This window comes from Enemella dayhoffiae, from assembly GCF_002250625.1.
In the GTDB taxonomy this organism is placed as follows: domain Bacteria; phylum Actinomycetota; class Actinomycetes; order Propionibacteriales; family Propionibacteriaceae; genus Enemella; species Enemella dayhoffiae.
This window is the reverse complement of record NZ_NMVQ01000023.1, coordinates 57,672-113,430: the sequence shown is the minus strand read 5'-3', so window position 1 is coordinate 113,430 and position 55,759 is coordinate 57,672. Positions and strand designations below refer to the sequence as shown.

58 protein-coding genes and 1 pseudogene (2 of these 59 only partly in view) are annotated in these 55,759 nt (G+C 70.1%); 25 read left to right on the top strand and 34 right to left on the bottom strand.

Annotated elements, in window-relative coordinates:
• The 3 genes from CGZ93_RS11470 to CGZ93_RS11460 form a co-directional block, all read left to right on the top strand.
• On the top strand, window positions 1-224 hold the final stretch of the coding sequence (locus CGZ93_RS11470; protein WP_229117389.1) for an Lrp/AsnC family transcriptional regulator. The gene continues 262 nt to the left of window position 1, outside the view; 224 of the gene's 486 nt are visible here — the last part of the coding sequence; its start codon lies beyond the left edge, outside the window; the stop codon is at window positions 222-224.
• Between the two features lie 68 nt (window positions 225-292).
• A complete protein-coding gene (locus CGZ93_RS11465; RefSeq protein ID WP_094364265.1) occupies window positions 293-1,588 on the top strand; it encodes an ABC transporter substrate-binding protein in 1,296 nt (431 codons plus the stop codon).
• A gap of 98 nt (window positions 1,589-1,686) precedes the next feature.
• Window positions 1,687-2,766, top strand: a complete 1,080-nt coding sequence (locus tag CGZ93_RS11460) for a serine/threonine-protein kinase (RefSeq protein WP_229117388.1) — start codon at window positions 1,687-1,689, stop codon at window positions 2,764-2,766.
• A 31-nt stretch (window positions 2,767-2,797) separates the two neighbouring features.
• Here the strand turns inward: CGZ93_RS11460 and CGZ93_RS11455 are convergent, their stop codons facing one another.
• Window positions 2,798-4,594, bottom strand: coding sequence for a DEAD/DEAH box helicase (locus CGZ93_RS11455; protein ID WP_456073007.1), 1,797 nt, complete (start codon window positions 4,592-4,594; stop codon window positions 2,798-2,800).
• Window positions 4,595-4,880: 286 nt separating this feature from the next.
• On the opposite strand from CGZ93_RS11455, the gene CGZ93_RS11450 reads away from it, so the two are divergent.
• From CGZ93_RS11450 to CGZ93_RS11440, 3 genes are read left to right on the top strand one after another with little or no spacing between them, the layout of a single operon-like run.
• A complete protein-coding gene (locus tag CGZ93_RS11450; protein WP_176451738.1) occupies window positions 4,881-6,251 on the top strand; it encodes an MFS transporter in 1,371 nt (456 codons plus the stop codon).
• A gap of 30 nt (window positions 6,252-6,281) precedes the next feature.
• Window positions 6,282-6,551, top strand: a complete 270-nt coding sequence (locus CGZ93_RS11445; RefSeq protein WP_094364262.1) for a DUF3039 domain-containing protein — start codon at window positions 6,282-6,284, stop codon at window positions 6,549-6,551.
• Window positions 6,552-6,596: 45 nt separating this feature from the next.
• The gene (locus CGZ93_RS11440; protein WP_176451737.1) at window positions 6,597-7,085 is read left to right on the top strand and encodes a SixA phosphatase family protein; all 489 of its coding nucleotides are present in this window, start codon (window positions 6,597-6,599) and stop codon (window positions 7,083-7,085) included.
• A gap of 28 nt (window positions 7,086-7,113) precedes the next feature.
• Here CGZ93_RS11440 and ahcY read toward each other — a convergent pair whose 3' ends face one another.
• On the bottom strand, window positions 7,114-8,541 hold the full coding sequence (gene ahcY, locus CGZ93_RS11435; RefSeq protein ID WP_229117387.1) for an adenosylhomocysteinase: 1,428 nt from the start codon (window positions 8,539-8,541) through the stop codon (window positions 7,114-7,116).
• A 163-nt stretch (window positions 8,542-8,704) separates the two neighbouring features.
• Between ahcY and CGZ93_RS11430 the strand changes: the two genes are divergently transcribed.
• Window positions 8,705-10,831, top strand: a complete 2,127-nt coding sequence (locus CGZ93_RS11430) for a transthyretin-like family protein (protein ID WP_094364259.1) — start codon at window positions 8,705-8,707, stop codon at window positions 10,829-10,831.
• A 3-nt stretch (window positions 10,832-10,834) separates the two neighbouring features.
• On the opposite strand, the gene CGZ93_RS11425 is transcribed toward CGZ93_RS11430, so the two are convergent.
• Window positions 10,835-11,992 (bottom strand): citrate/2-methylcitrate synthase, encoded by a 1,158-nt coding sequence (locus tag CGZ93_RS11425; protein WP_229117386.1) that lies wholly within the window; start codon window positions 11,990-11,992, stop codon window positions 10,835-10,837.
• Between the two features lie 60 nt (window positions 11,993-12,052).
• On the opposite strand from CGZ93_RS11425, the gene CGZ93_RS11420 reads away from it, so the two are divergent.
• Complete coding sequence (locus CGZ93_RS11420; RefSeq protein WP_094364257.1) at window positions 12,053-13,234, top strand: citrate/2-methylcitrate synthase; 1,182 nt, start codon at window positions 12,053-12,055, stop codon at window positions 13,232-13,234.
• A 268-nt stretch (window positions 13,235-13,502) separates the two neighbouring features.
• Here the strand turns inward: CGZ93_RS11420 and CGZ93_RS11415 are convergent, their stop codons facing one another.
• The 10 genes from CGZ93_RS11415 to CGZ93_RS11370 all read right to left on the bottom strand — a co-directional run bounded on the left by CGZ93_RS11415 (window position 13,503) and on the right by CGZ93_RS11370 (window position 23,931).
• Window positions 13,503-13,922 carry a DUF7507 domain-containing protein gene (locus CGZ93_RS11415; protein WP_094364256.1) on the bottom strand — a complete coding sequence of 140 codons (420 nt, stop codon included), beginning with the start codon at window positions 13,920-13,922 and terminating at the stop codon, window positions 13,503-13,505.
• Between the two features lie 428 nt (window positions 13,923-14,350).
• Window positions 14,351-15,385, bottom strand: a complete 1,035-nt coding sequence (locus CGZ93_RS11410; RefSeq protein ID WP_094364255.1) for an SIS domain-containing protein — start codon at window positions 15,383-15,385, stop codon at window positions 14,351-14,353.
• Window positions 15,386-15,387: 2 nt separating this feature from the next.
• Window positions 15,388-15,582: a Trm112 family protein gene (locus CGZ93_RS11405; RefSeq protein WP_094364254.1), complete on the bottom strand. Its 195-nt coding sequence runs from the start codon at window positions 15,580-15,582 to the stop codon at window positions 15,388-15,390.
• Window positions 15,579-16,979, bottom strand: coding sequence for a phosphohexomutase domain-containing protein (gene manB / locus CGZ93_RS11400; protein WP_094364253.1), 1,401 nt, complete (start codon window positions 16,977-16,979; stop codon window positions 15,579-15,581). Before manB ends, CGZ93_RS11405 begins: the two co-directional genes overlap by 4 nt.
• Window positions 16,980-17,060: 81 nt before the next feature.
• Window positions 17,061-17,429: a DUF3499 domain-containing protein gene (locus CGZ93_RS11395; protein ID WP_094364252.1), complete on the bottom strand. Its 369-nt coding sequence runs from the start codon at window positions 17,427-17,429 to the stop codon at window positions 17,061-17,063.
• 51 nt (window positions 17,430-17,480) lie between these two features.
• Complete coding sequence (locus tag CGZ93_RS11390) at window positions 17,481-17,915, bottom strand: metallopeptidase family protein (protein ID WP_094364251.1); 435 nt, start codon at window positions 17,913-17,915, stop codon at window positions 17,481-17,483.
• The gene (locus tag CGZ93_RS11385; RefSeq protein WP_094364250.1) at window positions 17,912-19,318 is read right to left on the bottom strand and encodes a DUF5719 family protein; all 1,407 of its coding nucleotides are present in this window, start codon (window positions 19,316-19,318) and stop codon (window positions 17,912-17,914) included. The genes CGZ93_RS11390 and CGZ93_RS11385 overlap by 4 nt, the downstream gene beginning before the upstream one ends.
• Window positions 19,315-22,614, bottom strand: a complete 3,300-nt coding sequence (locus CGZ93_RS11380) for a glycosyltransferase (protein ID WP_094364249.1) — start codon at window positions 22,612-22,614, stop codon at window positions 19,315-19,317. The genes CGZ93_RS11385 and CGZ93_RS11380 overlap by 4 nt, the downstream gene beginning before the upstream one ends.
• 110 nt (window positions 22,615-22,724) lie before the next feature.
• Complete coding sequence (locus CGZ93_RS11375) at window positions 22,725-22,988, bottom strand: WhiB family transcriptional regulator (protein WP_094364248.1); 264 nt, start codon at window positions 22,986-22,988, stop codon at window positions 22,725-22,727.
• A 145-nt stretch (window positions 22,989-23,133) separates the two neighbouring features.
• Complete coding sequence (locus tag CGZ93_RS11370; protein WP_094364247.1) at window positions 23,134-23,931, bottom strand: hypothetical protein; 798 nt, start codon at window positions 23,929-23,931, stop codon at window positions 23,134-23,136.
• Between the two features lie 97 nt (window positions 23,932-24,028).
• Between CGZ93_RS11370 and cofD the strand changes: the two genes are divergently transcribed.
• Both cofD and cofE read left to right on the top strand, forming a co-directional pair.
• Window positions 24,029-25,027 (top strand): 2-phospho-L-lactate transferase, encoded by a 999-nt coding sequence (cofD, locus tag CGZ93_RS11365; RefSeq protein WP_094364246.1) that lies wholly within the window; start codon window positions 24,029-24,031, stop codon window positions 25,025-25,027.
• A complete protein-coding gene (gene cofE, locus CGZ93_RS11360; RefSeq protein WP_094364245.1) occupies window positions 25,024-25,857 on the top strand; it encodes a coenzyme F420-0:L-glutamate ligase in 834 nt (277 codons plus the stop codon). The genes cofD and cofE overlap by 4 nt, the downstream gene beginning before the upstream one ends.
• A 4-nt stretch (window positions 25,858-25,861) precedes the next feature.
• Here the strand turns inward: cofE and CGZ93_RS11355 are convergent, their stop codons facing one another.
• Window positions 25,862-26,947: a mannose-1-phosphate guanylyltransferase gene (locus CGZ93_RS11355; RefSeq protein ID WP_094364244.1), complete on the bottom strand. Its 1,086-nt coding sequence runs from the start codon at window positions 26,945-26,947 to the stop codon at window positions 25,862-25,864.
• Between the two features lie 76 nt (window positions 26,948-27,023).
• On the opposite strand from CGZ93_RS11355, the gene CGZ93_RS11350 reads away from it, so the two are divergent.
• The 3 genes from CGZ93_RS11350 to CGZ93_RS11340 all read left to right on the top strand — a co-directional run bounded on the left by CGZ93_RS11350 (window position 27,024) and on the right by CGZ93_RS11340 (window position 29,216).
• Window positions 27,024-27,707: a TIGR03089 family protein gene (locus tag CGZ93_RS11350; RefSeq protein ID WP_094364243.1), complete on the top strand. Its 684-nt coding sequence runs from the start codon at window positions 27,024-27,026 to the stop codon at window positions 27,705-27,707.
• The gene (locus CGZ93_RS11345; RefSeq protein ID WP_229117385.1) at window positions 27,704-28,765 is read left to right on the top strand and encodes a glycosyltransferase family 2 protein; all 1,062 of its coding nucleotides are present in this window, start codon (window positions 27,704-27,706) and stop codon (window positions 28,763-28,765) included. The genes CGZ93_RS11350 and CGZ93_RS11345 overlap by 4 nt, the downstream gene beginning before the upstream one ends.
• Window positions 28,766-28,844: 79 nt before the next feature.
• A complete protein-coding gene (locus CGZ93_RS11340) occupies window positions 28,845-29,216 on the top strand; it encodes a PH domain-containing protein (protein ID WP_094364242.1) in 372 nt (123 codons plus the stop codon).
• A 26-nt stretch (window positions 29,217-29,242) separates the two neighbouring features.
• Here the strand turns inward: CGZ93_RS11340 and CGZ93_RS11335 are convergent, their stop codons facing one another.
• Window positions 29,243-30,805: an LCP family protein gene (locus CGZ93_RS11335; protein WP_094364241.1), complete on the bottom strand. Its 1,563-nt coding sequence runs from the start codon at window positions 30,803-30,805 to the stop codon at window positions 29,243-29,245.
• Window positions 30,806-31,054: 249 nt separating this feature from the next.
• Between CGZ93_RS11335 and CGZ93_RS11330 the strand changes: the two genes are divergently transcribed.
• The 3 genes from CGZ93_RS11330 (at window position 31,055) to CGZ93_RS11325 (ending at window position 34,213) form a co-directional block, all read left to right on the top strand.
• Window positions 31,055-32,362: an LCP family protein gene (locus CGZ93_RS11330; protein ID WP_094364487.1), complete on the top strand. Its 1,308-nt coding sequence runs from the start codon at window positions 31,055-31,057 to the stop codon at window positions 32,360-32,362.
• A 176-nt stretch (window positions 32,363-32,538) separates the two neighbouring features.
• Window positions 32,539-32,700 (top strand): hypothetical protein, encoded by a 162-nt coding sequence (locus CGZ93_RS18965; protein ID WP_176451735.1) that lies wholly within the window; start codon window positions 32,539-32,541, stop codon window positions 32,698-32,700.
• Between the two features lie 43 nt (window positions 32,701-32,743).
• On the top strand, window positions 32,744-34,213 hold the full coding sequence (locus CGZ93_RS11325) for an APC family permease (RefSeq protein WP_094364240.1): 1,470 nt from the start codon (window positions 32,744-32,746) through the stop codon (window positions 34,211-34,213).
• Window positions 34,214-34,217: 4 nt separating this feature from the next.
• Here CGZ93_RS11325 and CGZ93_RS11320 read toward each other — a convergent pair whose 3' ends face one another.
• Complete coding sequence (locus tag CGZ93_RS11320) at window positions 34,218-34,802, bottom strand: protein-L-isoaspartate O-methyltransferase family protein (protein WP_094364239.1); 585 nt, start codon at window positions 34,800-34,802, stop codon at window positions 34,218-34,220.
• A gap of 16 nt (window positions 34,803-34,818) precedes the next feature.
• Window positions 34,819-35,991: an acyl-CoA dehydrogenase family protein gene (locus tag CGZ93_RS11315; protein ID WP_094364238.1), complete on the bottom strand. Its 1,173-nt coding sequence runs from the start codon at window positions 35,989-35,991 to the stop codon at window positions 34,819-34,821.
• A gap of 159 nt (window positions 35,992-36,150) precedes the next feature.
• Here CGZ93_RS11315 and CGZ93_RS11310 point away from each other — a divergent pair, with 159 nt between their 5' ends.
• On the top strand, window positions 36,151-36,360 hold the full coding sequence (locus tag CGZ93_RS11310) for a hypothetical protein (RefSeq protein WP_094364237.1): 210 nt from the start codon (window positions 36,151-36,153) through the stop codon (window positions 36,358-36,360).
• Window positions 36,361-36,371: 11 nt separating this feature from the next.
• Here the strand turns inward: CGZ93_RS11310 and purE are convergent, their stop codons facing one another.
• Both purE and CGZ93_RS11300 read right to left on the bottom strand, forming a co-directional pair.
• Window positions 36,372-36,929 (bottom strand): 5-(carboxyamino)imidazole ribonucleotide mutase, encoded by a 558-nt coding sequence (gene purE, locus CGZ93_RS11305; protein ID WP_094364236.1) that lies wholly within the window; start codon window positions 36,927-36,929, stop codon window positions 36,372-36,374.
• Entirely contained in the window at window positions 36,922-38,013 is a 1,092-nt protein-coding gene (locus CGZ93_RS11300; protein WP_094364486.1) for a 5-(carboxyamino)imidazole ribonucleotide synthase, read from the bottom strand. Before CGZ93_RS11300 ends, purE begins: the two co-directional genes overlap by 8 nt.
• Before the next feature lie 104 nt (window positions 38,014-38,117).
• Here CGZ93_RS11300 and CGZ93_RS11295 point away from each other — a divergent pair, with 104 nt between their 5' ends.
• On the top strand, window positions 38,118-38,750 hold the full coding sequence (locus tag CGZ93_RS11295) for an alpha/beta hydrolase (RefSeq protein ID WP_094364235.1): 633 nt from the start codon (window positions 38,118-38,120) through the stop codon (window positions 38,748-38,750).
• Here CGZ93_RS11295 and CGZ93_RS11290 read toward each other — a convergent pair.
• From CGZ93_RS11290 to CGZ93_RS11245, 10 genes are all read right to left on the bottom strand, one after another.
• Window positions 38,737-39,222: a GtrA family protein gene (locus tag CGZ93_RS11290; RefSeq protein ID WP_094364234.1), complete on the bottom strand. Its 486-nt coding sequence runs from the start codon at window positions 39,220-39,222 to the stop codon at window positions 38,737-38,739. The genes CGZ93_RS11295 and CGZ93_RS11290 overlap by 14 nt on opposite strands.
• A gap of 64 nt (window positions 39,223-39,286) precedes the next feature.
• The gene (locus tag CGZ93_RS11285; RefSeq protein ID WP_094364233.1) at window positions 39,287-40,324 is read right to left on the bottom strand and encodes a peptidoglycan-binding protein; all 1,038 of its coding nucleotides are present in this window, start codon (window positions 40,322-40,324) and stop codon (window positions 39,287-39,289) included.
• Window positions 40,325-40,431: 107 nt separating this feature from the next.
• Window positions 40,432-41,205: an enoyl-CoA hydratase/isomerase family protein gene (locus tag CGZ93_RS11280; RefSeq protein ID WP_094364232.1), complete on the bottom strand. Its 774-nt coding sequence runs from the start codon at window positions 41,203-41,205 to the stop codon at window positions 40,432-40,434.
• Window positions 41,205-41,705: a PH domain-containing protein gene (locus tag CGZ93_RS11275; protein ID WP_094364231.1), complete on the bottom strand. Its 501-nt coding sequence runs from the start codon at window positions 41,703-41,705 to the stop codon at window positions 41,205-41,207. Before CGZ93_RS11275 ends, CGZ93_RS11280 begins: the two co-directional genes overlap by 1 nt.
• Window positions 41,706-41,737: 32 nt before the next feature.
• Window positions 41,738-42,532, bottom strand: coding sequence for a biotin--[acetyl-CoA-carboxylase] ligase (locus CGZ93_RS11270; RefSeq protein WP_094364230.1), 795 nt, complete (start codon window positions 42,530-42,532; stop codon window positions 41,738-41,740).
• 120 nt (window positions 42,533-42,652) lie between these two features.
• On the bottom strand, window positions 42,653-43,396 hold the full coding sequence (locus CGZ93_RS11265) for an IclR family transcriptional regulator (protein ID WP_176451734.1): 744 nt from the start codon (window positions 43,394-43,396) through the stop codon (window positions 42,653-42,655).
• Window positions 43,397-43,471: 75 nt separating this feature from the next.
• A complete protein-coding gene (locus tag CGZ93_RS11260; RefSeq protein WP_229117382.1) occupies window positions 43,472-44,248 on the bottom strand; it encodes an ABC transporter ATP-binding protein in 777 nt (258 codons plus the stop codon).
• A 61-nt stretch (window positions 44,249-44,309) separates the two neighbouring features.
• Window positions 44,310-45,083: an ABC transporter permease gene (locus tag CGZ93_RS11255; protein WP_094364228.1), complete on the bottom strand. Its 774-nt coding sequence runs from the start codon at window positions 45,081-45,083 to the stop codon at window positions 44,310-44,312.
• Window position 45,084: 1 nt separating this feature from the next.
• On the bottom strand, window positions 45,085-45,936 hold the full coding sequence (locus CGZ93_RS11250; protein WP_229117381.1) for an ABC transporter permease: 852 nt from the start codon (window positions 45,934-45,936) through the stop codon (window positions 45,085-45,087).
• Window positions 45,929-47,503 (bottom strand): amidohydrolase, encoded by a 1,575-nt coding sequence (locus tag CGZ93_RS11245; RefSeq protein ID WP_267489734.1) that lies wholly within the window; start codon window positions 47,501-47,503, stop codon window positions 45,929-45,931. The genes CGZ93_RS11250 and CGZ93_RS11245 overlap by 8 nt, the downstream gene beginning before the upstream one ends.
• Here CGZ93_RS11245 and CGZ93_RS20110 point away from each other — a divergent pair.
• Complete coding sequence (locus tag CGZ93_RS20110) at window positions 47,405-47,644, top strand: hypothetical protein (protein WP_407643946.1); 240 nt, start codon at window positions 47,405-47,407, stop codon at window positions 47,642-47,644. The genes CGZ93_RS11245 and CGZ93_RS20110 overlap by 99 nt on opposite strands.
• On the opposite strand, the gene CGZ93_RS11240 is transcribed toward CGZ93_RS20110, so the two are convergent.
• The 4 genes from CGZ93_RS11240 to CGZ93_RS11225 form a co-directional block, all read right to left on the bottom strand.
• Complete coding sequence (locus tag CGZ93_RS11240; protein WP_094364225.1) at window positions 47,628-48,611, bottom strand: ABC transporter substrate-binding protein; 984 nt, start codon at window positions 48,609-48,611, stop codon at window positions 47,628-47,630. The genes CGZ93_RS20110 and CGZ93_RS11240 overlap by 17 nt on opposite strands.
• 30 nt (window positions 48,612-48,641) lie before the next feature.
• Window positions 48,642-49,838, bottom strand: coding sequence for a 4-hydroxybenzoate 3-monooxygenase (locus CGZ93_RS11235; RefSeq protein WP_094364224.1), 1,197 nt, complete (start codon window positions 49,836-49,838; stop codon window positions 48,642-48,644).
• Window positions 49,839-49,849: 11 nt separating this feature from the next.
• The gene (locus CGZ93_RS11230) at window positions 49,850-50,269 is read right to left on the bottom strand and encodes a RidA family protein (RefSeq protein ID WP_229117380.1); all 420 of its coding nucleotides are present in this window, start codon (window positions 50,267-50,269) and stop codon (window positions 49,850-49,852) included.
• Between the two features lie 157 nt (window positions 50,270-50,426).
• Window positions 50,427-50,942 (bottom strand): cupin domain-containing protein, encoded by a 516-nt coding sequence (locus tag CGZ93_RS11225; protein ID WP_094364223.1) that lies wholly within the window; start codon window positions 50,940-50,942, stop codon window positions 50,427-50,429.
• A 218-nt stretch (window positions 50,943-51,160) separates the two neighbouring features.
• Between CGZ93_RS11225 and CGZ93_RS11220 the strand changes: the two genes are divergently transcribed.
• The 5 genes and pseudogenes from CGZ93_RS11220 (at window position 51,161) to CGZ93_RS11205 (ending at window position 54,515) form a co-directional block, all read left to right on the top strand.
• On the top strand, window positions 51,161-52,735 hold the full coding sequence (locus tag CGZ93_RS11220) for an acyl-CoA carboxylase subunit beta (RefSeq protein WP_094364222.1): 1,575 nt from the start codon (window positions 51,161-51,163) through the stop codon (window positions 52,733-52,735).
• Window positions 52,736-52,769: 34 nt separating this feature from the next.
• On the top strand, window positions 52,770-52,994 hold the full coding sequence (locus CGZ93_RS11215) for an acyl-CoA carboxylase subunit epsilon (RefSeq protein ID WP_094364483.1): 225 nt from the start codon (window positions 52,770-52,772) through the stop codon (window positions 52,992-52,994).
• Window positions 52,995-53,096: 102 nt separating this feature from the next.
• Window positions 53,097-53,426: pseudogene (locus CGZ93_RS20105) on the top strand (DUF937 domain-containing protein); the annotation flags it as partial.
• Between the two features lie 14 nt (window positions 53,427-53,440).
• On the top strand, window positions 53,441-53,914 hold the full coding sequence (locus CGZ93_RS19475) for a hypothetical protein (protein ID WP_229117379.1): 474 nt from the start codon (window positions 53,441-53,443) through the stop codon (window positions 53,912-53,914).
• Between the two features lies 1 nt (window position 53,915).
• Window positions 53,916-54,515 (top strand): Maf family protein, encoded by a 600-nt coding sequence (locus CGZ93_RS11205; protein ID WP_094364221.1) that lies wholly within the window; start codon window positions 53,916-53,918, stop codon window positions 54,513-54,515.
• 19 nt (window positions 54,516-54,534) lie between these two features.
• Here CGZ93_RS11205 and CGZ93_RS11200 read toward each other — a convergent pair whose 3' ends face one another.
• Window positions 54,535-54,948: a hypothetical protein gene (locus CGZ93_RS11200; protein ID WP_094364220.1), complete on the bottom strand. Its 414-nt coding sequence runs from the start codon at window positions 54,946-54,948 to the stop codon at window positions 54,535-54,537.
• A 27-nt stretch (window positions 54,949-54,975) separates the two neighbouring features.
• Between CGZ93_RS11200 and CGZ93_RS11195 the strand changes: the two genes are divergently transcribed.
• Window positions 54,976-55,759, top strand: the 5' portion of a protein-coding gene (locus CGZ93_RS11195; RefSeq protein ID WP_094364482.1) for a decaprenyl-phosphate phosphoribosyltransferase. The gene runs 164 nt beyond the window's last position; 784 of the gene's 948 nt are visible here — the first part of the coding sequence; its start codon is at window positions 54,976-54,978; the stop codon falls past the right edge of the window.

The following is a 55,759-nucleotide window of genomic DNA, read 5'->3' as shown; positions in this document are numbered from 1 at the left end:
CCGAGCACCTGGAGTCGATCCCCGAGGTGCTGGAGTGCTGGACGATCACCGGCGACGGCGACCTGTGGGTCCGCGTGGTGGCCCGCTCCAACGCCGACGTGCAACGGGTGATCGACCAGATGCACACCGACGCCGGCGTCCTGCGCACCTCCACCCAGATCGCCCTGGCCAAGGAGTTCGGTCACCGCACCGGACCGCTGGTCCAACAGGCCGGCACCGACTGACCGGTCACCTCCGACCTCACCGGGTAGCATTCGCTGACCACTCATGACGCATCCGGGAGGTTCGAACAATGAAGTCGTGCGCCCGTGTCGCCCTGGCCGGAGCAGCCGTGCTGCTACTGACCACCGGCGCATGCAGCAGCAAGTCCCCCGCCTCGCCCACGACCGCCCCCGTCGACTTCAACGAGCGGGGTCCGATCAACCTCGTGGCGGTCAAGGACTCCACCGGTCAGACCCAGAAGGAACTGGACACCTGGAACGCCACCCACCCCAACGAGAAGGCGACCCTCATCCAGCTGCCGGACTCCTCCGACCAGCAGCGCAACGTGATCCTGCAGGCGTTCCAGACCAAGAACGCCGACTACACGGTGATCAGCACCGACATCATCTGGACCGCCGAGTTCGCCGCCAACGGCTGGATCACCGAACTCGACCCGGCCCCGTTCCAGCTGGAGGCTATGGTCCCCGCCGCCGTGGAGGGCGGCAAGTACCGGGACAAGTTGTACGCCGTGCCCGAGATCAGCCAGGGCGCGCTCCTCTATTTCCGCAAGGACCTGCTGGACGCGGTGGGCGCGCAGCCGCCGACCACGATGGATGAGGTGAAGCAGATCTGCGCCAAGGTGAAGACGCTGCCGCAGGGCGCCGGCGTGGACTGCTATGGCGGGCAGTTCAACAAGTACGAGGGGCTCACCGTCAACTTCGCCGAGGCCGTCGGCGGCTCCGGCGGGCAGATCGTCGACGCCGCCGGCCGTCCGACCGTGAACACCCCGCAGGCCAATCAGGCGCTGCTGTGGATGGTGGGCGCGTTCAACGACGGCACCATCCCCCGGCAGGCGGTGACCTGGACCGAGGACGAGAGCCGGCAGGCGTTCCAGAACGGCAAGCTCGTGTTTCTGCGCAACTGGCCCCACGTGTACGCCCGGGCCGCGAAGACCGACGGCTCCTCCCAGGTCGCCGGCAGGTTCGACGTGACCACGCTGCCTGCGCTGCCCGGTGGCAGGACCGGGGTGTCCAGTCTCGGCGGGGCCAACCTGGCGGTCAGCAGGTTCGCCCGGAACAAGGGCACCGCGGTGGACTTCATCAAGTACATGACCTCGACCGAGACGATGCGGGAACGCACCGTGGCCACCTCGGTGGCGCCCGCCAGGACGGCGATCTACACAGATCCGGCGGCCACCTCCCAGCTCACCTACCTGCCCACGCTGTTGGAATCGCTGCAGACGGCCCGGCCCCGGCCGGTGGTGGTCAAGTACGGCGACTTCACCGTCGCCATCCAGGACCAGGTGTACGCCTCGCTGCAGGGGCAGAAGAAGCCCGACCAGGCGCTGACCGAGCTGCAGGCCAGGCTGGACGCGCTGGCGAAGTGAGCGTACGGAGTTCACCGCGCGACCCGACGTGACCCGGTGACCGGGTGCGGGAACGAATCGTGGCCCCGGCCCGTCGATGCGACACAATGATGCCCACCATGGAGAAGATCGGTCGCTACCGCCTGATCCGGCGCCTCGGCGCCGGTTCGTTCGCGACCGTCTGGCTCGGCCGCGACGATGACCTCGATGTCGATGTCGCGGTGAAGGTGCTCGCCGACAACTGGGCCAGCAACGACAACGTGCGCAACCGGTTCCTGTTCGAGGCGCGGCTGATGCGCCGCATCCGCGACCCGCGGGTGGTTCGGGTCTATGACATCGGCACCCTGCCCGACGGTCGGCCGTATTTCGTGATGGACTATTGCGACTCCGGCTCGCTCCAGGATCTGCGCCGCTCCCCGATCGACCCGGGCACCACGCTGCACCTGTGCGCCGAGGCGTGCCGGGCGCTGGACGTCGTGCACCGCGAACAGGTCGTGCACCGCGACGTCACCCCCGGCAACCTGTTGCTGGACCGCTCCTCGGGAAAGCTGCAGGTGCTGCTCGCCGATCTGGGCGTGGCCAAGGAGATGATCGAGCAGGCCGGCGCCACGATGACCGCGGGCACACCCTCCTACATGGCCCCCGAGCAGGCCAGCGGCGATGCGCTCGGGCCGCGCAGCGACCTGTACGCCATGGCGAGCGTCACCTACGCGGTGCTGACCGGCCAGCCGGCGTTCCCGGTGAAGACCGTGCAGGACCTGATGACCCGGCCACCGGACGCGCTGCCCCGCCCGCTCGCGCCGATCCTCGGCACTCCGCCGCAGCTGGATCAGCTGCTGGTCGCCGCGCTGTCGCTCAACCCGGCCCAGCGTCCACCCAGTGCGGCCGTGATGGCCGACGAGCTCGACCGGATCGCCGCGCTGCTGCCGCTGCCGGATGCCACCCAGTCCACGCAGGTACGCCCCCGGTTCACCCCGGAGCTCGGGTCGCTGCCGCCGCAGTGGCAGGCCAGCGCCAATCCGATGCCGACCCCGACCAGCCTGCCGCCGCACCCGTCCGGGATCTCGCACGTGGTCGGGCCGATCCCGCAGCCCGCCGACGACGGGCCCCCGGTGTGGCAGCACTGGACGCTGGTCACCCTGATCGCGGTCCTGGTGTTCCTGGGCGTGGTCGCGCTCACGCTGTTCATGCTCGGCTGAGGGCGTTCTGGCCCGGCTGAGGGCGTACGCCTCAGCTCTTGCGGCTGACCGCCCAGTCGCGGATCAGGTCGATCCGGTCCTGCAACTGGTCGGCATCGGCCGCCGCCGTCGGCGGTCCGCCGGTCGCCTCGCGCAGCTGGGTGTGGATCACCCCGTGCGGGAGGTTGGTGCGATGGTGCCAGGCGCCGACCAGCCCGTTCAGCTCCTTGCGCAGCTCGCGCAGCCGGCGGTGGGTGGCCTGGTCGGCCACCCGAGCGGAACGCTCGTCCGCGGTCGCCGAGGCGCGGTTGAGGTGCTCGTGCTGGCGACGGCGCAGCAGGTCCTTCACCTGGTCGGGCTCGAGCAGCCCGGGCAGGCCGAGATAGTCCTGCTCCTCGGCCGATCCGGCCATCGCCTGCAGGCCGAAGTCGTGCCCGTCGAACACCACCTTGTCGAAGTCGGCCTCGCTGGCCAGGGCGGTGAACTCCCCCGGCTCCTCGAGCAGCTCCTCGGACGCCTTCTCCTCGCGCTGCGCCTCGGCGAGTGCCAGCTCGTCCTCGTTGTCGGCGCCGCCGGGCAGCTTGAGCACGTGGTCGCGCTGCACCTCCATCTCGGCGGCGTGCCGCAGCAGGGTGGACACGCTGGGCACGAACACCGAGGCGGTCTCGCCACGGGTCCGGGCCCGGACGAAGCGGCCGACGGCCTGGGCGAAGAACAGCGGGGTCGTGGTCGTGGTGGCGTACACGCCGACGGCCAGCCGGGGCACGTCCACCCCTTCGGACACCATGCGGACCGCGACCATCCACCGCTCGTCGGAGTCGGCGAACCTGCCGATCCGCTTGCTGGCGCCCGCCTCGTCGGAGAGCACCACCGCAGGCTGTTTCCCGGTGATCCGCTTCAGGATGGTGGCGTACGCGCGGGCCTTCTCCTGGTCGCTGGCGATCACCAGCCCACCGGCGTCGGGGACGTGGCGGCGCACCTCGGTCAGCCGGGTGTCCGCCGCCTGCAGCACCGCTGGAATCCAGGCGCCGTTGGGGTCCAGCGCGGTGCGCAGGGCCTGCGACTCGTAGTCCTTGGTGAGCGGGGTGCCGAGCCGGGCGGCGACCTCCTCGCCGGCGCGCGTACGCCAGTGCATGTCACCCGAATAGGACAGGAACAGCACGGGCCGGACGATGTGATCGGTGAGCGCCTCGCCGTAACCGTAGGAATAGTCGGCGACCGAGCGCAGCCCACCGCGGTCATCCGGGGCGTACCGGACGAACGGGATCGGGTTGGTGTCGGATCGGAACGGGGTGCCGGTCAGCATCAACCGCCGCCTGGCCGGGTCGAACGCCTCACGCACCGCCTCGCCCCAGCTCAGCGCGTCGCCGGCGTGGTGCACCTCGTCGAGGATGACCAGGGTGTTGGTGCTCTCCACCCGGATCCGCAGCGCCAGCGGGTTGGCCGCCACCCCGGCGTAGGTGAGCGCGAACCCGTCGAACTCGCGCGAGCTCCTGCCCTGCTTGACGCCGAAGTCTGGGTCGATGTTGATCCCGACGCGGTGCGCGGCCTCGGCCCACTGGGTCTTCAGGTGTTCGGTCGGGGCGACGACGACGATGCGTTGCACCACCCGGCGCTGCAACAGGTCGGCGGCCAGGGTGAGCGCGAAGGAGGTCTTGCCAGCACCGGGGGTGGCGACCGCGAGGAAATCGCGGGGGTTTTCCTCGCGATACTTGGCGAGGGCGGCCGCCTGCCAGGCGCGCAGCGTCTTGACGGTTCCCCAGGCGGCCTTCTGCGGGAACGCCGGTGAGAGCCCCTTCGCCTGCAGGTCAGGGACGCTCGGGTCGCTGAACAGGTCTGGCTCACTCACTGGCCCCATGTTAGGCGTGCGGTGTGACCACGGCGAAACCCAGCGCTCCCGAGCAACGGAGTCCGGCGCCAGCTTGGTGCAGGGCTGTCGAGAGGTCCCCCACCGGCCAGGCCCCGAGCCACGGCGCCGGACGGGGTCGTCTGGTCCGGGGTGATCGGGCTGCAGCAGAACGGGCAGCCGGTGCAGTTCCCCAATCCCTCGTCCACTCCCTATGACCCGCTGCGCCCACTCCGGGTGACCGGTGCGGCAATTGGGCCGCGGACGCAACACCTGCTGGGATGGGCGGGTGCCCACTGACACCACCACCGAGTTCGACCGCAGACCGCTCGCGGTGGGACTGCTGTCAGGGGTGTTCGCGACCGCCTTCGAAGGAATCGCTGTCACCACCTCGATGCCCGCCGCGGCGACCGAACTGGGCCGGATCGAGTGGTACGCCTGGGCGTTCAGCCTCTACATGGTCGGCATGCTGATCGGCTCGGTGTCCGGGGGCCGACTCGCCGATGGGCGTGGCCCGCTGCCGGCCATGGTGATCGGCATGACGGGGTTCGCGCTTGGCCTGGCGGTGGCCGGGCTCGCCACCACGATGGAGATCCTGCTGCTCGGGCGCCTGGTCCAGGGCCTCGGAGCCGGCGTACTGGGGGTGGCGCTCTATGTCGTGATCGCCAGCGCCTTCACCGAGGACCAGCGACCCGCGATGATGACCGCCTTCTCCGCGTGCTGGATCCTGCCCGCCTTCGTCGGCCCTCCCCTGGCCGCCTGGGTGACCACCACCTGGTCCTGGCACTGGGTGTTCTGGGGGATCCTGCCGTTGGTCGTGCTGGCAGCGGTACTCGCGACTCCGCCGCTGATCAAGCTGCAGGCCCAGCGCGAACCGACCACCGACGCCACCCCGGTGCCGATCTGGGTCGGACTCGTGCTGGGCGCGGCTGCGGTCGCCGTGCAGTACGCCGGACAGCGGTTCTCCGCGCAACGGGACTGGCTGGTGCTGGTGTCGCTGCTCGCCGGGGTGGGGTTGCTGGCCGTCGCCCTGCCGCGGTTGATGCCGCGCGGTTTCCTCACCCTCGGCCGCGGACTGCCCGCGGTGATGGCCAGCCGGGCGCTGGTCGCGGGCGCCTTCTTCGGCGGCGAGGCGTTCATCCCGCTGATGCTGGTCGAGCAGCGCGGCCTGTCGCTGGGCGTCGCCGGAGCGATGCTGACGGTGGGCGCCAGCGGGTGGTTCATCGGCTCCTGGCTGCAGTCACGCCGCTGGTTCCGGCTCCCCCGGGACAGGATGATCGTGCTGGGCTCGGCCTCGGTCGCCGTGGGGCTGCTGGGGTGCGCGGTGGTGGCGTACCTGCCGGGGCTGTGGGTCGGGGTCGCCTGGCTGGTCTGGCCCTTCGCCGGATTCGGGATGGGGCTGGTGATCGCCTCGACCGGACTGGCGCAGATGACGTTCTCTCGGCTGTCTGAGCAGGGGCGCAACGCCTCGGCCCTCACCTCGGGGGAGTCGCTGGGCAACTCCGTGATCACCGGGGTTGCCGGCACGATCTTCGCCGCCCTGCACCTGGCCACCCCCGGTCCGGTCACCTTCGCCGCCGTGCTGGTGTCGATGGTGCTGATCGCCGGACTCGGCGTCTGCAACGCCACCCGGATCGGGGAGATCCGCGCACCGGAGTGACTCCCGGCTCGGGGCACGTAGGATGCGGGTGTGAGTGAGACCCAGATCGGCACCGGATCCCAGACGGTCCTCGACGAGCGCACGGAATACCGCTACGACGAGGGCGACCACGAGCGGTTCTCCCATTACGTGCCCAAGGACAAGCTGACCGAGGCGATGGTGATGGGTACGCCGGTGATCGCGCTCTGCGGCAAGGTGTGGGTGCCCTCCCGCAACCCGGATCGGTTCCCGGTCTGCCCACAGTGCAAGGAGATCTGGGAGTCGATGCAGTCCGGTGACGACGGCGGCGGCGAAGGCTGAACACCGGTGCCCCACCCCCACCCCACGCCCCACACCCTGGTCCTGATGCGGCACGCCAAGTCGAGCTGGTCGACCGACGCCGGGGACCACGAGCGGCCACTGTCCACCCGCGGCCGCCGCGACGCCCGGGCCGCGGGCGCCTGGCTCGCCGAGCAGGGCCTGCAACCCGATCTGGTGCTGTGCTCCACCTCCACCCGGACCCGGCAGACCCTGTCCGGGCTGCGGGACGGTGGTCTGGAGCCTCGCTCGGTGCGCCACGACCGACGGCTCTATGAGGCGACGATCGAGGAGCTCGTCCAGGAGTTGCACACCGTGGACGCCGCGGTCGACACGGTGCTGGTGATCGGCCACAACGGGGGCATCGAGGAGGGAGTCGGCTTTCTCGCCGCCCGCCGCGGCCACCGGGACTGGTGGGCGGCGATCGACGAGAAGTTCCCCACCGCGGCGATCGCGGTGATCGAGGTGGCGCCGGACTGGCGCGAACTGCGCCGCGGCTGCGGGACCCTTCGGGCGTACCAGGTGCCGCGCGGCTGACCGCCCCCTCCGCTCACGGGAGGGGCGATCAGTAGCGGTAGCTGTCCGGCTTGAACGGCCCTTCCACCGGTACGCCGAGATAGCCGGCCTGCTTGTCGGTCAGCTCGGTCAGGCGTACGCCGAGCGAGGCCAGGTGCAGCCGGGCGACCTCCTCGTCCAGGTGCTTGGGCAGCACATGCACACCGGTCGGATAGTCGGCCTGCTTGGTGAACAGCTCGACCTGGGCCAGCACCTGGTTGGTGAACGAGTTGCTCATCACGAAGCTGGGGTGCCCGGTGGCGTTGCCCAGGTTGAGCAGCCGGCCCTCGCTGAGCACCAGGATCGCGTGCCCGTCGGCGAAGGTCCACTGGTGCACCTGCGGCTTGATCTCCACCTTCTCGATGCCGTCGATCCGGGCCAGCCCGGCCATGTCGATCTCGTTGTCGAAGTGGCCGATGTTGCCGACGATCGCCTGGTGCTTCATCCGGCTCATCTGCTCGGCGGTGATCACGTCCAGGCAGCCGGTCGCGGTGACGAAGATGTCGGCGGTCTCGACCACGTCGTCCAGGGTGGCCACCTGATAGCCGTCCATCGCCGCCTGCAGCGCGCAGATCGGGTCGACCTCGGTGACGATCACCCGCGCTCCCTGTCCACGCAGGGATTCCGCGCACCCCTTGCCGACGTCGCCATAGCCGCAGACGACCGCCACCTTGCCGCCGATCAGCACGTCGGTGGCGCGGTTGATGCCGTCTACCAGCGAGTGCCGGCAGCCGTACTTGTTGTCGAACTTCGACTTGGTGACCGAGTCGTTGACGTTGATCGCGGGGAACAGCAGCTTCTGGTCGCGCTCCATCTCATAGAGCCGGTGCACGCCGGTGGTGGTCTCCTCGGTCACCCCGCGCACCTCGTTGGCGAGCGCCACCCAGTCGGTCTTCTGCTCGGCCAGGTTGCGGGCGATCAGCCGGCAGATGACCTGCCACTCCTCGGGGTCGTCCTCGGTGGCGGTGGGCAGCTCACCGGACTTGACCGCCTCGACCGCGCGGTGCACCAGCAGGGTGGCGTCGCCGCCGTCGTCGAGGATCATGTTCGGCAGCTGGCCGTCGGGCCAGCTGAGGATCTGCTCGGTGCAGTCCCAGTACTCCTCCAGCGTCTCGCCCTTCCAGGCGAAGACGGGTACGCCGGCCGGCGCCTCGGGCGTACCGGAGCCGACGGCGATCGCCGCGGCCGCGTGGTCCTGGGTGGAGAAGATGTTGCAGGAGGCCCAGCGGACCTCGGCGCCGAGCGCGGTCAGCGTCTCGATCAGCACGGCGGTCTGCACGGTCATGTGCAGCGAGCCGGCGATCCGCGCCCCCTGCAGCGGCTGCGAGTCGGCGTACCGCTCCCGCATCGCCATCAGCCCGGGCATCTCGTGCTCGGCGAGGGTGATCTCCTTGCGCCCGAAGTCGGCCAGGGACAGGTCTGCTACGCGATGATCCACGACCGCGCAGCCTATCCGGGGCTCGCGGAGGGTGTCGAACAGGCCGTCGGCGGAGGTGCCGGGATCACCCCCGGAACCAATCCGGAAAGTTCCCGTCCTCAGGGAACTGTCAGGGGCCGCTCGGGGTCGCATGATGGTGCCAACGGCGAGGAATCGGGGATTCATGAACGGCAAGCAGCGGGTGGTCACGGCCCTGGTGGCGACGGCGGCGATAGGAATCGGTCCGGCCGTCTGGTTCGCCGGAAACGCGGTCGCGGCGCCCAGTGCGGACTCGCGACGGCTGTGCTCTCAGCACTGCTCGATCAGCTCCCCGTTCAGCGCCGCCACCGAGGGCGTGACCGAGGGCGGCAACGTGCAGGTGCAGGTCCAGGGCAAGCCCGGCAGCTACAAGGTGCGGGTCTTCCAGGTCGTCACCAACGCCGAGGGCCGCCCCACCAAGCTGGTTCCGGTCGGCCCCGTCACCACGGTCGAGGTGGAACCGAACGGGTACGCCAAGCCCACCCCGGTGAAGATCGACCCGATCAAGGCACCGCTGACCGGCGGCTCGAAACGGTTCACCGTCCAGCCCGCCGACGCGACGGACGTGAACCAGTTGGTCGGCAGCGGCAAATCCGTCGACCAGTTCACCGTGAACTCCCACCGCGCCCGCGTCGCCCGGACCAGCCTCGGCCCCCGTGACGGCAAGGCGTACCAGAACGGTGAGGCCTCCACCTATGCGCTGGAGGCCGGTATCCCGGGGGACCGCTACGAGGTCCACGTCAAGAACAAGGCGGGCAAGTGGGTGAAGGTGTCCACCGACACCAAGGACGCCGGGATGGCCCGCCCCAACGGTGAGATCGGCCCCAAACACGACGGGCTGATCACCTTCGATCCGCGGCGCGCGCAGCTGGCCCCCGGGAAGTATCAGCTCAGAGTGGTCAACGCCAAGGATCCGGCGAACCCGATCTTCACCACCGAGGTCACCATCCTCGGCAACGGTGAGACTCCGACGACCACCCCGCCCCCGAGCACTCCCTCGGTCAGCCCCGCCCCCAGCACGGCCGCGCCCCGGACCAGCACCCTGTTCGTCGGCCCCGGCGTACGCGAACCGCTGCAGTGGAAGCGGGAGGGCGACTCGATCGTGGTCAGGGGCAGGCTCGTCAACGGCGCGGACGGCCCGGTCGGCGGTGTCGAGGTCGAGTTGGTCAGCGGAGACCAGCGGGTCAAGGTGAAGCCCGATCGGGACGGCGGCTTCACCGCGCGGATGAAGGTGGCCGACAAGGACTCCCGCTTCCGGGTCGTGTTCGCGGGCGCCAAGCAGCTCAAGCCGAGCGAGTCGGCCACCGTCGACGCGGCCGGCAAGGAGATCCAGCCGACCCCGGCGAAGGCCACGAAGTTCACCGGCTCGAACGGCTCGGGCGGACCCGCCTGGGTGCGCATCAACGCTGAGCCCAGGGTCACCGTGAACGGCGTACTGGTGGGCGAGAACGGCAAGCCGGTCCCGAACGCCGAGGTGCGCGTGGTGCGGATGAAGAGCGACCCGAAGGAGATCACCAAGCCGGAGGTGATCGTGACCGTCCGCACCGACAAGGACGGCCGGTTCTCGGCCAGTGCCGACCTGCCGAAGGGGTGGCAGGACACCGCCCAGCCGGTCGCGGTGAACTTCCCCGGTAACGGCGAGCTGAGGTCGACCACCAGCGAGGCGGTCGACCCGCGGAAGATGCAGGTCGGCGGGCCGGAGCCGAGCCCGACTCCCCCGCCCAGCTCCTCCCCGACCCCGAGCCCGACTCCGAGCCCGACCGCCACCCCGCGGGTTGACCAGCGCACCGAGACCCGACTGGTGGGCCCGGACGGCACCGGTGCGCCGAGCTATCGGATCGAGAACGGCAGGATGATCTCGACCGGCCGCCTGGTCACCGCGGACGGCAAGCCCGTCGCCGGTGCGAAGCTGACCAACAACGACGTCACCGGCGGGCAGAACGGTCCGGTGCTCGGCGAGACGACCACCGGGGCCGACGGCAGCTTCACGCTGACCGCCGCCCTGCCGGAGGGCTGGGAGACCAGGAGCAACTTCAACGTCGCGCTCCGCTTCGCCGGTGACGACACGCACCGCCCGATCGAGGTCCAGACCAGGCCCGAGGCCGGGGGCACCGGTGCCGGGGGCGGCTCCGGGTCCGGTGCGGGTTCCGGGTCCGGTTCGGGTGGCACCGACGGTGGCTCCAGCGATGGCGGCACGACCGGTGGCGGCACCTCCCCGGATGCCAAGGGCGCCCCGGAGAGCAGCGGCGGCCTGGCCAAGACCGGCGCCTGAGCCTCACCCAGCAGTCGACCTGACCGGCACCGGTTGCGGTGCCGGTCGGCCGACATACCGGGCCGAGGGTCGGAAGATCTTGCTCGACCGGTTCTGCTCCAGCACGTTGGCGCCCCAGCCGACCACCCGGGCCACCGCGAAGGTCGGGGTGAAGAGCTCGCGGGGCAGCCCGCAGCGTTCCATCACCACCCCGGCATAGAACTCGACGTTGGCGTAGAGCTCGCGGCCCGGTTTGAGTTCGGCGAGCGCGGCCACCACCTCCTGCTCGACGGCCACCGCCAGCTCGACCAGTTCGCCGCCCAGCTCGAGCGCAGTTTCCCGCAGCAGCATCGCCCGTGGGTCCGCGGTCCGATAGACGGCGTGCCCGAAGCCCATGATCCGGTCGCCGTCGGCGACCTTCTGGCGTACCCAGTCCCGGGCCCGGGAAGCCTCGCCGATCTCGTCCAGGGCATCCAGCGCACGGTCCGGCGCGCCACCGTGCAGCGGCCCGGCGAAGGCACCCAGCGCACCGCACACCGCGCTCGCCACGTCGGAGCCCGCCGAGGTGATCACCCGCGCGGTGAAGGTGGAGGCGTTGAACCCGTGATCGATGGTGCAGACCAGATAGCGCTCGATCGCCGCCACCGTCTGGGGGTCCGGCTCACTGCCGGTGAGCTGCCAGAGCCAGTCGGCGGCGGTGGACAGCTCGGGTCGCGGCGGGATCGGCTGCTCCCCGGCGCGCAGCCGGTGCATCGCCGCGAGCAGGGTCGGCGTCACCGCGGCGACCCGGATCGCCTCCCGGCGCAGCCGTTCGGGATCCGCGCCCCAGGCGGGCTCGAAGCCGTCGACGGCGCCGAGCAGGGAGAGCGCCGTGCGCAACCGCGCCAGGGCATGCCGATCGCGCCCGGCCCGGGCCACGGTCGGCAGCAGCTCGCGTACCGGCTCGGGCAGGGTGCGGGCGGCGGCGATCTCCTGCTCGAAGGCGGTCAACTCGGCCGGGTCCGGCAGGTGGCCGACGAACAGCAGGTGCCACACCTCGGTGAAGCTGCGGCTCCTGGCGAGGTCGATCGCGTCGTATTCCCGGTAGTGATAGAAGCCCTCGCCCCCGCGGACGTCACCGAGCTCGGTATCGGCGACCACGACATTCTTCAGCCCCGGTGGGGCGATCTGGATCTGTGTCATGGCACGACTGTCCGTCAACATTGATTGCGCGTCAATGTTGATTCGGTCAATATTGATCCCATGCCCGAGGACCCGAGAATGCTCTCCACGGCCCAGGTGGCCCGCCGCCTGGGCATCCGCACCGAGACGGTGTACGCCTATGTCAGCCGCGGGGTGCTGACCCGGCGCCGGCTGCCGGGACAGCGGGGCAGCTACTTCTCACTCGACGAGGTGGACGCGCTCACCCGACCGCAGGGACCACAGCGCACCCGCCGCTCCCCCGGGCTCGCCGACGACATCCGCACCGCGATCACGCTGATCGAGGGAGATCGGCTGTACTTCCGCGGGGTCGAGGCGACCGAACTGGCCAGGCGGCATCGGTTCGAGCAGGTGTGTGAGTTGCTGTGGCAGCAACCGGCCGACTTCACCCCGGACGGGCGCGCCCTGCGCCGGGTGCGGTCGGCGGCCTCGCGGCTGCCCGCCGACGCCGCGATGACCACGCGGTTGCGGGTGCTGGTCGAGCTGACCGGGCTGCAGGACCCGGCCCGCGGTGACCTGGCCCCGGCCGCAGTGGCCGCCGCCGGCGCCCGCGCGATCACCCTCGCCGTGCACGCCCTGCCGCGGGTGCAGGTCGGCGGCACGGTGGCCGACTGCCTGGCCGAGCAGCTGGCCGGGCCGAGGCCGAGCGCGCGGGTGCGTGACCTGGTACGCCGGGCGCTGGTGCTGCTCGCCGATCACGACATGGCAGTGTCCACCACCGCGGCCCGGGTGGCGGCGAGTGCCCGGGCCAACCCCTATGCGGTGCTCGCCACGGCACTCGGCCCCTTCGACAGTCCGTTGCACGGGTCGGCGCCCGCTGCGGCGTACCGGTGGTTCGCGGGCGCGGTGGCCGACCCGCAACGGGTGCTGACCGACGCCCTGGCGGCCGAACGCCCGCCGGCCGGCTTCGGACACCGCATCTATCGCGACCGCGACCCGCGCGCCGAGCACCTGCTGGCGCGCTGGCAGGGCCCGCGCCGGGTCGGCGAACCGCTGGCGATGATCCGCGGGCAACTGCTGGAGCGGCGCGGCTGGTTCCCCACCAGCGATGCCGCCCTGGCGGCGTACGCCCTGGGCTGGGGGCTGCCACCGGAGACCGGCGAGCTGATCTTCGGGGTGGCCCGGATGGCCGGCTGGATCGCGCACGCCATCGAGGAGTACGCCGCCGAGCCGCTGCGCTTCCGCCTCGGCGGGGTGTACGTGGGCCCACGCCCCAGCAGCTGACCCACCTTGTCAGTGGTTATCCCCAGTTCTGGGGCTCCGCCCAACCCTCCCCCGAGCATCCGAACCCCGCCTGGTGAGGGGATAACCACTGACAAAGTTGGGGCCGAGCGGGGCATTACCACCAAGGAGATTCAGGTGGGCGGGGCGTCGCAGGGGCGGGGATGCGGGGCGAAGTCCGCCGCGGAGGGCAGAACAACTGACAAAGTGCAGGGGGGAGACAGAATCGGTGGCCCGCAGCTCACTGCGACGGGCCACCGATCATCCAGGGTCAGCCGTTACGCCTCCCCCGGCGGACGAGCCAACCACCCAGGATCAACAGGGCCAGCGCACCGGCCGCCGGGAACGCACCCAGCGGGGAGCCGGTCGCCGGGAGCGCGGCCACCGGGACCGGCTGGACCGGAGCCGGCAGCGGCTTGGTCGGTACCGCCACCTCGGCCGGCGGGCTGGTCACCGTCGGCGGCGTGCCACCACCGGGCGGGGGCGGCAGCGTACCGGTCGCCGTGGCCACGTTGTGGATCTGACCGGCGGCCACATCGGCCGCGGTCACTGTGTACGTGCCCGAGGTGCAGGTGGTCTGCGCACCCGGTGCCAGCGTGGTGCTCTGGCAGGTCACGGTGATCCCCAACTTGCTGAGCAGCGGATCGTTGATCGCCACGTTGCCGATCGTCACCTTGCTCGGGTTGGTCACCTTGAACGTCGGGCGTCGGGGACGTCGCGGGCGCGGCCGCCGGGGCGGCGGACGTCGCCGCCGGCGCGGGAGTGGGACTCGATTTCGCGGTGGCCGTCGAGGTGGTGGGGCTCGCCGTGGGAGTCGGCGTACCGGCCTTCGCGGTGGCGGGCGCAGGTGCCACGGCGGGCGTCGGAGTCGGGGTTGGTGCGGCCTGCGCCAGACCCACCCCGGTCCACGCCACCCAGCAGGCGAGCGTTGAGACAAGGAGAACACGACGAAAGGTTGCGCTGACGCATCCCCGAAACCGTTCTATCCCCGATGCGGCCCCCTACCGGCTGAACTCGACCCTAATGCAGAGATTAGAGTTTTGGGGCGGTCCGTTATCAAAACTTTGATTTTCTTCGCTCGGGCACGAAGGGGCATTCGCTTCCGCCCGGCGGGAAGAGTCAGTCCGCTGGTGCGCCCAGTCCGATGCCGAGGTACGCCGCGGCGTACCAGCCGGTCTGCAGCAGCGCCGCATAGCGCGCCAACTCAGAACCGTCGTGACGGGTCACCATGCAGACGCGCACGTCCCGCCCGTCGGCCATCGCCAGCAACCGGTTCCGGGCCACGTGCACGGCTTCCCCGCCGAGCCCGTCATCCAGCACCAGCAGCACCGGCCGGTGGTCGGAAACCGTTTGCTCGAAGGGATCGGCGAACGGGTCCCGTTCCCGGGCAGCGTCCAGCACGATCAGCAACTCCTCCGCCTCGGCCGCCAGGGCGGGCCGCCCCGAGGATGCGCGGATGGCTTCCGCGACCCGACGCGAGGCGCGGGCGGCCAGCACCGACCCGCCCCACACCAGCGGCTGGGCGTCCGCCATCCCCAGGGCCAGGTCCTTGGCCGGGTTGGCAGCCAGGTCGACGAACGGTGAGCACTCCTCGGCCACCGCATCCAGCGCGTCAGCCACCCCCGCCAGGTCCAGGCCCGGGCCGAGCTGAAGCCGGCTCAGCGCCGTCAGCACCAGGGCGGCCGCGGCCAGCGGGTCGGCGGTGCTGGTGGGCAGCAGGGTGGTGGCCCGGGAGCCCGCATGTTCCGCGATGGCGGAGATCGGCGGACAGGCGATGACCAGGCTGCAACCTCGGCGTACCGCCTCGTGCACGGTGGCGACCAGGTCGGGGTTGCCGCCCTCGGGGGCGACCGCGACGACCAGGTCGAGCGGCCCCACCCAGCCGGGCAGCCCGTGCCGCGACCAGGCGACGAACGGCACCGGGCAGGTCGGTTCCAGCATCGCGCGGACCAGCCGGGCCTCGGTCCCGGCCGCGACCACCGCCCGCGGGCGCAGCGGTTCCAGGCTCGCCAACGGGCCGACCGAGGTCTCCTGCTCGATCCGAATCCGGGCCCCCGCCCCGGCCAGTCGTCGCAGCAGCGAATCGGAGCGCCGCAGGGCCTGGGGGTCGTCCAGCCGCGAATCGTCGAAGTCGCCGCGCTGCTCGCCGACCATGATCAGCCTCGGCGGGCGTCGTCGACCAGCAGCACGGGAATCCCCTCCACGACCGGGTACGCCAGCGCGCAGTCCGGTCCGGTGCAGACGAGCTCGCCCCGCTCGTGGTCCACGGCGAGACGGGCGTGGCAGTTCGGGCAGGCCAGCAGCTCCAGCAGTTCGGGCGCCAGGTCAACGACCCCGGTCGAATCGGTCATGGATGTGCTCCCTTTCCGGTGGTGGCGCTGGGCACGCGAACCAGCTCCAGCACCTCATCGCGCAGCGCGGCCATCAACTCCGGATCCCTGGCCTCGACGTTGAGCCGCAGCAGCGGCTCGGTGTTGGACGGCCGCAGGTTCACCCACCAGTCGTCACCGGTGATCAGCAGCCCGTCGGGGAAGTCGACCTCGCCGCGTCCGGCAAACGCCTCGGCGACCCGGTCCATGGTGGCCCGGGCGTCGGCCACGGTGGAGTTGATCTCCCCGGAGGCCGCATAGCGGTCGAAGCGCCGGACCAGTTCCGACAGCGGTTCGCTCGTACGCCCCAGCATGGACAGCACGTGCAGCCCGGCGAGCATGCCGGTGTCGGCCCGCCAGAAGTCACGGAAGTAGTAGTGCGCCGAGTGCTCCCCGCCGAAGATGGCGTCGTGCTCGGCCATCGCCGCCTTGACGTAGGTGTGCCCCACCTTGGACACCACAGTCTGGCCGCCCTCCTCGGCGACCACCTCGACCACCGTGCGGGAGGTGATGGTGTTGATCACCACGGTCCCACCGGGTTCGCGGGCCAGCTCCTGGCTGGCGATCAACGCGGTCACCGCGGACGGGTTCACCACCGTGCCGGTCTCGTCGATGATGAAGCAGCGGTCGGCGTCTCCGTCGAACACCAGGCCCAGGTCGGCCCCCTGCTCGGTCACCGCGCGCTGGGCGTCGACCAGGTTCTGCGGCTCCAACGGGTTGGGCTGGTGGTTGGGGAACGACCCGTCCAGCTCGAGGTAGAGCCCGATCATCTCGACGTCGAGACCCTTCAGCACACTCGGCACCGTGTGGCCGCCCATCCCGTTGCCGGCGTCCACGACCACCTTCAGGCGCCGCATCCCGTCGGTGGACACCAGCGAGTGCAGGTGGTCGGCGTACGCCGGCAGCAGGTCCTGGCTGCGCAGGGTCCCAGTGACCCGGACCACCGGACGGTTCTGCTTGGCCTCGAAGTCGAAGGCGCGGCGGGCGATCTCGATCAGCTGGTTGGGCGTGACCGGGCGGGCGCCGGAGAGGCAGAACTTGATCCCGTTGTAGGTGGCCGGGTTGTGCGAGGCGGTGAACTGGACGCCGGGCACCTCCAGCATGCCGCTGGCGAACCACAGCTGATCGGTGCTGGCCAGACCGATGTCGATCACGTCGGCGCCGCGGGACATCGCCCCGTGGGCGAAGGCGCGGCTGAGCTCCTCGCCGGTGACCCGCATGTCCCGCCCGAGCGCGAAAGCCCCCTCGGCCTTGGTCAGGTCGAGGGTTTCGACGAAGGCGACCCCGAGGGCGTACGCGCCCTCGGCGTCCCACTGGGCGTCCGGCCCACCGGCCAGCCCCCTGATGTCGTTGGCTTTGAAGATCTCTTCGGTCAGCATCACTGGCAGCCTACCGCTCCGTGATCGCGCCTCACCCCGAACCGCCGCAGTGGCCGGACCCCGAACGGACCCGGTGCCGAATCAGGCGTCCGGATCGGCCAGCACGGTCAGGTGTCCGCGTCGGGCGAGCTGCACCACGCCGCTGCGGGAGGCCGGCTCCGGGGCCGGCGGATCCAGCCGGAAGCCGACCTCGCGGACGGCCTCCGCCAGCGCGAGCAGGTCGTCGGTGCTCGGCTCGGCGTCGGTGTCATCGGTCTCCGGCAGCCGGATCACCTCCCAGCCGCGGGGGGCGGACAGGTTGGAGCCGTGCCGCTCGCAGAGGTCATAGCAGCCGGGCTCGGCGCGCAGCGCCAACGGGCCGAGGACTGCCGTCGAATCGGCGTACACGTAGGTCAGGGTGGCCACCGCCGTGGCCGAGCAACCCGTTCGGGAACAACCCTTGAATCTCACCCAGAGACGGTAACGCGGCCGGGCTGGGTCGTCCCCCTCGACACGCGCACGTCAGAGGTCGTCGGAGTAGCCCTCGGGGTCGATGGTCTCGACCGAGAGCCCGGTCAGGGCGGCCAGCTGCTCGACCACGGTGCGGTGCACCAGGATCTTCAACCCCGTCGGAGTGGCCGCCCGGTGCTCCAGCGGGCGGCGATAGAGCACGACCCGGGCGGGACGGTCCTCGGTCTCCTCGACGGCCAGGGCCAGTGGCACCTGCCGCCCGGTCCAGGCGACCGCCAGGTGCGGCACCTCCTCCCAGCCGATCTGCACCCGGACCAGCGCCTCCGGGCAGACCCGGGAGATCCTGGCCACCGATTCGGTGATCGCCTCGGCGAAGAAGGCGGTGCGGTTGCGGGCCCGATCCAGCGGGACGGCCGGTCCGTCGGGACGCGGCCGGGCCAGCGGTCCGCGCAGCCCGCGGCCGTGCCGATCACGGTGCCCGCTCATCGACCGACCCCCGGATCGTGCACCGGATCGACGCCGGCGGTGGTCTGCTCGGGCACCGAGAAGGGTGCCGAGGCGAGCCCGGCGACCGGCCCGGAGCCGGAGGTGAGCACCACCCCGGCGTACAACTGTGCATCCCGTGGGGTGCGGATCTGCACCGCGGCGGGCACGTCCACCTGCTTGATCTCCCACAGGTTGCTGCGGCCGGCGGCCACCGGAAGCTCCACCGACATCAACTCGCGGCCGGTGGCGTCCACCACTTTCATCGGCACGTTGGCGTCGCGGGTACCGGTGTTGGACACCACCACCGCCCCGGTCACCCCGCGGTCCACGGCGACCGCGGCCAGGCTGGTGCCGGTCAACTCGGCGGCGGCGGGCTGCACGGCCAGGTCGGATTCGGCCGAGACGTCGCTGCTGCGGGAACTGACCGCGGCGACCAGCGGCTGGTCGGCGGTGATCCGGACCGCCCCGACGTCCCCGTTCAGCCCGGTGGTGATCGGGACCCGGACGGTCGATTCGGCGTTCACGTCCACGCTGGCGGCATCGGCCGGGGCGAAGGTTCCGTCGGGTCCGATCACCTCGACCTTGGCGGTGGTCCGGCGGGCGCCCGGGTTGGTCAGCACCAGTTCCCGGCTGCCCGGACCATCGGGTACGCCGGGCACGACCTGGACCGGCGCCGGGTGCGCGGAGGCCACCTGCCAGTCGGAGCCGGCCGGCTGGACGCCGAGGCTGGCATGCTGGCGTACCGCCGACCAGATCCGGCCGCGGGCGGTGCGCACCTCCATGCCGACCCGCTCGGGCTGGGTGAACAGCGATTCCAGCGCGATCACCCGGGTGGACCGCCCCGGGACGGTGATGCCGCGGCCACCGGAGGCGGTCTGCACCCCGTTGGGTCCGAAGAACCGCAGGTCGACCTCGGCCTGTCCCTCGTCGGGGTTGACCAGCACCACCTCGCTGCGCACGGTCAGCCCGGCCTGCCCCGGGTCGGCGGCCAGCCCGGTGAACCAGGCGGTGGTGGTGGGTACGCTGCAGCGGGCCAGCGACAGGCCGCGATCGCGGCCGTTGGCCAGGTTGTCATAGGCGGAGGCGGCGGAGGCCTGGTTCTGCCGGCCTTCGGCGAGCATCAGCACCGGCTGCTCGCCGCTGGGGATGGTCCGTCCGCGACCCGGCGGGACGGCCAGTCCGGTGGCCGCGGTGAGCGGGCGGATCTCCAGTTCTCCCCAGGTGGTCGCCGAGATCGCGTTCACCGTGCCGGCCGGCGGGCAGACGCTGACGGTACGCCCCTGAGCCTCGACCGGCGGGATCGGGCGGGGTTGGCGGACCGGCAGGACGGCCCCCGACAGGGCCAACCCGGCGCCCGCCAGGGCGACGCCGAGCACGGCCACCGGACGCAGCACCGGTTTCATCGCTGTCCCTCCTCGGGCTCGGCCGTGCGCTCCGCCGAGCGGCGTCCGCCGACCCGGGTGGCTACCGATGCGGTCTCCTCGGCCCCCAGTCGCTCCAGGCGGCGCTGCCGGCTGCCGGCCAACGAGGGCGCGGCCAGCACGACCAGGGCGAGCAGACCCAGCAGCTGTGCCAGGGCCAGCCAGCCGCGCAGCGGATCGGACAGGCGTACCTCGAGCTGGCCGGGGTTGCCGGGGATGTCGAAGGTGGTCCGGTCGGTGGCGGAGCGTCCGGTGAGCTCGTTGCCGTTGAAGGTGACCCGCCAGCGGGGGTCGGTGGGTTCGCTGAGCACCAGCTGGCGGGGGCCCGTCGCCGCGGGGAGGGTCGCCTCGGCGGCGGTCCCGCGGGCGTCGAGCACGATCGGCTGGGCCCCGGTCACGGTCCAGCGGCCCCGGGTCTGGGGCACCGACCAGACGGTGACCGACTCATCACCGGAGGCCGCGCCCAGGCCGGGGGTGTTGTTGATCCGCGACTTCAGTTCCTCGCTGGCGCCGCTCACCCACACCTGGCCGACGGCGAGATCGGCCAGGTCCTGGGCCACCCGCTCGTCCCCGCTGCCGGAGACCAGCCGGGCGACGATGCCGCGGGTGCGCTCCTGCATGGTGGGCGAACCGCCGAAGGCGAGACCGCGGTCGGCATCACCGAGCCGGAGCTGGTCGTCGGCGAGCAGCGACCAGGACTGGACCGGCCCCTGTACCTCGATCGCCAGCACCCGCGTCCGCGCCGGGGAGTTCATGGCGTTGCGCAGATAGGGGGCGACCACGGTGCCCGGCTCGCGGTGGATCGGGCCGTGCGCGCCGACCAGCGCCCACCACGCCGCGCCCACGGTCACGGCGGCGACGGTGACCACGACGAGCAGCCCGGTAGCGAGGTGGGCCAGCCCGAGCGACCGCTTGGCCAGCGCGGCCGGCACCAGGTCCAGGCCGAGCGCCCCGGCGTACACCAGGGCGGCGAAGCCGAGCAGCAGCAGCGAGACCACCTCGGGTCGGACCCGGGTGCCCTGCGGCAGGGTGGTGGCGAGTTGTCGGGAGAGCAGGACCGCGAGCGCCAGCGCGGCGAGCCCGGTCCCGAGCGCGGCCCAGACGGCGGGGCTGGAGGTGCGCAGGGCCAGCCCGACCAGCGCCCACAGCCAGATGGCGCCGAAGAAGACCGCGGCCAGCCACAGCGCCGGCGCGCCCGGGCCGGGGGTCAGCCCGAGCAGCAGGTGCCAGGTCGGGCCGACCGCCTGGCCGCCCAGGCCGGCGTCGGGTCCGACGAGCAGGCGGGACCAGCCGTTGACCACGGCCGGCCACCAGGGCGCGAGCAGGATCAGCGGGATCAGCGCCACGACCCCGATTCGGAGCAGGCGGGCCGGTTCGCGGCGGGCCAGGAGCGCCGCCACCAGTCCGCCGAGCAGGGCGAGCAGGCCGAGCGCGGGGAGGAAGGCGATCAGCACGCTCAGCAGCAGTCCGCTGGCCCACACCGGGCGCCAGGAGTCGGGGCCGGTGGTGCGGCGCAGCACGAGGGCCCGCACGGAGACGGCGAGCAGCGGCAGGAACACCGCGAGCACCAGCGGCGCGATCAGTCCGCGGTTCACCGCCGCCAGCAGGACCGCGAGCAGGGCGTACAGCACGGTGGCCGCGATCCGGACCCGGGCGTCGGTGACGGTACGCCGCAGCAGCGGCTGGGCGGCCAGCGCGGCGACCGGCACCACCAGCAGGAAGCCGAGGGCGACCAGCAGCACGGGCCGGCCGGCGGTCACGGTGGAGAACAGCGCGGTCAGCCCCAGCCAGGGTGGGGCGGACAGGCCGGGTGCGCCCACGATGGGCGCCAGATAGGCGCGGTACGCCTCACCGAGGCTGCTGCGGGCCGGGAGCAGCAGGTCCGAGGCGGGGCTGCCCGGTCCGATCAGCGCCCGACCGGCGAACAGTGCGGTGACGGTGAGCAGCAGGGTGGTGACGGCCGCCGGGTTGGACCAGAACCCGCCGCGGTTCTCCTCGCCCGCTGAGGCGAAGTCGTCACCGGTGAGTTCGTCGATCGAGGTGCCGGGGGCGTCGCGGCGCGGAAGCAACCCGAGCGCCCCCTCGGCGGCGAGGCGCAGCCCGGCCCAGCGGCGGGGTCGCAGCATGGCGACCGTGGCGGACGCCTCGGCCGACACCGGCGGGGCGATGCGGGCGCGCAGGGCGCGGGTACGCCCGTTGCCGACGAAGTCGCGCAGCGCGGCGAACTCGGCGCGGGCCTGGGCGGGCGCCTTGGCGAGCAGGTAGCCGACCGACAGCAGCAGTGACCCGAGGATCAGGCGCAGGCTGGCGAAGCCGCCGCCGCGGTGGGCGGCGACGGTGCGCAGGGCGAGCTGCCGGTCGGTGGCCGTGGGGTCCGAGCCGATCAGGGCGCTGCGCCGCAGCCCGTTGCGGCCGGCCTGGCGGTGGGTGACCACGGCCTCGGGACAGGTGCGCACGCGGTGCCCGGCGGCGGTGGCCCGCCAGCCGAGGTCGACGCCGTCGCGGAAGACGGGAAGCTCGGGCGCCAGACCGCCGAGTGCGGCGTACACGCTGCGGCGGACCAGCATGGCGCAGGTCGACACGGCCAGCACCTGCCGCGCGGTGTGCTGACCCTGGTCGATCTCACCGGGCTCGAGGTCGAGTTCGCGCCGTCCGCTGTCGGAGATGGTGACGCCGACCTCGCTGAGCCGGGCCGGGCCGGTCCCGCGGTGGGGCTGCAGCAGTTTGGGGCCGAGGAGGTCGGCGCCGGGGTCGGCGAGGGTTCCGCGAAGGAGTTGCTCCAGGGTGTCGGGGGCGAGGGTGAGGTCGTCGTGCAGCAGCCAGAGCCACTCCCCGGGACGCTCTTCGGCGACGGCCAGGGCGCGGTTGACGGCGACGCCGAACCCGTCCTCGCCGCGGCCGGCGATCACCTCGTCGAACAGCCCGCTCTCCCGGAGCAGCTGCGCGGTGCGGTCGTCCGAACCGGTGTCGACGGCATAGAGCCGGTCGGGGCGACGGGTCAGGTTGCGCAGGGACTGCAGGGCTGGGCCGAGCCACGCCTCGGCGTTGTGCGCGACCAGCACCGCGGTGACCGCGATCGCGGAGGTCTCCGGCGCGGGCTCCTGGTGTTCGTCCTCGGTCCACGCCCAGGCGTCGGGGGTCACCTGCGGGGGTCCGGTGCGCGTCGGGCGCGTCTGGGCCGGGAGGATCTCGGTGGGGCGGTCCGGGCTCGAGCCAGCTGAACCGGAGTGCGGGGCCTCAGGGGTCGAGCCTGTCTCATCGGTGGGATGATCAGGCATCGATGTGGGAACCTCACTGCTCTGGCCGGGGCCGCATCCGCCGCAACCCCCGTTGAACGACGAAGGGGCCGCCGCAGCGTCCCCTCATCGTATACGTCACCTGTGGCCGGTCAGACCGCCCGCTTCTTCAGCTTGCGGCGTTCCCGCTCACTCAACCCGCCCCAGATCCCGAAGCGCTCATCGTTGCCCAGCGCATAGTCCAGGCATTCGCTGCGCACCTCGCAGGAGAGGCAGACCCGCTTGGCCTCTCGGGTCGACCCACCCTTCTCGGGAAAGAAGGCCTCGGGGTCTGTCTGAGCGCACAGGGCACGCTCCTGCCAGCCCAGTGCTCCCTCATCGTCGACAGCGCTGAGCACCGTCAGCAATTCATGCATGTCTCCTCCTCGACCCCGGCGAACCGAGTTTCATTGGTGGAATTACATCGGTGTTGTTACCGAGAGTCAAGCGGGAAATTGTCGGACGGCTGCGGTAACGTAGAAAATTCTGTCCGAAAGGGGCCGCATTCTTATTGGATCGGGATCAGTCGCGGTCGAGCGGGGTCCAGCTGGGCGGCTGGCGGCGCGGCGGAAGGCCCGGGCCGCCTTCATCGACCGGGCGCTCGGAGTCGGGCTGGAGGCGCGGGATGCGGGTCGCGTCCTCCTGCTGTTCCTCTCCCGTGCCCGCACCGGTCTGGGGGGTCCAGTCGCCCCTCTCCCCGGGGCGTCCCCAGCCGCTGGCCCGGGCTCCCGAGGCGGCCGCGCCTGCGCTACGCCAGGCGGCGCCGCTTGCCTCGTCGCGCCGCCAGGCCGGTTCGGGCCCGGCGGCATCCTCGGCGGCGATCTCGTGTCCCGGGCCCGGCAGCTGGGTGGTCGCCTCAGCCTCCTCGATCTGGCGGGCCTCCTCGCGGCGCATCCCGCCCAGGATCCTGAGCAGCCCGAGCACCGCGACCACGGGGAAGATGCTGAACCCGAGATAGCCGACGGCGTCGACCACGGCGTTCACCGCGCCGGCGCGCTGTCCGGCACGGACCAGGCCGATCACTCCGAACACCAGCTGTCCCGCGGTGCCGAGCAGCGCCACCACCAGCGCCGCAACGGTGAGGGGGCGGGCCCGCGGAGTTGCCGGTTGCACCAGGGCGCTCACGCCGACGACGAGCAGCAGCGTGATCGCGTGCACCGGGTTGAACAGCGACAACCCGTGCGCCCCGAACGCGTCCATCCCGGCCGACCCGCGGACCGCCAGGACCAGGCGTACCAGGTCCGCCACCATCAGGATCACGATCGCGAACAGCACCAGCCAGGCGGCCGGCTCACGGAATCGCTTCACTCCCTCGCTCACCCGCTCAGCGTATCCGGCTGACCCGCGCCCGGCCCGGCAGCGACCCGGCCGATGAACGGGTCGCTCACCCGTCCGACCGAGGTGCCAGACTGACCCGGTGACGAACCCGAACCGGATCGTGGTCCTGGCCGGCGGCGTCGGGGGTTCCCGCTTCGTGCGCGGAGTCCGCCGGGCCTGTCCCGAGGCGCAGCTCGACGTGGTGGTGAACACCGCCGACGACATCACCCTGCACGGGCTGCGCGTGTGCCCCGACCTGGACACGATGATGTACGCCCTGGGCGGCGGGATCGATGACGAGAAAGGGTGGGGCCGGGCGGCCGAGACGTGGTCGATCATGGACGAGCTGAAGGCGTACGCCGTCGAGCCGACCTGGTTCGCCCTCGGCGACCGCGACATCGCCACCCACCTGGTCCGCACCCAGCTGATCGCCGCCGGCGCCACCCCGACCGAGATCACCGCCGCGCTGTGCCACCGCTGGCTGGACGACGAGCGGCTGCGGCTGCTGCCGATGACCGACGACCGGGTGGAGACCCACGTCGTGGTCGAGGACCCGCAGACCGCGTCGGGGCGCCGGGCGATGCACTTCCAGGAGTTCTGGGTACGCCACCACGCGGCCCCGAAGGTGCGGCAGGTGCTGCAGGTCGGCATCGAGACCGCGACCGCCACCGCGGAGGTGCTGACCGCGATCGAGCGGGCCGACCTGGTCCTGGTCGGCCCCTCCAACCCGGTCGTGTCGATCGGTCCGGTGCTGGCGACCGGCGGGGTACGCCCCGCCCTGCGCGCCACCGGCGCGAAGGTCGTCGGCGTCTCCGGCATCCTTGGTGGCGCCCCGGTGCTCGGCATGGCCGACAAGCTGCTCCCCGCGATCGGCGTGGCCGTGGACGCCGGCGCCGTCGGCCTGCACTACGGGGCGCGCACCTCCACCGCCGAAGGGATCCTCGACGCCTGGCTCGTCCACGAGACCGACACCGCAGCCGCCGAGCGCTGCACCGCGGCAGGCCTGCCCACCCGCGCGGTACCCCTGCTGATGACCACCCCCGACCACACCGCCGAGTTCGTCCGCGCCGGCGTGGCCCTGGCCGCCGAGACCGCATGATCACCATCGACGCCCCGACCGGGATCGGCGAGATCACCCCCGGCACCGACCTGGTCGCCGAACTGCTCGCCGTCACCGAACCACGCGACGGCGACCTCTGGGTGGTCACCTCGAAGGTGATCTCCAAGGCCGAGGGCCGGATCATCGACGAGGCCGACAAGCCGGCCGCCCGCCGCGCCGAGTCCCGCCGGGTGGTGGCCCGCCGCGGCGGCACCGTGATCGTCGAGCACCGCCTCGGCCTGGTGCACGCCGCCGCCGGCATCGACTCCTCCAACGTCGAGCCCGGCCGAGCACTCCTGCTGCCGGTCGACCCCGACGCCTCGGCCCGGGCCATCCGCAGCCAGGTCCGCGACCGCACTGGCGCCCACATCGGCGTACTCGTCTCCGACACCTCCGGCCGCGCCTGGCGCACCGGGCAGACCGACCTGGCGATCGGCCTGGCCGGGGTGCTCGCGATCGACTCGCACATCGGGCGTACCGACCCGCACGGCAACGACCTGCGCGTCACCGAGATCGCCGTCGCCGACGAGCTGTGCGCGGCGGCCGACCTGGCCAAGACCAAGCTGGGCGGGCGGCCGCTGGCGGTGATCCGCGGCCTGGGCCACCTGGTCACCGACGCCGACGGTTCGTCGACCCCGCTGCTGCGTCCGGCCGAGCAGGACTTCTTCCGGCTCGGTCGCCGCGAGGCGGTGCTGGACGCGGTGCTCCGCGCGACCGGACAGAGCGGGCGCTACGACGAGCTGGTCGAGCTCGACGCCGACGAACTGGTCACCGCGGTGTGCGCTGGCGCCCCGGAAGACACCGCCTGGATCCGCCGTCTGCTGGCGTGACGGATCAGGCGTACGACTCGCCCTGCTCCTCAGCCACCCGCGCGACGAGCGCCTTGACCTGTTCGGCCTTGCCCGAGGGGCAGACCAGGGTGATGTCGTCGGTCTGCACGACGATCGTGTCGGTCATCCCGAGCACGGCGACCAGCTTGCCGTCGCTGCCCTTGTTGATCACCAGGTTGTGCGACCCGTCCATGATCACCGTACGCCCCTCGCGGGCGTTCTCGTCGGCGTCGTGCGGCAGGTGCTCGGCCAGTGCCGGGAAGCCGCCGACGTCGTGCCAGGTGATCGGCAACCGCACCGCAACCACGTGCGCACCCTCGGTACCGCGCCCCAGCGATACCGGCTCCATCACCGCATAGTCGACCGAGATCTTCGGCAGGGTGGGGAACAGTTCGGCCAGTCGCTCGGGCTCCGCGGCCAGCGTGCGCACGGTGCGGTGGCCGTCGGGTACGAGTCGCTCCAGCTGCGCCAGCAGGGTCTCGGCCCGCCAGACGAACATGCCGGCGTTCCACCAGTATTCCCCCGAGGCGACATAGCGCTCGGCGGTGAGGCGGTCGGGCTTCTCCTTGAACTCCAGCACGTGGCGCACGTTGTCGTCGCCGTTCACCGCCTCGCCCTGGTGCAGGTAGCCGTAGCCGGTGTGCGGGGTGTTCGGCACCACCCCGAAGGTGACCAACGCGCTCGGCTCGGTCTCGGCGACCTCGAAACCGGTACGCAGGGCCTTGCGGAACACCTCGACCGGCTGCATGATCTGGTCGGCGGTGACCATCGCCACCACCGCGTCGGGGTCCTGCTCGGCCAGCACCGCGGCGGGCCAGGCCACCGCGTTCAGCGAATCCCGGCCGACCGGCTCACCGAGCACGTTGTCGTGCGGCAGCTCCGGCAACTCGGCGCGGACCACCTCGGCGTACTCCCCGCCGGTGCACACCCACACCCGCTCCGCGCCGACCACGTCCACCACGCGCTCAAAGGCCATCCGCAGCAGACTCCGGTCCCCGACCAGGTGCAACATCTGCTTCGGCATGCCCTGCCGCGACAGCGGCCACAGGCGTTTGCCCGACCCGCCGGCCATGATCACCACGTAACGCATGGGCCTCACCATATCCAGACCGACGAGCCGGTTCGGGTGATCACGACCGGTGTCGGGCGCCTCCTAGGATGAACCCGTGACGCTGCTGACCGACCACCTGTCCCGACGTTGCCGGGTCGATGGCTCGGCACCCTTCCTCACCCACTACTCCCCCGCCGGGCGGACCGAGCTGTCGGTACGTTCGTTCGCCAACTGGGTGGACAAGACCGCCAACCTGCTGATCGACGAGTTCGAGCTGGCCGAGGGCGATCGGGTACGCCTCACCCTCGCCGAGCAGCACCCGGGGCACTGGATGACGCTGGTCTGGGCCGCGGCCTGCTGGCGGGCCGGGGTGACCGTCACCGATGCCGAGGCCGAGCTGACCGTGGCCGGGCCCGCCGCCGACCCCGACCCCGACGGCACGCCGACCGTCTCCTGCTCGCTGCACCCGTTGGCCCTGCCGCAGCGTGATCTGCCGGCCGGCGTACGCGATTTCAGCGCCGAGGCGCTCGCCCAACCCGACGCCTGGCTCGGGGTCGACCCCGACCCGCAGACCCCGGCGGTCGCGCTGGCCGCGCACCGCGCCAGCCTGGCCGAGCTCGCGGGCCTCGACGGGATCGGCGGACGCCTGCTGCTCACCGACCCGACCGCCCTCTGGTCTGCCCTGCTGACCGGGCTGATCCAGCCGTTGATCGGCGACGGGTCCCGGGTGATCACCGAGGGCGTCTCCCACGACGAGGTGACCCGCATCGTGGCGACCGAACGGGTGGATCGTCCGTGACCACCCCGCAGCAGACCGAGCTGGACACCTGGCCCGCGGGCGAATGGCCGGCGGTGTCCTATGTGATGCCGGTGCTCAACGAGGAGAACTACCTGGCCGAGGCGGTGGCGACCGTGCTCGATCAGGACTATCCGGGCGAGACGGAGCTGGTGATCGCGCTCGGTCCGTCGCGGGACAACACCACGGCGCTGGCCGAGCGGGTCGCCGCCCGCGATCCGCGGGTGCGGATCGTGCACAATCCCGGTACCGACATCCCCAAGGGCCTCAACCTGGCCATCGCCGAGACCCGGCACCCGATCGTGATCCGGGTCGACGCCCACTCCGAGCTGCCCGCCGACTACACCCGGATCGGCGTCGACACCCTGCGTCGGACGGGCGCGGCCAACGTCGGCGGGCTGATGGCCGCGGCCGGGCGTACCCCGTTCCAGCGCGCGGTCGCCCGGGCGTACAACTCCCCGATGGGGCTGGGCGGCGGCACCTATCACCACGGGACCGAGGCCGGCCCGTGCGAATCGGCCTATCTCGGCATCTTCCGGCGCGAGGCGCTGAGCGAGGCGGGCGGTTACGACGAGTCGGTACGCCGGGGCGAGGACTGGGAGCTCAACCTGCGGATCCGCGAGCACGGGCACCTGGTCTGGTTCACCCCGGAGCTCAAGGTCACCTACTGGCCGCGCGACTCCAGGCAGAAGCTGGCCCGGCAGTTCTGGTCCACCGGGGTGTGGCGCGGCGCGCTGGTCCGGGAGGTCGCAGACAAGACCCCGCCGCGGTTCTTCGCCCCCGGCCTGCTGGTGGCCGGGTTCGCCACGAGTGCCGCGCTCGCCGCGGTGGACCTGGTACGCCCACTGCGAGGCCCGGCGAAGCTGCTGCGGCTCGCCCACCTGGCCCCTGCGGCGTACGCCACCTTCCTGGCCGGGGTGATGCTGCGCTCCGACGGCACCCTGCGCGAGCGCGCCGACCTGGCCCAGGCGCTGACGATCATGCACACCACCTGGGGTGCGGGCTTCCTCTCCGGTGTCATCCGCGGCGGCGGCGACACGGTCGACACCTCCCGCCACTGAGGAGATCGGTCAGATCTCCTGCGGCGGCCGGCTCTTTGATTGCAGAATGACTCCTTCGTACCCACGAGAAGGAGTCACGGTGGAGACAGCGCAGATCACAGCTTGGACTTTCATGGGAGAGTGCCCGATACCGCAGGACGTTGGTCCGATCCTCGCAAGGGGGGAACGACCAGTGGCCGCGTTCAGGACGATGCGCGACTCAGCCATTTTCACCACTCGCCGACTGATCGTGCGTGATGCCCAAGGTCTGACGGGCAAGAAGGTGGAAATGTACTCGCTTCCCTATTCCGCAATCAACATGTGGTCGTCAGAGAATGCGGGGACCTTGGACATGAACGCCGAGTTGGAGATGTGGACCCGCGCAGGCCACATCAAGATCAAGATCGGCAAGGGTGTCGACATCCGAAAGCTGGATCAGTTGATTGCCAACGCAGTCCTTGGCGGTCTCTGAGCTTGGGGACCAGCCCCGATACCGGCTCAGGCGGCCTGGCACACCTCGGCCAGGTCGTCGCCACCGGGCACCGGTACCGGGGTGGGCGCGGCGCTCGGGGTCGGGCTGGCCGTCGCCCTGGCGGTGGCGCGCCGGGTCGGGGTGGCCACGCCGGGCGCGTTTCCGACCGGCAGCTTGGTGGCGGCCGGAGCAGCCGGGGCGGCCGGTGCAACCGGCCCGGGGCCGCCGCCGGCCGACTGCGCGATCCTCGCCCGCACCGTCTCCCGGATCACCCTGAAGTCCGGCTTGCCGGGCTGCACCAGCGGCGGCACGAACGACACCGAGGCGATCTTGGTGGAGCGGGCGCGCATGGCCAGGTCGATCAGCTTGTCGGTCTCGCTCGCCGGTACGTTCGTCTCGACGACCTCCTTGCCGGCTGCGGCGATCCCGTTGAACTTGGTCAGCACGGTCACCGGGTCGAGCTGGTTCAGCATCGCGTGCATCACGCACTTCTGCCGGGCCATCCGCTCATAGTCGGTGGAGTCGTGCCGGCTGCGGGCGAACCAGAGCGCGTTGTTGCCGTCCATCCGCACCCCCTTGCCCGGCTGGATGTAGCGCTTCACCTCGGTCGAACCACCCCCGACCGGCACCGGCCTGTTCACGTCGATGCTGATCCCGCCGACCGCGTCGATCAGCGCCTTGAACCCGTTCAGGTCGATCAGCGCGTAGTAGTTGATGTCCAGCCCGGTCACCCACTCGATCGCCTCGATGGTCGCCTGGGCGCCGGGGTCCTTGACGCCGGGATAGAGCTCCTTGTGCTCGGTCGCCCTGGTATAGACCGCGTTCAGCAGGCATTCGTGGCCTGCGCAGCTGAACTTGTCCGGATACAGCTTCTTCATCGGCGAGTCCGCGGGGAATTCGACGTCCTCGAGATTGCGCGGCAGCGAGAACAGCACGGTACGCCCGGTGCGGGCGTCGATGCTGGCGACGGTCATCGAGTCCGGTCGCAGCCCCTCCCGCCCGTCACCGGCGTCGCCGCCGAGCAGCAGCACGTTGTATCGGCCGGCCTTGACCTGGGTGTCCCCGCCGCCGGAGAACACCGAGCCGATCAGGTCGCCCTGGGCGTTCACCACCGAGGCGGAGGCGATCATCCCTCCGCCCAGGCCGAACGCCAGCACCAGGCTCAGCAGCCCGAAGCCGAGCCGATGTCGTCGGGCCAGTTCGGGCGGGTTGGAGATCCGCCACGCGTCCAGCATGAGCACGGCCCAGCCGATCCCGGCCGCACCGATCAGCAGCGTGATCAGCACCGTCAGCGGCTTGAACGCGATGATCGCGATCGCCGCGCCCCGGTTGACCAGGAACAGCAGCAGCCAGGCGCCCAGCAGCACCAGCAGCCCGGCCCAGACCCGGACCGCCCAGCGCCCGAGTTGCCGGTTCCCGGCGGCCAGCTGCGCCGAGCCCGGGACCGCCACGGTCATCCCCAGATAGCCCAGCCCGCGCCGCAGCCGCAGCCCGTCGCTGCGTCGCTGGGCCGCTGGTCGATAGGGGGAACTCCCGCTGCGTCGCGTGGCGGGTCTGCGTCGTTCGTCCACGGTGTTGTCGTCGGACACACTGGGCCTTTCGATGCTGCTGTTGGGGAAGGAGACCCCGAGGGGTCCGCGACCAGACTGCCACCGCCGCGGTGGGGGTGGTCCGCGCCACGCCGCCAGCACCCCGATTGCCCGGCCCTCGTAGCCGGACAGGCAGTACCGAACGCCGGCCCCAGTCAGCGCCGCCTTGGAACCTCCGGCGGCGACACCATTGCCTGTCCGGTTGCGCGACACCGGCCCAACCTCGACTCCCCTTGTACCGTGGTGGCCATGCCCGGTGACGATATGGACTGGTTGTACCGGTCGGGTGACGCGCGCGGCCAGGACCCCGACCGGACGCGAGCCATTCCCGCGTCCGGAGCGGACCTCCCGACCAACCCCAAGCAGCCGGCCCAGCCGTCCGGGCAGCAGGCTTCCCCGCCGGGTCGCCGCCGCGCCTCCTTCGGCGATCCCGGTACTCCTCCGCGTTCGGCTCGCCAGGCCCCGCAGCCCGCGGAGCGGACCCGCGCGATGCCCACCGCCGACGTCGCCGCCGGGCGTACGCCGACCCCGGCAGGTTCCGGGGGCGGCCGCGGCACCCTGCCCCCGCCCGCCCCCGGGCGTACCCGCAAACCCCGACGCCCCGGCCGCACCATCGCCCGGGTGCTGATCGCGCTGCTGGTGGCGTGGATCGTGTTCCTGATCGGCACCCCGTTGTACGCCTGGAGCTCGACCAACAAGGTGGACGCCGCCCCGGCCGGCCAGCGCCCGCCGGACCAGCCGGGCACCACCTGGCTGATCGTCGGCTCGGACTCCCGCGAGGGCCTGTCCGAGGAGGAGCGAAAGAAGCTCGGCACCGGTGACATCGAGGGCCAGCGCACCGACACGATGATGCTGTTGTACGCCCCGCCCGGCGGCAAACCGGTGCTGGTATCGATCCCCCGCGACTCCTACGTCACCATCCCCGGCCGCGGCAAGAACAAGGTCAACGCGGCGTACGCGATCGGCGGGCCGAAGCTGCTCGTGCAGACGGTCGAGCAGAACACCGGCCTGCGCGTCGACCACTACGGCGAGATCGGGTTCGGCGGGTTCGTCAACGTGATCGACGCCCTCGGCGGCATCGAGATGTGCCCCAAGACCGCGATCAAGGACAAGAACTCCCATCTGGACATCCCCGGCGGCTGCCAGAACATGGACGGGGTGACCGCGCTCGGTTACGTACGGATGCGCTACGCCGACCCGACCGGCGACCTGGGCCGGATGAACCGGCAGCGCGAGATGGTCGCCGGGGTCGCCAAGAAGGCGGCCTCGCCGCTGACCGTGCTCAACCCGTTCCGCTGGTGGGGGGTGAACGTCGGCGCCGCCCAGTCGGTCAAGAACGACCGCGACACCGGCGTGGGCGCGACCGTCGGACTGATCTCGCCGATGATGCAGGTCGCCTCCGGCCAAGGGCTGACGCTGATGGTTCCGGTGTCCAACCCGAACGCCAGCACCCCCGCCGGATCGTCGATGCTGTGGGACACCGCGAGGGCCAAGGAGATGTTCGGCGAGATCGCCCGTGGCGACACCTCCAGGCTGGACCGCTTCGCCAAGCCCTGAGGCACCCGCCTGATCGCAGCGCGCGCACCCATCATCACCTGGCAGATCGCCCTGTTCAGCATGGCCGCGCTCACGCTGCTGCGGATCCTTCCGGTGCTGCTCAGCCTGCTCGGCAACCGGTTCAGCTGGGACGAGCGGTGGCTGGTCGCCGGCCTCGGCCGCGCGGGATCGCGACCATGGCGCTCGGCATGCTGGCCGCGCACGACATCGCCGATGAGCTGGCCGTCACCACCGTGCTGGGGGTGTTGGTGACCACCGCGCTGGGAAGCTTCGTGCTGCACGGGTTGGGCGGTCCGCCGATGACCCGCTGGTACGCCCGCCGCGCCGGAACCGCCTGACGCCCTACAGACAGATCGACTTTCCGGGGTCTAGAGTCCCCGCATGGGTAACTCCGGCATCATGCGCACCAAGCGCGTCGAAACCGTCCTCGAGCAGGACGAGGGCGAGGGTGAAAAGCTCAACAAGCGCCTCAAGGCGCGCGACCTGATCGGGTTCGGCGTCGGCATCGTGATCGGCACCGGAATCTTCACCCTGACCGGGATCCAGGCCAAGAAGAACGCCGGCCCCGGCATCGTGATCTCGTTCCTGATCGCCGGCATCGTGGCCCTGCTCGCGGCGCTCTGCTATGCCGAGTTGGCCGCCGCGGTGCCGACCGCCGGCAGCTCCTACACCTACGCGTACACCACGATCGGTGAGGTGTTCGCCTGGATCATCGCCTGGGACCTGGTGCTCGAGTTCGCCCTCGGTGCGGCCGTCGTCTCGCGCGGCTGGTCGGGTTATCTGCAAGAACTATTGGGCCTACCAGAGACGTTCTTCGGGGAGAACTCCGTGGTGAACCTCGGCGCGGTGGGCATCGTGGTGGTGCTGGCCGTGGTCGCCGCGCTCGGCATCCGAGAGTCGAAGTGGCTGACCAACCTGCTGGTGATCGTGAAGGTGAGCATCTGCATCTTCGTCGTGGTGGCCGGGCTGTTCTTCGTCAAGATGGCCAACCTGACCCCGTTCTTCCCGCCGTCCACCCCCAAGGAGGGCGGCGACACCTGGCACGAGCAGCCGCTGTGGCAGGCGCTCAGTGGGATCCAACCGGCGGCCTACGGGGTCGGCGGCCTGCTGGTCGCCGCGGCCGTGGTCTTCTTCGCCTACAGCGGTTTCGAGGCGGTGGCCAACCTCGGTGAGGAGTCGGAGAACCCGGGCCGGGACATGCCGCGCGGGCTGATCGGCACCCTGGTCGCCTGCGGCATCCTCTACATGGCGGTCGCGTTCGTGCTGACCGGGATGATCAAGTACACCGACATCTCCGAGGGAGCGCCGATCTCGGACGCCTTCAAGCAGGTCGGTCTGGGCTGGGCCGCGATCCTGGTCGGCGTCTCGGCGATCGCCGGGCTGAGCTCGGTGATCCTGGTCGAGATTGTCGCCCTGGGCCGGATCGGGTACGCCCTCTCCCGCGACGGACTGCTACCGGCCAGCCTCGGCAAACTCAACGAGCGCTACAAGACCCCGGTCCGGATGACCATCCTGATCGCGCTGCTGGTCAGTGCCCTGGCGGCGTTCATCCCGCTCAAGGCGTTGTCCGAGATGGTGTCCATCGGCACCCTGTTCGCATTCCTGGTGGTGTCGATCGCCGTCGTCGTGCTGCGGCGTACCCGACCGGACATGGAGCGTCCGTTCCGCACCCCGCTGGTCCCGGTGGTGCCTACCCTGTCCGCGGTGACCTGCCTGGCGCTGATGGTCAGCCTCGAGCTCGGCACCTGGCTGCGATTCCTGGTCTGGTTGGTGATCGGCATGATCATCTACTTCGCCTACGGTCGCCGCCACGCCCGGCTGCAGCAGCACCCGGAGGAGATTCAGGGCTGAGCGCTCAGCGCAGCGGCACGAACCGGTACGCCCCAGAGCGTTCGATCAGCGGGTCGGCGCTCGGGCGCCGGGTGACCCGGGCCATCGCACCGGCCACGGGCACCACCAGCATCCCCTCGTCGGTCAGCTGCTCGACCAGTTCGTCGGGCAGGGTGTCGGCCATCGCCGAGACCAGGATCCGGTCATAGGGGCCCTCCGCCGCGCGGCCCAACCGGCCCGGCTCAGCGGTCTCGATCCGCGCCCAGGGCCTGGCCACGGCCGCCAGGTTCGCCGCGCCCCACTGCGCCAGCTCGGGAAGCAGTTCCAGACCGAGCACCCAGCCCTGCGGCCCCACCAGCTCGGCCAGGATGGCGGTGGTCCACCCGGATCCGGCGCCCACGTCGAGCACCCGGGCACCGACCGGAACATCCAACAGCTCCAGCATCGCGGCGACTGTCGAGGGCTGGGAGTTGGTCTGCCCGGCCGACAGCCGCAGCGGCACGTCGCGATCGGCGTACGCCCGTTGCTCGGCCGGCAGGAAGCCGGCCCGCGGGGTCGCCCGAATCGCCTGGGCCACTCGCTGTTCGCTCACCCGCCCATTGTCGCCCAGGCGGCGCCGCGGAACGTCAGCGGTTGTCGGGCAGCCCCTGTAGCAGCTGGCGGGCCATCACGATCCGCTGCACCTGATTGGTGCCCTCATAGATCTGGGTGATCTTGGCGTCGCGCATCATCCGCTCGACCGGATAGTCGCGGGTGTAGCCATAGCCACCGAGCAGCTGTACCGCATCGGTGGTGACCTGCATCGCCACGTCGGAGGCGAAGCACTTGGCGGCCGCCCCGAAATAGGTGAGGTCGGCGTCCACCCGCTCCGAACGCGCCGCCGCGGCGTACGTCAGCTGGCGCGCCGCCTCCACCTTCATGCCCATGTCCGCGAGCATCCACTGCAGGCCCTGGAAGTCGGCGATCGGCCTGCCGAACTGCTTGCGCTCCTTGACATAGCCCAGCGCGAAGTCGAGCGCCCCCTGAGCCACGCCGACGGCCTGGGCGGCGATGGTGACGCGGGTGTGGTCAAGGGTCTTCATCGCGGTGACGAATCCGGTGCCCTCCTCGCCGACCAGTCGATCGGCCGGCACTCGGACGTTGTCCATGATCACCTGGCGGGTCGGTGAGCCCTTGATGCCGAGCTTCTTCTCCGGCGCACCGAACGACACCCCCGCGTCGTCCTTGTGCACCATCAGACACGAGATCCCCTTGGTGCGCTTCTCCGGGTCGGTCACCGCGAAGACGGTGTAGTAGTCGGACTCCCCCGCGTTCGAGATCCACGCCTTGGTGCCGTTGAGCACGAACTCGTCCCCCTCGCGCACGGCGCGGGTCTTCATGCTGGCCACGTCGGAGCCGGCGTCGGGCTCGGAGAGGCAATAGGAGAACATCGCCCCGTCGCGGGCCATCAGCGGCAGGTAGGCCCGCTTGACCTCCTCGGAGGCGGACAGCAGCAGCGGCACGGTGGCCAGCTTGTTCACCGCCGGGATCAGCGAGGAGGACACGCACACCCGCGCGATCTCCTCGATCACGATCACCGTGGCGAGCGCGTCCGCACCCACTCCGGCGTACGCCTCGGGGATGTGCGGGGCGTGGAAGTCGGCCTTGACCAGGGCTGCCAGGGAGGCCTTCGGGAAGGTCGCGGTCTCATCCGCCTCGGCAGCGTTGGGCGCGACCTTGGCCTCGGCCAGCTCGCGGACGGCGGCACGGAAAGCGTCGTGGTCCTCGGTGGGACGGTAGAGGTCATCGAAGTCGCTCACGGGCTCAGCCTACCGCGCTTGCCGGACAGAAATCTACTGACGGGTAACCATGAATGGATAGTCCAATACAGTTAGATCATTGTTCTGATACCGTGGCAGCACCGGAAGGGGGCCGCGTGGCGGAGACTCGGCGTACCTCGGCCATCATCGCCGTGATGGTTGAACACCCTGCTGCGCTCGCTCGGGACATCCTCGTTCAGCGCGTTCCTGGCGACGTTCACCGCCGCCACGGCCATCCAGCTGCCGGGTGGGGCGACCGCCCCGAGTCTCGGCGGGCTCATCGTCACCCTGGCCACCAGCGGGGCCGCGGCCGTGGTGGCGGCGGTGCTGGTGCTGCTGCTGTGGAAGCTCGCCCCCGAAGCGCGCTGAAAGCCGGCGGCTCAGCCGCGGCGTACCTTCTCTCCCTTGGCCCGGGCGGCCGCGGCGAGCGACTCCTGGAACTTCAGCACCCGCCGGGTGAGCTCGGGGTCACCGGCGGCGAGGATGCGCACCGCCAGCAGCCCGGCGTTGCGGGCGTTGCCGATGGAGACGGTGGCCACCGGTACGCCGGCCGGCATCTGCACGATCGACAGCAGCGAGTCCATCCCGTCCAGATATTTCAGCGGCACGGGTACGCCGATCACCGGCAGCGGGGTGACCGCGGCCAGCATGCCGGGCAGGTGCGCGGCCCCGCCGGCGCCGGCGATGATCACCTCCAGCCCACGCTCGTGCGCGGTACGCCCATAGTCGAGCATCTCGGTCGGCATCCGGTGGGCGGACACCACGTCCGCCTCGTGGGCCACATCGAACTCCGCGCACGCCTCGGCGGCCGCCTGCATCGTCGGCCAGTCCGAATCCGACCCCATCACAATGCCGACTCTGACCCGGCCAGGGGGACGACCACCTGGAACCCCCGCGCTCGCTCCGCTCGCCAACTGCTCGCTGCCGGTGTCAGTCATGTCCTTCAACCCCCATCAGATAGTTTGCGGCGTGCTGGGCGCGGCGGCGTACCGCGTCGAGGTCGTCGCCGAAGGTGACCACGTGCCCGACCTTGCGGCCGGGCTTCACCTCCTTGCCATAGAGCTCCACCCGCAGCCGACGGTCGCGGGCGAAGCAGTGCAGCAGGGCGCTCGGCAGGTCCTCGACGGTGCCGCCGAGCACGTTGGCCATCACCGTCCACGGGGCCCGGGCGGTCGGGTCGCCCAGCGGCAGGTCGAGCACGGCGCGCAGGTGGTTCTCGAACTGGGAGGTGTGCGCCCCGTCGATCGACCAGTGCCCGGTGTTGTGCGGGCGCATCGCCAGCTCGTTGATCACCACCGACCCGTCGCGGCGTTCCATCAGCTCCACCGCGAGCATCCCGACCACGCCGAGCTCATCGGCGACGCGCAGCGCGAGCTGCTGGGCGGCCATCGCCTGCTCCTCGCTCAGACCGGGAGCCGGGGTGATCGTCTCGGTGCAGATCCCGCCGCGCTGGATCGACTCACTGATCGGGTACGCCACCGCCTGCCCGGACGGCGAGCGCACCACCAGCGCCGACAGCTCGCGGGCGAAGTCGACCAGCTCCTCGGCGACGATGGTAGTCCCCTCACCGACCCCGGCGAAGAGTTCGCACGCCTCCTCGGGCGAGCCGAGCTTCCACACCCCCTTGCCGTCATAGCCGCCGCGGGCGATCTTGGCGATGATCGGCCAGCCCTGCTGCTCCCCGAAGGCGAGCAGGTCCTCGACGCGCTGCACGATCCGAAACGCCGGGGAGCACGCCGCCAGCCGCTCCCGCATCACGGCCTTGTCCTGGGCGTGGATGAGCGCCTCCGGCCCGGGCCGGACCTGCACCCCGGCGGCCTCCAGCTCGCGCAGCAGCCCGGTCGGCACGTGCTCGTGGTCGAAGGTGATGACGTCGCAGTCGGCGGCGAAGGCGCGCACGGTGTCGGGGTCGTCGTGGTCGCCGACGACGACGTCGCCGAACACCCTGGCGGCGCTGACGTCGGGTCCCTCGGCGAGCACGCGCAGGGTGATCCCGAGCTTGATCGAAGGGGCGTACATCATCCGGGCGAGCTGGCCGCCGCCGATCACGCCGACGACGAAGGAGCGGGATTCTGGCACCCGGTCAGCCTAATGGGCTGCGCGGCGGATGCCCTAAGCTTTGCCACGTGACGAACCTGACGATCGACCCGCATGCCGTGCTCTGGCGGGAGGGCGGCGAAGAGCTGCTGGTGCTGATGCACGGCTTCGGCTCCAACGCCGCCGATCTGTTCGCGCTGGCACCGCACCTGCCCACGTGGGCCACCGTCGCCTCGCTGGAGGCGCCTACCGAGTCGCCCGATGGCGTCCGCTCCTGGTTCGAGTTCAACCCGGCCGTGGACAGCACCGACCACAGCCGGATCGACGCCTCCGCCCAGGCCGTGCTCGGCTGGCTGGACGGGCTCGAGCAGCAGCCCCGGGCGGTGCACCTGCTCGGCTTCTCCCAGGGGGCTGCGCTGGCCGTCCAGCTGGCCCGGCTGGCGCCGCAGCGGTTCGCCTCGGTGTGCCACCTGTCCTCGTTCGTGCACGCCGGCGAACTGCCCGGGGACGCCGAGCTGGCCGCCCGCGAGCCGCGGCTGCCGCTGCTGCAGACGATCGGCACCGAGGACCAGGTGATCGCCGCCGCCAAGCGGGAGCGCAGCATCCCCTGGCTGGACGAGCACTTCGCCGTCGAGCGGCACCACTACCGCCGCGGGCACGCGATCGCCGGTGAGGAGCTGGGCGACATCGTCGCCTTTCTCGATCGGGTCAGATCAGCTTGAAGATGACCCAGCGCTGAATCACGAAGTTGCAGATCGTGGCGGCCCCCTGGGCGATCACGAACGCGATCAGCTGGGCGATCGACCACTCGAAGTGGCTCTGCAGCCACGGCCGGGTCAGGGCGTACAGGCCGACCTGCAGCGCGAAGGTGAGCAGATAGGACACCCACACCGCGACCAGTCGCCTGGTCGAGGGGGCGGCCTGGAAGGTCCAGCGCCGGTTGATGGCGTACGCCGTCGTCGTGCCGAGGATGAACGAGATCGCCTTGGCCAGGTTGTCCGGGATCCCCATCAGGTGGGTCATCAGCCACAGCGAGCCGAAGTCGACGATCGCCGAGAGCCCGCCGGTGAGGGTGAACCGGACCAGCTGCGTGAACAGACTCAGCCCCGGTTCATCGGCCGGTTCCCGGTCGCTCACCGGCAACTCGATGTTGTGGACGGCATGCGGCTCGCCGGCGGGTTGGTCCTGAGGCACCGGATCACTGTACGGCACGGATCGCCCTCATCGGGCGAGCGCGACCGAGTGCCGAGCTGTGACCTCAGCGCTGGTAGTCGAAGTGCCAGTCCTCGTGCGGGACGGTGTCGCGGAAGCCATATTTCGGTCCGTTGGCGTGCAGCCACTTGTAGGTGGCCGACTGGTGCGACCCGGCACCGCCCCGGCGCATGTTGATGTCCAGCGCCATCCCCCAACCGTGGTTGGAGGTGCCCGGCTTGGCGGCCCGTCCGGGACCGTACTTGTTGTAGAGCAGGCGCTGATCGGCGACGGTGCGATAGGCGGTCAGCGTGAGGTGGTCCACCTCGAGATCCATCCCGAACTGCTTCTTGTACGCCGCGTTCATCGCCTTGAAGTCGGGCACAGCGCGGCAGCTCATCCGCCAGGCGTCGGACCTGGCGCCGGGCACCCGGCACAGTTGGCTGCTGGGCACGTTGCCGTTGGCGTAGGTGCGCTTCGGGTTCGGATAGCGGGTGTCCGGGCCGGGGCTGCCGGTTCCCGTGCTGGGCGGGGGCGTCGGTGTGGTTGAACCGCCCTTGACGCCGAGCAGCGCCCCCCACGTGTTCGGTCCGACCACGCCGTCGGAGTCGAGGTTCTTCGCGTCCTGGAAAGAGATCACGGCCTTCTTGGTGGCCGGGCCGAAGGAACCGTCGACCTGCAGCCGGGCGCCGTTGGCGTTCAGCGTCTCCTGGATCGCCTTCACCGCGGGGCCACGGTTTCCCTCGCGGGCCACCACCAGGATGCGCGACCAGGTCTGCGGGCCGACGGTGCCGTCGACGGTGATGCCGCGGCGGGACTGGAAGGTGCGCACCGAGCGCTCGGTGCCCGGCCCGAAGGACCCGTCCACCGAGGTGGCGATCCCGTGCGCCGACAGCAGGTGCTGCAGGATCCGCACCCGCTGGCCCCCGGCGCCCTCGCGGAGCACCGGATAGGCGTCGGTGTCGGAGGCGCTGATCTGGCTCGGGGCGGCGACCGCCTGGTCGACCGCGACGCCGACGCCACCGGCGATGGTCAGGGCGAGCACTCCGGCGGCGATGGCCACGGGCCGCTTGATCCGGCGTTGGCGGGTGACTGCGGTGCTCATCGGGGCTCCAATCCCTCGGGGTTGGTCCCATCCTGCTGATCGCGCGGTCCCGAATGCCACCGTCGGGCGCCGGAACAATCCGTCCTGACCTTCGCCGGGGCGGGAGGTCAGCCGGGCCAGTTGGGGGTGCGCTTCTCGTTGAACGCGGCGATCCCCTCGCGGCGGTCGGCGGAGAACGCGGTGTCCTGCCACCCCTCGTGCTCCAGGTCGAGGCCCTGGCCCAGTGGTAGGTCGAAACCGGTGTGCAGCGCACGCTTGGCGGCCCGCGCCCCCACTGGCGACTTGCCCGCCACCACCTCGGCCAGCGCGACTGCCTCGGCGGCCGCCTCCCCGGCGGAGACCCGGCGGGCCACGAACCCCCAGTCGAGTCCCTCGTCAACGCTCACCCGGCGGCCGGTGAAGATGACGTCGGCGGCGCGAGCCAGCCCGACCCGGCGGGACAGGTTCTGCGTACCGCCGCCGCCGGGGATCACCCCGACCCCGATCTCGGGCAGCCCGAACACGGCGGTCTCGGAGGCCAGGATCAGGTCACAGCAGAGCGCCAGCTCGAACCCGCCACCGAGCGCAAACCCTTCCACGGCGGCGATCGTCGGCATCGGCAGCTGCATCAGCCCGCCGAAGCAGCGCCGGAAGATCCCGCGCTGGTCCTCCAGATCCGAGTCGGAGAACGAATTCCGCTCCTTCAGGTCGGCCCCGACGCAGAACGCCTTCGGCAGCGCCGAGGAGAGCACCACCGCGCGTACGCCGCGGTCGGCGGCCAGTTCGTCGGCGGCGGCGATCAGCTCTTTCGCCTGCTGGGTGGACAACGCGTTCATCGCCTCGGGCCGGTCCATCACCAGCTCGACGACGTGGTCGCCGTGCCGTTCGAGTCGGACGCTCATCAGTGGTCGCTCCTGTCGTCGGTGTCGAAGAGGAGTTGGTTGATCGCCCGCGCGACCTCCTCCACCCGAGGCACATCGGGCAGCACCACGGTGCCGGCCTCAGAGGCGGTGTCCAGTTTCAGCGTGCCGCAGCCGAGCACCCGGTCGCTCAGGCTGCGCTCCTGGGCGACGGCGTTCACCTTGCGCAGCTGGATGTCGTGGCCGGTGCGGTTGAGGATCCCCTGCCGGGTCATGATCCGCCGGTCGGTGATGGTGTAGGTGCGCGATCGCCATTTCAGCAACGGTGCAACGAACACGGGCACGGTGAGCAGGACAACCACGGCGACCAGCACGATCACCCCGACGGGCTGCCAGGTGGGCGGCATGAACACCAGCCCGACTACCAGCAACGCCAGCACGGTCAGCAGTCCCGCAAACGGGAGCCACAGCGCCTTGGGGTGGGTGCGCAGGTTGAGCACCACCCGCTCGCCCTCGGCCAACTCCTTCGCCGAAACGCCCATGACCGCTCCGTCCGCTGCACCTGTTCGGGAGTCTAATCAGCCGTGCGCAGGTGGGTGACGTCACCGGCGGGGAACGCCTGCACGTTGCTGCCGGTCTCGACCAGCAGGCTGCCGCTGTCGTCCACGCCGATGGCGGTGCCGACCAGCTCGCGGTCGGGGCCGAGCAGCACCCGGACGCGGCGTCCGACCGTGTCGCACTCGGCGCGGTACGCCGCCCGCACGGCGGCGAGGTCGTGCTGCCACAGCCGCCACAGCGCGGCCAGCTCTGCGAGCACATGGGCGAGTAGTTCGGTGGCGTCGGTGGGCGCGCCCTCGATCAGCAGCGAGGTGGCCGTCGGGACGGGCAGTTCCTCGGCGCTGGCGGTGACGTTGATCCCGAAGCCGAGTATCGCAGCGGCGTGGCCGCCGGTGTCCACGCGTTCGGCGAGCAGCCCAGACAGCTTTCGTTCGGCAACCAGCACGTCGTTGGGCCACTTCAGCTGCACGGCCAGGCCGCTGAAGCGGCGTACGCCTCGACTCACCGCCAACCCCAACACCGGGGACAGCCACAGCCAATGTCCCAAGGGAATCGTCGCCGGTGGTCGCACCAACACCGAGCAGGCCACGGCCACCCCCGGCGGGGTGGTCCAGCTGCGATCCAGCCGGCCGCGTCCTGCGGTCTGATTGTCGGTGATCAGCACGCTCCCGTGCACGGCCCCAGCCGCCGCCCGCAGCGCCAGCTCGCGGTTGGTCGACCCGACCTCCGGCAGCACCTCGATCGACCACCAATCTGAGGTGGCCAGCAGGTCGCGGAGGCGATTTGGATCGGGTGGTTGGTTCGCGGGCACGGGTTGAGCCTAACTGGGGCGGAGCCACGCCCGCGTGGCCCCGGTGGCAGGTCGGACTAGTGGCCGTCACCTCTTCCAGGCAGGCGCTGCCTGAATGGATCCGCTCGTGCTAGCCGAGCCTCAATCCTCCCGGGGCCGAGCAAGAGCGCGGCCAAGTCCTTTTGCGGCCACCTGCAGCGCAGGCACAAACCGGTACAGCTGGGGCGCTCCAGCCGGGTACAGGAGCGAGAGTGCCGCGACAGCGTACCCCTCGAGATTCAACACAGGCACCGCGACCGCAACCACCGGCCCGCGGTCACCCTCGGGATCCTCGGCATAGCGAAGCGCCCTGACCTGCGCCAGTTGATCCCTCGTTGGTGGTCTGTTGCGGACTCTGCCGGGTACACCGGCTCGCTGCAATACCTGGGCAATAACCGGCTCTGGTGAGAATGCGAGGATCGCCCAACCCGCCGCTGTCGATATTGCCGGCAACCGACCGCCGGGCCGCGACGACAGGCCCTTGATTGGCTGCACGATCTCTAGATAGACGACCTCCTCGCCGTCGAGCACCGCCAGATGCAGTGCCCCGCCAGTGGTGTCTGCCAGATCACTGAGGAATGGCAGTGCCGCTGCCCGTAACGGTGAATGCAGTGGGAAGAGTTGGCCGATCTCGAACATCCGCATCCCGATCCGAACTCCGGCGGTGCTGCGTTCCAACACTCCCAGACTGACCATCTCCTGCACGATCCGGTGCCCGGTGGCCTTGGACAGCCCTGCTCGCCGGGCCAGCTCAGCCGGAGGTAACGTCACGTCGCCCGGCCCGAACGCGCTCAGAATATCGAGGCTGCGACTGAGGATGCCTGATCGAACCCGCCCGGAGTCCACGATATCCTCCTCTCGCCGAGAGATTACGCATGGGGAAAGCTGGACCATTAACATTACCCGGGCGTTGCTACCCGCTCAGCCCTTCTCGGCAGCTGCGACGGAGGCACCCGCTTTTGCAAGCTGGATCTGCTCGTGAATGAGCAATCGCAGCTCGGCGAACCGCTTTGCAGACCGAGTGCCGAGCTGATCGCGTTCATCGGGCAGGTCGATCGTCACGTCCATCTGCACCACTGTGGGGCTCGCGGACAGGACCAGCACCCGTTGCCCGAGATAGACGGACTCGTCAATGTCGTGGGTGACGAAAAGCACCGTCACCCCCAGCCGGTGCCACAGGTCTCGAACCAGGTCCTCCAGATCAGCCCTGGTCTGGGCATCCACCGCGGCGAACGGTTCGTCCATCAGCAGGATGTGTGGTTCGTACGCCACGGCACGAGCGATCGCGACGCGCTGTTGCATACCGCCGGACAACTGCCAGGGGTAGCGGTCTCGGGCGTGCTCCAACCCCACAGCCGACAGTGCATCATTCACCCGCCGACTAGTCTCTGCAGAAGGGACCCTCGCGTTTCTCAATGGGAGCTGCACATTGCCTCGCACTGTCAGCCACGGGAACAATGAGCGACCGTACTCCTGGAACACCACTGCCATCGTCTTGGGGGGCCCAGTCACCTGTCGGCCTTCCAACACGACTTCGCCAGAGGTAGGTGCCAAGAGCCCGGCGATGATCTTCAGCAGGGTCGTCTTTCCCGCCCCCGAGGGCCCGACGATACAGGCGAGCTCACCGCGTCGCAGATCGAAGGTAAGGTCGCGCACCGCCTCCACAGGACCTCCCGCGCTGGGATAGATCTTCTGCACCTGGCGTACCGAGAGCAGGGGCTCGTATCCGTTCCGGGATGCGGCAGCCGAAATGGGCGTGTCATTCACTGTGCTCGACCTCTTTCAGTCCGTAGTACCAACGAAGCACGCGCTTCTCCACCGCCGAGAAGAGCGCGGCCAGCAGAACGCCCATTACCCCTAACAACACGATGCCGGTCCACATCTCCGGGACCGCAAAAGAACGCTGGAAGGAGACGATGGTGAAACCCAGCCCTGAGGAGGAGGCGAACATCTCCGAGATGACCATCAGGATGAGCCCGATCGACAGCGCTTGGCGGATTCCAGCCATAAAGAACGGGCTAGCCGCTGGCAGGGTGAGTGCAATGATCCGCCAACGTCCGTGGATGCCATAGACCTTGGCAGTCTCATCAAGCACTTCATCGATCGAGCGGACCCCCTCGATGGTGTTCAGCAAGATTGGCCAGACGCTGCCGGAGACGATCACCAAAACCTTCATCCCATCGTTCACCCCGACCAGCAGGATCAGGATCGGAACCAGCACCGGCGGCGGGATGGCCCGAAACAACTCCAGCACCGGTTCGCTCGTCCGGCGCAGGATTCGGCTGGACCCAATGCCGAATCCCAGTCCGACGCCGAGCACAGTGGCCACCAGAAGCCCGACCAGCAGCCGCAACAGCGAAGGCAGCACGTCCACGACAAACCGGGGGCCGATCCAGACCTTGACGAAGGTTTCCACGAGCTCTGCGGGCCGCGGCACCCAGAAGCTATCGCTGTCCACGGTGAACAGCCACCACAGCACGATCAGTAGAAGAGGTAGCCCCAGGAAGTAGCAGATCTTCTTCAGCACACTCATCTCACACCACCATCTCGCCACGGACCGAGGAGTGCCACCCAAGCAACCTGCCCTGCAGGGTGCGGAACCCAACATTGATCAGCACACCCAGCAAACCTGTTGCCAGCACCAAGGCGTACATGTGAACGGTGGCTCCGCCCGACTGGGCCAGCGCGATCTCACGGCCAAGTCCTGGCGTCCCGATCAGAAGCTCGGCGGTCACGGCAAGGATGAGGGCCACCGAGGCGGCTAACCGAAGCCCGGTCATCAGGTACGGCAGTGTCGTAGGCCACACGACATGCCGCAGGCGGGCGCGATAGCTGCTCAGCCCAAAGCTGCGGGCGGTGTTCGCCGCGACCGGATCGACATCGGCCACTCCGTAGAGCACCTGGATCAGGATCTGCCAGAAGGACGCGTAAACGACCAACAGGAGTTTTGACTCGAGTTCCACCCCGAAGATCAGTACTGCCAGCGGGATCAGCGCCACCGAAGGGATCGGCCGCAAGAACTCGATGGTCGATGCCGTCGACCGGCGCAGAAACGTCGAGCTGCCGATCACCATGCCCAGCACGATCGCTGCAGCAGCAGCAATCGCGAGCCCGATCCCCCAACCGGTCATGGTGTCCAGCACCGCCATCCAGAAACGCGCGCCGGTGACGTCGGTGAGCAGTGCGCCGAAGACCGCGCTCGGCGGCGGAAGGTATCGGGCCGAGACAATCTCCACCCGTGGCACCATCTCCCATAGCGCTAGGAAGACCAGGGTGCCGAAGACCCCCATCACCGCAGCGGGCAGGCGTAGCAGGCTGTTCCGGAACCGGCGGATGCCCGCACCATTCGCCGCCGTCGGCGGGTGGCTTGTGACGGACTCATTCATCGGACGTCCCAAGCCCGCAACCCCCGTGCGTCCAACCGGGTGAGCGGTGCACGATCTCCCCGGCGACGGCGGTGGCGAGCACCTCCAACCCGGGCAGTTCGTCGTCCCGACAGGTAAGCGGATCTCCCTCCAGCACAACCCAGTCCGCCCGGGCCCCCGGCCGTAGGATTCCCTCCTGACCCCCAACCTGTGCGATCAGCGCCGCACCGCCGGCATACATTTCCACCGCCTGCTGGCGATCCAGGCGCTCCCCCGGCCCCAGGACGCGTCCTTTGTGGTCGCGGGTGACGGCGTCGTGGATCCCACCCAGCGGGCTGGACGTGGTCACCGGAGAGTCAGATCCACCGCCCAGTATCACCCCGGCCTCCAGCCACGAGCGCAACGGACTTGCGGCCTCCGTGGCCGACCAGCCGAAACGCTGGGCGAGGGTCTCGGCGAAGCGGGCGTACATTCCCGGCTGGGCCGCCACCGCCACCCCTCGTTCGGCCGCCAGCCCCAGGCTGGCCGTACTCGGCCACAGATACGCATGGATCAGCGAGAAGTGGCCCGGCGCCAAGTCGGTCCCGCAGGACAGCCCAGCGATGCTGGTGAGTACCGCGTCGATGGCGGCGTCCCCGACGGTGTGTGCGCCCACTGGCACGCCATGCTCTGCTGCATAGGCCAGCAGCGCATCAAGGTCCGGCTTTTCGATGAGACGCTCACCGTGGTAGCCGTTGAGGCCCGGATACTCCTTGGTGAGCCAAGCGGTGCCCAGCGAACCTCCGCCGTCGACAAACACCTTCAACCCGCAGAGCCGCAGGCGATCGTCCCAGCCGGGATCGCGGATCAGCGGCAGGAAACTGGCGGCCTCGGCCACCGCATCGGGCCCGGAAGTGACCAGGCCGAGCAGACTTGCCCGCAGCCGAAGCCGCCCGCTGTCCCGCGCGGTGAGGTAGGCGTCGACCTCCTCGTGGGTCAGGCCGGGGTCCAGGATCCTGGTGATGCCCTGCCCGAGACAAGTCTGCTGGGCTGCATCCAAGGCGTCCAACCGTTCGTTGAGCGTTGGTGGCGGCACGTGGGTGGCCACTAGGTCTCGGGCGCGTTCCAGCAGGAGCCCGGTGGCAGCCCCGGTGTGATCTCGTTCGATTATCCCACCTCGTGGATCTGGAGTATCGTCGCTGATCCCGGCCCGGGCTAGCGCCACGGAGTTGGCCACGCCCGCATGTCCGCCGCGGGGTAGGTAAACCGGGCGACCAGGACAGCAGCGGTCCAGTTCGAAACGCGTCGGGTAGCGCCGTTCGGCCAGGTCGGCCACCTCCCAACCCTCGGCGGAAACCACCCACTCACGGTGGGGATGCTGGTCCGCCCAGCCTGTTAACCGGCGGCTCAGCTCGGCGATCGAGTCGGCCGCGCCCAGGTCGACTCTGACCGCAGCCATCCCGGTCCAGAGCAGGTGGTGGTGCGAGTCGATGAATCCCGGCATGACGGCCTGCCGGCCACAGTCCAACACCGGTGTCCCCGCGGGCAAGCGGCCCGCCACCTGGCCAGGCTCTCCGACGGCAAGGATCTGGCCATCTCGCACCGCCATCGCGCGGGCGCGGGGGTTCACCGGGTCCATCGTGCGCAGGTCACCCAGGACCAGGACCCCCTTGCCTGGCGCCTGACCGACTGCGGTGTTTCCCAGTGCCGTTCGGGTCATCGGATCACGAGTCTCACTGCTTGGCGGTGAGCGACTGGACTGTGACTGGTTTATCGCCAAGTAGCCCCTGCTTCTTGCTCTGCTCGATCAGCTTGTTGAGCGATGGCTCATTGAAGTCGGTCGGGAAGGAGGGTAGTCCGATCTTCGAGGCGGTCGCGGGGTCGATGGACGTGTACTCGGGCAGCACTGCCCGCACCGCGTCCGGGTTCTGGCTGGCAAACTTCATCGACTTGTCCATCGCCCGCCGGAATCCTGCCAGCAGTTCGGGGTTCTTCTGCGCCCAGGGCTTGGCGGCGAAGTAGGAGGCTACAGACAGGTTCGGGTCGGTCTTGGCGTAGTTGTCGAGGATAGCCCGGGCGCCGTTCCCCGTCAGCTTGGTGACGAATGGTTCACAGACCCATGCGGCGTCGATGCGCTTCTGCTCGACTGCGGCGACCATGTCCGGGAAGGGCAGTTCGGTGAAGCGTACGCCGGCCGGGTTGACGCCCTCGGCCTCAAGGGCAGCCCGGATGGTTACATCGCCGATGTTGTTCAGGGTATTCACCGCCACGGTCTTTCCGGGCAGGTCCGCGGTACCCTTGATGGCGCTGTCGCCGGCGGTTACCACGCTGCAGTAGCCAGCGGCCGCGTTGCTTGACCGGTTGGCCGGGGAGATCGCGACGCCCGGAGAGACCATCTGCAGGGGCAACCCCTTGGAGACGCCGATGATCAGCGACACGTTGTTGGAGAAACCGATCTGGTAACTGTTGCTGGTCACCGCGGGCACAATTGCGGCACCGCCGGCGGCGAGCACTGGATCCAGTTCAATGCCCTCCTCCTTGAAGTATCCCTGCTTGATACCGAGATAGAGAGGGGCGACATCCACGATGGGGATCAGCCCGATGGTGAGCTTGGTCGGCTGGTCCTTACTCGGCGCTGCGCCGCCTCCACAGGCGCAAAGGGTCAGGGCCAAGATGGTGGCCGCTGCGAGGGGGATGGCGCGAAGTCTAGTCAGCATGCGATCGTCCTTGGTCGATGGGTGAGGTGGTCAGAGAAATCGTTCCGGGTTCCCGCCAAACGGCAGCCCGACGTAGATCTCAGCGAACGCGGCCATTGCGCTCTCTGAGGAGATCAGGTTCAGCACCCGGCTGCGTTGCAGTCGGGCATCGAAGATGCGACCCGGCACATGGTGGAGAAGGTCGGTCATATGCCGGGAGAACTCCTGGGCCCGCCAGATTCGGTCCAACGCCTTGGCCGAATATCCGTCTAGCAACGCGGAGTCGCCGGTGCGATAGCGATGGATCAGTGCCTCGGACAGCACCGAGATGTCGGCAACCGCGAGGTTGAGCCCCTTGGCCGCGGTCGGCGGCACGATGTGGGCGGCATCGCCTGCGAGGAAGAGTCTCCCGTACTGCAGCGGCTCAACGACGAAAGAGCGCATGGCAGTGACGCTCTTGCTGAGAATTCTCCCTTCGGCCAAGGTCCAGTCGTCGCGGGTGGCCAGACGGGTCTGGAGTTCGGACCAAATGCGTTCATCGCTAACGTTCTGCGCATCACAGTCCGGTGTGACCTGGAGATACAGCCGGCTGAGTGTGGGTGAGCGTCTGCTGTGCATGGCGAAACCGTTGTCGTGGTGGGCGTAAATCAACTCCCGGGTCGAGGGCGGGACATCGGCCAAAATGCCCAACCAGCCGAAGGGGTAGTCACGCTGATGCTCTTTCCTCAGCTTGGCCGGGATCGTCTGCCGCGCGACCCCATGGAAGCCATCGCATCCGGCGATGTAGTCCGCCTCGAGCCGCTGCTGGGCGCCGTTGGCGTCGGTCCAGGTAACCCAGGGGTGGTCGGAGTCAACTTCGTGCAGCGCCACATCACCTGCCTCGAAGACGATCGGCTCTCCCGTCTTGTCGCGTGCATCCAGCAGATCCTTGACCACCTCCTGTTGGGGGTAGAGCACCGTCTTGTGGCCACCGGTCAGGTTGGCAGTGGGTAGCCAGATCCGATCTCCCTCGAAGCGCAGCTCGAAGCCCTCGTCAAACTGGCCTTGACGATGCAATCGGTCCGCGACCCCCGCAGCCTCGAGGAGTTGCACGGTGGGATGCTCCAGCATGCCGGCCCTGATCCGGTCCTCCACGTACTGTCGGTTACGCAGTTCCAGAATGATGTTGTCGACCCCGGCCAAGCTCAGCAGCCGGCCCAGCAGAAGACCGGCGGGTCCGGCTCCGATGATGACGACCGACATTTTCATGCTCGCCCGTTTCACTCCGAGATTGCGGCGATGCAGTCGATCTCGACGAGCACACCGTCACGCGGAGGATCTGCGCGGACCGTGGTGCGGGCCGGGAAGTGACTGGCCCGGGAGAAGAACTCACGGTAGATCGGGTTGAACTTCTTGAAGTTCTCCATGTCGCGCACGTAGACGTTGCAGCGCAGGATGTCGTTGATCGTCGAGCCAGCTGCCTCGACCACCAGCAGCAGATTCTGCAGCGTAACCCTGGTCTGTTCCTCGAAGTCGTCGGAGACGATGGTGTGAGTTTCCGGATCCAGGGGTCCTTGGCCGGAGACGAATAGCAGGCCGTTGTGGGCGATCGCCATCGACAGCGGCGCCTTCGTTCCTTCAGAAAACCCGGTGGTCGGGGCCTTGTCGGTGGTGATCACTCGGGGATTGTTGGTCTTCAAGATCGGCTCCTGTTGCGTAGTGATTGACGCGTCCGTGACCCCGTGTTTGGTGGCGTGAGGGCGCGCACGACCCGCCCCAGGACGGAGCCGATCGGTGATTAGAAGGTGATGGTCGTCTTAGGGTGGCCGGCTGAGCTTGGCGCTGGCCAGCCGAGTATCAATCCGGTCGGGGCATCAGGTGCCCGCATTGGTCACAGGTCCGGGCCGCCTCTGAGTCGAAGAACCTGGCATACGCCTTGGACACCGGGTCCTTGGTGTAATCGTCGACGACGAACTCCTCCTCGTGCAGAGACTCTCCGCACTCAGGGCAGTACCAGCGGAACCGATCAACCTCCCCGACGGTCCTTCCACGCTCGAGAATTAGAGCGAACGAACTCGAGTCGAACCTGGGCGAGTGCTCGGTATTGGGCGGCATCCAGTTCGTCGCGCCCGCGGGAATCACGGTCACGCTCTCCACCCCGTCAGGCGTGCGATGGTGCAGCCGCATCGTGCCGCGGATCATGTAGGTGACCTCGTCACTGGCGTTCACATGAAACTCACTTCGATAGTCGCGGCCCTTCGCGACGAAAGCCAGTGAGCCCGGGTGTTGCCACAGGACCTTGACCTGCTTGCCCGTTTCCAGAAGCTCCTGGACGACCGCCTCCAGATCGAGAACAGGGAGATCAGATTCCATCGGTGGCCCCCTTTCAGACGAGCGCCGAACTGTCGGCTCTCCTGGTTTCCCGACTTGGTTACGGGATTCAGCTCATGAAACAGGCGGCATCCCCCACCGCCAAGGATCGGTCTCACTCAGTGAAACCACATTCTGAACTGCGACTGTGGTAGCTGAGGGCGCCACAGACCCAGCGAACGATCCGCCAGACCGCCCGCCGGGCCGCTAGGGTGCCGCCTATGGACATCGACATCCACACCACCGCGGGGAAGCTGGCCGATCTCGACCGGCGTACCGAGGAGGCCGTCAACGCGGGCTCGACAAAGGCCGTGGAGAAGCAGCACGCCAAGGGCAAGCACACCGCCCGGGAGCGGATCGAGCTGCTGCTCGACGAAGGCACGTTCACCGAACTCGACGAGTTCGCCCGGCACCGCTCGACCAGCTTCGGGATGGAGGCCAAGCGGCCCTACGGCGACGGCGTAGTCACCGGGATGGGGTCGATCAACGGCCGCCCGGTGTGCGTGTTCTCCCAGGACGTGACCGTCTTCGGCGGCTCGCTCGGACAGGTCTATGGCGAGAAGATCGTCAAGGTGATCGACCTGGCACTCAAGGTCGGCTGCCCGCTGATCGGGATCAACGAGGGCGGTGGCGCCCGGATCCAGGAGGGTGTGGTCTCACTCGGCCTCTATGGCGAGATCTTCCGCCGCAACGTCCACGCCTCCGGGGTGATCCCGCAGATCTCGCTGATCATGGGCGCGGCGGCCGGCGGGCACGTCTATTCCCCCGCGCTGACCGACTTCGTGGTGATGGTCGACCAGACCTCGCAGATGTTCATCACCGGACCCGACGTGATCAAGACCGTCACCGGTGAGGACGTGTCGATGGAGGAGCTGGGCGGCGGGCGTACCCACAACACCAAGTCGGGCAACTCCCACTTCCTGGCCGGTGACGAGCAGGAGGCGATCGACTACGTCCGCGATCTGCTGGGATTCCTGCCCCAGAACAATCTCGAGGATCCGCCGATCTTCGAGACCGAGGACGAGCTGCTCACCCCGACCGAGTCGGATCTCGCCCTGGACACGCTGATCCCGGACTCCCCCAACCAGCCCTACGACATGAAGACGGTCGTCTCCAGCGTGCTGGACGACGAGGACTTCTTCGAGACCTCGCCGCTGTTCGCGCCCAACGTGATCACCGGCTTCGGCCGGGTCGAGGGCCGCGCGGTCGGGATCGTCGCCAATCAGCCGATGCACTTCGCCGGCTGCCTGGACATCGACGCCTCCGAGAAGGCGGCCCGCTTCGTGCGGACCTGCGATGCGTTCAACATCCCGGTGCTCACCTTCGTCGACGTGCCCGGCTTCCTGCCGGGGGTCGACCAGGAGCACGCGGGCATCATCCGCCGCGGCGCAAAGCTGATCTACGCGTACGCCGAGGCGACCGTTCCGCTGGTCACGGTGATCACCCGCAAGGCCTACGGCGGGGCCTACGACGTGATGGGCTCCAAGCACCTGGGCGCCGACATCAACCTGGCCTGGCCGACCGCACAGATCGCGGTGATGGGCGCCCAGGGAGCCGTGAACATCCTGCACCGCAAGGCGCTTGCCGAGGCCGACAACGCCGACGAGCTGCGCGCACAGCTGATCCAGGAATACGACGACGAGCTGGCGAATCCCTATGTGGCAGCCGAACGCGGCTACATCGACCAGGTGATCCACCCGCACGAGACCCGTTCGGAGATCGTCCGGGTGCTGCGCCTGCTGCGCACCAAGCGGCAATCGCTGCCGCCCAAGAAGCACGGCAACATCCCCCTGTGACCGGCGAGAATTCGTGAGCGGCGAGGAGCAGCAGATGAGTGAGGCAGACAGCCCGGCCACCCCCACCTTCGAGGTGGTCTCCGGCTCGCCGTCGGCCGAGGAGTTGGCGGCGATCGTCACCGTGCTCTCGGCGGCCTCCGCCGCCAACGGCGACAGCACCCCGCCCAGCGACCGCCCGCGGGCCGGTGGCTGGAAGTCCTACTGGCGCACGGTACGCCGCGAGCACCGCCCCGGACCGGGCGCCTGGGGCGGTCACTGACCCGGCGGCCGACCGGCCAGGACGGGGTCTTCCCGACGGCGGTCGGCGCGCACTAGCGTGGTCCCGGCGCGACCTCCGGGGTCGCCCAGAAGGGGTTGCACCATGAACAAAGTGGACGAGATCCTCAGCGGCGTACCGATGGACCAGCTGGCCGACCAGGTGGGGGCCGATCCGCAGACCGTGTCCGCGCTGTCCGAACAGCTGGTCGGAGCCCTGATCACCGGCATGTCGGCCAACGCCGACGACCCGGGCGGCGTCCGTTCGCTGGCCACCGCCCTGGACAACCACTCCGGTTCGGACCTGCTGGCCGGCGGGGTCGACCTCGAGATGGTGGACACCGACGACGGTCAGGCGATCGTGCGCAACGTGTTCGGCAACAACACCGACGCGGTGACGCAGACCCTGGGCAGCCAGTTCGCCGGCGGGAATTCCTCACTGGTGAAAAATTGCTGCCGATCCTGGCCCCGATCGTGCTCGCCTACCTCGGCAAGCGGCTCTCCCAGGGCCAGTACGGCGACATCCTCGGCCCGATCCTGTCCGGCCTCGGCGGCGCGGCGGGCGGCGGCTCCGGGGGACGCCAGCAGGGGGGCCCGTCGCTGCCGGACATCCTGCTCGACATGCTCGGTGGCGGCTCCGGTCAGCGCGCACCGGAACAGCCCGCACCCGCACCGCGCCGCCAGGACCCGGCGCCGCAGCAGCGAGCCCCGCAGCAGACCCCGGCCCCGGCGCCGCCGGCCCCGCCCGCGCCCTCCCCCGGGGGCGACCCGAACGATCCGGACGCCCCGGCCGCGGACACGATCCCACTGGACGACGAACCGGCGCCGCAGGAGGATCAGGGTCGGCAGCAGTCCGGGGGTGCCTCCGGCGACGTGCTGATCGACATCCTGGGCGGGCTGCTCGGCGGCGGGCGGCGCGGCTGACGTGCGGTTCGTCCTCGCCTCCGCCTCACCCGCCCGGCTGCAGACCCTGCGCAACGCCGGCCTCGACCCCGAGGTCGTCGTCTCCGGGGTCGACGAGGAGGCGATCGACGCCGCCTCCCCCGCCGAGCTCGCCCAGCTGCTGGCCACCGCCAAGGCCGAGGCCGTGGCCGATCAGCTCGGCGACGGGGACTGGCTGCTGGTCGGCTGCGACTCGGTGCTCGAGCTGGATGGCGCCGCCCATGGCAAACCCGGTACGCCCCAAGCTGCGGTCGAGCGGTGGCGGGCGATGCGGGGCCGGACCGGGGTGCTGCACACCGGGCACCGGTTGATCCGCCACGAGGGGAATCGGCGGCTCGCGGCCGGGCGTACCGGCTCCACCGAGGTGCACTTCGCCGACCTGGACGACGCCGAGATCGAGGCCTATGTGGCCACCGGCGAGCCGTTGCAGGTGGCCGGCTCGTTCACCCTGGACGGGCTCGGCGGGGCGTACGTGCGCAGCATCAGCGGTGACCCGCACAACGTGGTCGGGATCAGCCTGCCGCTGCTGCGCGACCTGTGCGAGGAGCTCGGCGTCGCCTGGCACGCGCTCTGGGCGCGCTGAGCCTCCCGGGTCTGAGCCCTCACGGGTCCTTGCGCAGGGTGAGGGCGGAGAGACCGTCGGTGGCGGTGAACGCCCCGGACCAGCCCGAGCCGACGAACACCAGCGAGTCACCCTTGTCGGCGGTGATCCGGAAGCCCCCCTCCCCGAGGTGGCCGCGCAGCCAGCCGGCCAGTTCGGCCGGTGCCGGGCTGGTGAAGGTGGCGGTGAGCACGTTGGGCTGGTCCACCCGCTGATCGATCCGCGCGCCCCTGGGCAGCGTGACGGCGGCCGCGGGTCCGTTCTGGAAGCCGAGCTGGGCCAGGCTCACCCCGCCGGCGGGAACGCTGACCGACGTCGGAGCCGGCGGCTGGGGGCGTACGCCCTGGCCCGCGGCACAACCGGCCAGCAGCAGCGCCGCCGCCGGCAACGCCACCCTCAAATACACGTCCCGCACGCCAGTCACGATAGCCTCGTGCACGACATGACTACTGAGCCTCACTCCACGGCCGACCAGGCCGACGTCGTCGAGCGTCCCAAGACCTATCTGCCGGCGGCGATCCGCGCCATGCGTCCGCGGCAGTGGGTCAAGAACGTGCTCGTGCTGGCCGCGCCGCTGACCGCGGGTCGGATCTTCGAGCTGGACGTGCTCTGGCACGTCGCGCTGGCGTTCATCTCCTTCTCGCTGATCAGCGCCACCATCTATCTGATCAACGACGCCACCGACGTGGCCGAGGACCGGCTGCACCCGACGAAGCGGTTCCGGCCGATCGCCGCGGGTGAGCTCAGCGTCCCCGCGGCCTACGTGCTGGCGGCGATCACCTGTGCCGCGGCGCTCACCATCGGCTTCTTCACCGCGAAGATGCTCGGCGTGGTGCTGGTCATCTACTTCGTCCTCCAGCTGGCGTACACCCAGTTCCTGAAGAACCAGCCGATCCTCGACCTGGCCATGGTCGCCTCGGGCTTCCTGCTGCGGATGATCGCCGGCGGTGTCGCCACCCACATCCAGCTGTCGGCGTGGTTCCTGCTGGTCGCGGCGTTCGGGTCGCTGTTCATGGTGGCCGGCAAGCGCTACTCCGAGATGCACGCCCTCGGCGCCGACGCCGGCACGCGGAAGTCGCTGAAGGCGTACACGATCACCTATCTGCGCTTCGCCTGGCACCTGTCCGCGGCGATCACGCTGATGTCCTACTGCCTGTGGTCGATCGGCGGCCAGCTCGACCCGGGCCAGCCGGCTCCGGCGAAGGGCCTGTTCGGGCTGCCCTGGC

Coding starts and splice junctions, on each gene's coding strand:
- CGZ93_RS11300 (WP_094364486.1), bottom strand. CDS start 38,013: ATGATGTACGCCCCTTCGATCAAGCTCGGGATCACCCTGCGCGTGCTC.
- CGZ93_RS11390 (WP_094364251.1), bottom strand. CDS start 17,915: ATGAGCGGGCACCGTGATCGGCACGGCCGCGGGCTGCGCGGACCGCTG.
- CGZ93_RS11425 (WP_229117386.1), bottom strand. CDS start 11,992: ATGACACAGATCCAGATCGCCCCACCGGGGCTGAAGAATGTCGTGGTC.
- CGZ93_RS11285 (WP_094364233.1), bottom strand. CDS start 40,324: ATGAGCACCGCAGTCACCCGCCAACGCCGGATCAAGCGGCCCGTGGCC.
- CGZ93_RS11380 (WP_094364249.1), bottom strand. CDS start 22,614: ATGCCTGATCATCCCACCGATGAGACAGGCTCGACCCCTGAGGCCCCG.
- CGZ93_RS11245 (WP_267489734.1), bottom strand. CDS start 47,503: ATGGCGGTGCGAGATGGCCAGATCCTTGCCGTCGGAGAGCCTGGCCAG.
- CGZ93_RS11465 (WP_094364265.1), top strand. CDS start 293: ATGAAGTCGTGCGCCCGTGTCGCCCTGGCCGGAGCAGCCGTGCTGCTA.
- CGZ93_RS11460 (WP_229117388.1), top strand. CDS start 1,687: ATGGAGAAGATCGGTCGCTACCGCCTGATCCGGCGCCTCGGCGCCGGT.
- manB (WP_094364253.1), bottom strand. CDS start 16,979: ATGCTGACCGAAGAGATCTTCAAAGCCAACGACATCAGGGGGCTGGCC.
- CGZ93_RS11280 (WP_094364232.1), bottom strand. CDS start 41,205: ATGAGCGTCCGACTCGAACGGCACGGCGACCACGTCGTCGAGCTGGTG.
- CGZ93_RS11225 (WP_094364223.1), bottom strand. CDS start 50,942: ATGGAATCTGATCTCCCTGTTCTCGATCTGGAGGCGGTCGTCCAGGAG.
- CGZ93_RS11405 (WP_094364254.1), bottom strand. CDS start 15,582: ATGACCGATTCGACCGGGGTCGTTGACCTGGCGCCCGAACTGCTGGAG.
- purE (WP_094364236.1), bottom strand. CDS start 36,929: ATGACTGACACCGGCAGCGAGCAGTTGGCGAGCGGAGCGAGCGCGGGG.
- CGZ93_RS11325 (WP_094364240.1), top strand. CDS start 32,744: ATGGGTAACTCCGGCATCATGCGCACCAAGCGCGTCGAAACCGTCCTC.
- cofE (WP_094364245.1), top strand. CDS start 25,024: ATGATCACCATCGACGCCCCGACCGGGATCGGCGAGATCACCCCCGGC.
- CGZ93_RS11420 (WP_094364257.1), top strand. CDS start 12,053: ATGCCCGAGGACCCGAGAATGCTCTCCACGGCCCAGGTGGCCCGCCGC.
- CGZ93_RS11430 (WP_094364259.1), top strand. CDS start 8,705: ATGAACGGCAAGCAGCGGGTGGTCACGGCCCTGGTGGCGACGGCGGCG.
- CGZ93_RS18965 (WP_176451735.1), top strand. CDS start 32,539: ATGGCGCTCGGCATGCTGGCCGCGCACGACATCGCCGATGAGCTGGCC.
- CGZ93_RS11410 (WP_094364255.1), bottom strand. CDS start 15,385: ATGGTCGGCGAGCAGCGCGGCGACTTCGACGATTCGCGGCTGGACGAC.
- CGZ93_RS11235 (WP_094364224.1), bottom strand. CDS start 49,838: ATGAAAATGTCGGTCGTCATCATCGGAGCCGGACCCGCCGGTCTTCTG.
- CGZ93_RS11220 (WP_094364222.1), top strand. CDS start 51,161: ATGGACATCGACATCCACACCACCGCGGGGAAGCTGGCCGATCTCGAC.
- CGZ93_RS11330 (WP_094364487.1), top strand. CDS start 31,055: ATGCCCGGTGACGATATGGACTGGTTGTACCGGTCGGGTGACGCGCGC.
- CGZ93_RS11355 (WP_094364244.1), bottom strand. CDS start 26,947: ATGCGTTACGTGGTGATCATGGCCGGCGGGTCGGGCAAACGCCTGTGG.
- CGZ93_RS11385 (WP_094364250.1), bottom strand. CDS start 19,318: ATGAAACCGGTGCTGCGTCCGGTGGCCGTGCTCGGCGTCGCCCTGGCG.
- CGZ93_RS11375 (WP_094364248.1), bottom strand. CDS start 22,988: ATGCATGAATTGCTGACGGTGCTCAGCGCTGTCGACGATGAGGGAGCA.
- CGZ93_RS11275 (WP_094364231.1), bottom strand. CDS start 41,705: ATGGGCGTTTCGGCGAAGGAGTTGGCCGAGGGCGAGCGGGTGGTGCTC.
- CGZ93_RS11215 (WP_094364483.1), top strand. CDS start 52,770: ATGAGTGAGGCAGACAGCCCGGCCACCCCCACCTTCGAGGTGGTCTCC.
- CGZ93_RS11255 (WP_094364228.1), bottom strand. CDS start 45,083: ATGAGTGTGCTGAAGAAGATCTGCTACTTCCTGGGGCTACCTCTTCTA.
- CGZ93_RS11240 (WP_094364225.1), bottom strand. CDS start 48,611: ATGCTGACTAGACTTCGCGCCATCCCCCTCGCAGCGGCCACCATCTTG.
- CGZ93_RS11440 (WP_176451737.1), top strand. CDS start 6,597: ATGCGGCACGCCAAGTCGAGCTGGTCGACCGACGCCGGGGACCACGAG.
- CGZ93_RS11250 (WP_229117381.1), bottom strand. CDS start 45,936: ATGAATGAGTCCGTCACAAGCCACCCGCCGACGGCGGCGAATGGTGCG.